The following is a 56855-nucleotide window of genomic DNA, read 5'->3' as shown; positions in this document are numbered from 1 at the left end:
CCGGAACGAGGCGGAAACCGGGAACGGCCGGGAGAAGCCGGTCGACGGGCCGGTGACCACCTCCATCTATCTATATGAGGAAGGTAACTCCAGGCACGGTCTCACCTCGGCCGAAGCGGCGAGGCGCCCATGGGAAGGCTCCGGGCCGTCACTTCAGGATGCCCAGCAGGGTCCAGACGCGCCGGGCCTCCGGGTCCGCCGACAGCAGTTCGGAGAGCAGGTCGCCGAGGGGCTTGTGGCCCCACTCCACCGCCCTGCGGATCAGATAGGGCACCGGGCTGTGCGGCTCGGTGCGCGCCAGGTAATCGGCGATCAACTCCAGCTGGCGATAGGCCTGCTCGCGGCTGCCCGGCAGGCCGGATGGCGCGGCAGCGCCCGCCTGCGCAGCGGCCTCTGCGGCCTGGGAGGGGACGGCCGCGACGGCCTCGGACGCGTGCGGGTGCATGGCGATGAACTCCTGCATCAGGGCGATCAGTTGGCGGATGACCTCGCGCAGCGGACCGAAACCGGGCGCGAGGTCGCCCAGATAGTCGTCGCTCCAGCGCTCCAAGCGTTCCAGCGACTGCGTGCTCCGCTCGAGGCAGTCGCGGCGCTGCAGCCAGACCGGCAGCGGCGTGCTCCTGACCCGCTCGTTCAGTTTCCGCTGTTTCTGCCGGGCCGTCTCGGCGGCGCTCTTGGCCGCCTTGCCGTCGCCGCCGGCGACCTGCTGCAGCTGCAATTGCCGCCAGTCGTGCAGGGCGAAGGGGCCGAACTCGTCGACCTCCGGCTCGAACAGCGGCAGGCGGAGCAGCAGCAGCTCGGCGTAGCGGCGGATCAGCCAGTCGAGCGGCATCACCCGCCAGGAACGGTCGCCCTCCTCGGCCCGGGGATGCAATTCGTCCGGATAGCGCTCGCACAGCCCGGTCACCAGCGCCAGCGCCTGGGGCAGTCCTTCCCAGCTCCGGCGGTGCAGCCAGGCCTCGCCCAGCCAGGCGGCCACCATCAGGTCCTTGCTGCGGGCGAGCAGCAGCTCGCCGGCCAGCTTCTCCACCGCCGCCCAGTCGCTGCGCTTGATCTGTGCCTGCCAGACGCCGCTCGGCAGGCTCGCGTCGTCCTCCCGGCGAGCCTCGCGCAGGCGGTCGAAGTCCGGGTCGTAGCGCAGGCTCGGGCCACAGGGCGAGTCCGCCGACAGCGGCTCGAGCAGGCCGTCCGGGGCAAGGGGGAGCGAAGGCAGGGCGGAACTCAAGGAAACCTCCAGGGACTCACCAGCGCGGCTGCACGGGCGGTGTGGCAAAGGGGGAGCGGGGCGCGCGCACCGGCAGCGGCTGGATGGAGAGCGGCGCCTTGCCGCCCTGGGTCATCAGCGACACGCGCATGAACATGGTCGCCCGGCTGTCGCTGCTGTAGGTCCCGTAGACCGGCAACTGGAAGGTCAGCGGGAAATCGGTGTAGTCGACGTCCGGCTGCCGCTGCACGGCGACGTGGGTGCGCATCAGCCGCAGGAGCGCCCAGGGGCCGGTGTATTCCCAGCCGGCCTCGAAGTCGGCGACCGCCAGGCTCGGCTGCAGCGGATCGTTGACCGGCCGCAGCGAACCGTTCTTCGCCCAGCGCAGCACCAGCCGGAGCGGCTCGCCCTGAGTCCAGCGCAGGCGCTGCAGGTCGTCGCCCGGATAGGCGATCTCCTGGCGATCCGCCTGCATCGACCAGGCGATCACCTGGTCGGCGCCGCGCTCGTCCTCGCGGTCGGTGCGCCAGCGCACCTCCACGTCGAGCCCCTGCAGGCCGTTCTTGTCGCGCAGCAGCAGAGGCCCCAGCCAGCCGGCGGCCTGCTTCAGGCGCAGCAGGAAGTCCTGCGCGGCCTGCCGGTCGGACGAGCGGGCGAGCTGCAGGCCCTCCTCGGCCTGGGGCAGATGCTCGTCGATCAGCCGCAGCAGGTGGCGGACCCGGTCGGGATCGACGTCGACGGCCCGGCTGCTGTAGGAGAACGGGAAGCGCTCGGCCAGGTACTGGTTGAAATAGTCGGCCAGGCGGTTCCAGGCGGCGGCCGCGCGCTGCTGCTGGAGGAACTCGCAGCGCTGCCGGGCCTCCTCCCAGAGGACCTGCCCGCGCCGCGACAGGTCGTCGCTCCCAGGTGCCAGGTAGGCGGCCTGGAGGATGGCCGAGCAGCTGCCGCTGTCCATCTCGATGAAGTCGCGGGCGACCAGCTGCTGGAACAGCGCCGGCGCGCTGGCCGGGTTCTGCGCCTTGTGCTTGAGCATCTCCTCGCCCAGCGCGGTCAGCCGCAGGACCTTCTCGTAGTCGCCCAGCGACAGGTGCGAGCGCTGCATCTGCAGCCACTCCAGCGCCTGGGCGCTGCCCTGGGTGGCTTCCAGCATGACCGCGAACTGCTGGGCCAGCCCCTGCTTGAGGTCCTGCAGGTCCTGGGCGCGGAACATCTGCAGGCCCAGGCTCTTGCCGCCGTCCCAGCGGGCGAAGTCGTAGGCCTGGTGGAACATGGGCAGCGCCTCGATCTCCGCCAGCGCCTCCTGCACGTCGCCCAGGGCCCGGCGGTTGAGGTTGTCCAGCAGGGCCTGGGCCAGATCGCCGCGATCCAGCTCGGCGAACGCCTCCTGCAGCTGCAGGGCCTTGTCCGCCGGCACGTCGAAGGAGCGCTCGCCACCCAGGCGCGGAACGCCGCCCTTCGACTCCAGGCTGTTCCACATGGCCAGCGAGGCCGCACGGGCGGCCGCTCCGAGCAGGGCCGTGCGGTACGCCGGCGGTATCTGCGCCAGCTCCTGCCCGGCATAGCCCTTGTAGCTGGCGTAGTAGCCCAGCGCGGCGTCGAGCGCGCGGGCATCGATGGCCAGGGGCTGGGCGCGGGACTCGGCCGCGTCCTCGCGCTGCAGGGCGACGGCGGCGAAATCGCGCCGCAGCAGGCTTTCGATGGACTTGTCCAGCCCGGCGACGTGCTCCTGCAGCTCCAGGCTGCCGCCGCCCAGCAGCACCAGCAGGTTGTCGCGCGAGCCCGCCTGGGCGATCCACTGGTCGCGGAAGCTCTTCTGCAGGCGGGAGGCCTCCAGATCGACGGCCTGCACCACCGTGGGCCCGAGCAGCGTGCTCTGCCGCGCGCTGTCCAGCAGTGCCTCGTAGCCCGGCACCAGGTCCCGTCCGTTGCCACGCCCCCAGGCCGCGTTGGTAAGCGCGACGAGATCCTGCAGGTTGTCGATCAGGCCGCCGACCTCCTCGAGCTCGCGCAGGGAGTTGCCATAGCCGGCCTTCAGCTTCTGGATGTGGATTTTCAGGTAGCCGGCCGGACGGACGAAGTTCTCGGCCAGGAAATACTGGGTCAGCCACAGCTGCATCAGGTGCTGGAAGCGCTCGGCGATCTTCCGGTTCCCGTGCAGGTTCAACGGCTGCATCGCCGGCCCGGGAGCCGTGCGCAGGACTTCGTTGTAGAAGGCCTCATGGCGCATCGGCCCGGCGCCCGGCTGCAGGTCCAGCGCGTCCCGCCCCAGGGCGGCGAGGGTCTCCAGGGGCGCCAGGGGCCTGCCCAGGGCCTGGGCGAGCCAGCGGTTCTGCTGCTCGAGGCGCATGACCCGCTCGACCAGCCCCTTGGCCAGGACGTAGTTCTGCCACTGCTCGGGGCTGTCGCCCTCATGGCTGGAATGCCGCCCGGCGCCGGGCGTCGCGTTCAGCGCCTCCAGATCGGCCGCCAGCTGGTCGCGCAGCGGCTGGAACAGCCGCTGCCGCGCCGCGCTTTCCAGGGTCGCCTCCAGCCGGCGATCCAGCGGCGAGAGCCAGGAGGTCGGAAAGGCCGGAGATGCGAAGCGCCAGCGCGGCGCGCGCTCCAGCAGGGTCCAGAAGGCTTGGGCGTTCTGCCGGCTCGACTCCCGGTGGCGGGCGTCGTCGAGCGCGACATAGCGGTTGCGGGTTTCCTGCAGCAGCCTGGCCAGCTCCTCGGCCTCGCGGGTCGAGCCGTACCAGACCCACAGCATCGCGCCGATCCAGAACGCGCCGAGCACCAGGGCGGCGGCGCCGGCGACCTGCTGCCAGCGCTGGCGCAGATGCAGGATGCGCGGCACCGCCCGGGCCAGCCCCCGCTCGGCGAGGATGCGGCGCTGCCAGAGCTGGCGGGAAAACACGCCGCGCAGCGGCGGCACGTCGAGGCCCGACAGCTCCCGGCCGGGCTCGCCGCCCGCCGCCGGCCGGCCGGCGATGAAGTACAGGCCGCGCAGGCGCGGCGCCTCGCCCAGAGCATTGCCCTGGAACACCGGGTCGAGCAGAGCCTGAAGGCCGCCGCGCATGCCCTCGAACTGCTGCGGCAGGCAATACAGGGCCTCGCCGACCCGCCCCGACAGCGCGCCGATCTCGACGATCGCCTCGGACAGCGTGCGGCCCAGCCGGTCGAGCGCCAGGTCGCTCCAGTGCGACTGCCAGACGGTCTCCGGCGCGAAGGGCGAGGACCAGCCGAGTGGCGCGTCGCGCGCCTCCTCGGGCAGCGCCGCGATCAGCTCCTGGAAGCCGGGCACCTCCTCCATGCCGGTCACCAGCACATAGACCGGCAGGCTGAGTCCCAGGCGCTGCAGCAGCTCGACGAAGGCGCGGCGCGCGGCGATGCCCCGGGTCACGGCCTGCTCGCCGTCCAGCAGGGCGGCGGCCGGCACGACCCAGACCACTGCATCCAGGGGGCGGCTCGAACGCAGGCGCAGCAGCAGGCCGAGCACGCGCCACCAGGTGCCGGAGCGGCTCGGCCGCCCCGCCTCCGGCATGCACAGGGCATCCGGCACGACCAGCAGCGCGGCATCCGGGTCGCTCCACCAGCAGCCGAACCAGGCGGGCTTGCCGGCCGCCCTCAGCTGCCAGTCCAGGCACAGCTGCGCGCAGCGCTCCTCGTCGCCGAGCATCAGCAGCCAGGGCGTCTGGTAGCGGTCGTTCACCGCCCGGTCGTGTTCCATCTGGCGCACCGCGGCGTAGAAGCCGCGCACCGCCGAGCCCGCCTGGCTGCGCAGCCAGACGAGCAGCAACGCGGCCGCCAGCAACAGCAGGACCACGACGATCACCGCCGCGTCGATTTCCGGCAGAGTCATGGCGTCCGCTCCGGCGCCAGCGTCACCTCGGCGGACAGCACCGGCTCCAGCGAGCGGGCGATGTCGCGCCAGAACAGGTGGCCGAGCAGCGTCAGCAACACCGCCATCCCGAGGATCGCCAGCCCGAGGCGCAGGCCGTCGGGCAGCGAGCGGCGGACCGGCAGGCGCACGGGCGCCACGGCCGCCGGGCGCCCGATCAGCTCGACCGCATCGGGCATGGCGGGCTCGCGCAGCCAGGCGAAGTCGAACAGCGCATGCCGCCACTTCTCGTGCAGGGCCTGGCCGCGCGGACCGCGCAGATGGCCCTGGAAGCCGAGGATCAGGCATTGCAGGTAGACGTTGGCCAGGTCCCGGGTGGCCGGCGCGCGCTCGTCGAGGATCTTCCTGATCGCCAGCGGGATGCGCTCGCCGGCCTTGCGGCTGCCGTACAGGCGCAGCTCCAGCGGCTTCTCCTGCCAGGCCGCCTGGCCCGGCCAGGGACTGAACAGCAGGGTCTCGTCGACCAGGGCGACGAAGGCGTAGACCACCTCCTTCACCTGGTGCGGCGCGTCGCCGGCGCCGGCGAAGGCGCTGCGCCAGAGCCGCCGGGCGATACGCCCGGCCTGCTCGGCGAGCCGCGCGACCCGCTCGGCCTCGCCGGCCTCCTCGTCCTCCAGCTCGCGCCGCACGGCCAGCCATTCGCGCCAGGCCTGGCCGAAGGCGGAGCTCAGGGGCGCCTCGCCAGGGCCCGGCGCATACGGATCCATCTCCTGCTCGACCATCGGCGGCTCCCTGCTGCGCTAGCCGTCGACGGCATCGGCGAACAGCACGACCTGCCAGGGCTGGCCGCCGGCCGCGCTGCCGCAGGGCACGATGCGCAGCGCCTGGCGCGGGTCGAACCACTCGCCGGCCGCCTGGAGCACGAAGATCCGCGTGTCCTCGCCGACTCCGTAGGCGACCTGCTCCTGACGGCTCATGGGTTGCCAGGAAAGCCCGCCCATGCGCTGGCGGGCCAGGGTCGCGACATGCGCCTCGGAAGCGACGATGGACTGCGCCAGCCAGTCCCGGGCCGCCTGCTCGCCGGCCCCGGCCGGCATGCGCAGGCCGATCACCAGGCGCTGGCGGGGCTGCTCGCGGTCCGGGAGGCGGATATGGAAGCCATGGCGGTCCTGCTCGAACGGCAGACTCCGGTAGCCGGCCCTGATCCGCGCCAGCGCCGCCGCCAGCCAGTCGAGCACCTCGTCGTAGCCGCGCTGCAGGTCCTCGAACGCCAGGGGACGGAACGCCGGAACGCCGGCCAGCGGATCGAGCGCGCACCAGGAACCGGCCATGCCGGCCAGCAGCCGGTGCAGGGTCGCCGGATCGGTGCTGCGCCCGTTCAGGGCCGCCTCCACCTCGGGCAGGCGCGCCCACAGGGCCGCCAGCTGCAGGCGGAGCTCGGCGGCATCCTCGGCGTTGCCGGCCTGCTGGGCCTGGCGCAGGCGCCCGGCGAGGAACACGCACTTTTCCCGGGCACGGCCGCACAGGGCCTGCACCTTCCCGCCCAGCGGCGACTCCGGGAGGATGCGCGGCGTCGGCGCGACATAGGGCAGGCGAACATAGCCGCCGCCCTCCCGGCCCACCCGCAGCAGGGGAATGCACACCGAGTCCGCCCGGCCGCCGGCGGTGACCAGGCGCGGATTCGGCCGCCAGACGACGACCGGCTCGGGATGCTCGCCACTGGCCAGGTCGGGCAGCGCATCGCCGACCACCGAGCGCAGACGCCCGTTCAGCGGCAGCAGTTGGCCGGCCCGTCCCAGCGGCGTCACGGCGAGGTAGACGGTCACGCCGGCGGCCGAGCCGGCGAGCGCCTCGGCCAGGTCCAGCTCCAGCGGCGCGCCATCGGCGGCGGCGCCCAGGCTGACCGGCAGGCCGTCCGGCAGGATGGCCTCGAGGGCAGTCACCCGTACCCGGCCGGCACAGAGGGCGGCAGGATCGACCTCCAGCGTCTCGACGCCCCAGAACCAGGGATTGCAGGCCCCGGCCAGATGCCCCGCCAAGGCCTCCGCGCGCAGGCCCTGGAGCTGGAAGTGCTGGGGCAGCAACTGCATGCCTTCATGCCAGCAGACCGCCTCGGGTAGAACACTCATGACGAATCCCTTTCGATTTCACGACGCACGGAATGCCCCGCCGCCACTACCAATGAAACCAGCGCAATCCATAGCGGCGCTCGTTCGTGCCGAACAGCCGCATGTCCCGGCTTTCGAAGCGCAACTGCACGACGCTCATCTCGTCCAGGCGCAGGCGATGCACGCCCGGCGTGTTGTAGCCGGCGAAGACCAGGAGTCCGGCGGCGGGCGCTCCGGACAGGGGGAAGCGCTCCAGCTCCAGGAACTGGCCGGGCACCAGCTCGAGCCCCCACACCGCGAAGGCCTTGCGGTAATCGAGCCCGAGCTGCTCGCGCTCGGCGAACCACTGCCTGGCGGACATGCCGGAAAACAGCTTCAGCAGCTCGGGGTCCTGGACGGCGACGAAATCCACCGCGATCGGCGTGTTGTCGTTGGCCCGCGGCGCCACGTCCAGGGTCAGGGCCTTCAACTCGACGGCCGGCTCGAACAGGCTGCAGGCGCTGAGCGCCAGGGCGGCGAGCGAACCGAAAACAATATTTCCGAAGTGAAATATTCCAGGCTTCATAAAGCTCTAATCAAGTTTCGCTTGCATTCCCTTATAAACCCGTTTTAACTTTTTTGATAGCTCGTTGATATTACGACGAACTCGACCGGACTGCCGTCGACTTGCACAGGGCGGTCCCCGCAAGGGAGTGCGATCGCCGGCGAAACCGATGCATTGCGCTCGAAACATTGCATCGGAGTCAGCCATCATGGCCGAGAGTACGCAGCACAAGCTCGACAGGATTCGTCCTCCCCGCGTACAGATCACGTACGACGTGGAAATCGGGAACGCCATCGAGAAGAAGGAACTCCCGCTGGTGGTCGGCATCCTCGCCGACCTCTCCGGCAAGCCGGAAAACCCCCTGCCCAAGCTGATGGACCGGCGCTTCGTCGAAATCGACCGCGACAACTTCAACGACGTCCTCGCCTCCATCGCCCCCCGTGCCACCCTCCAGGTCGACAACACCCTGAGCAACGACGGCAGCAAGCTGAACGTCGAACTGCGCTTCGACCACATCGACGACTTCGACCCGGTCAACATCGTCAAGCAGGTGACCCCGCTGCGCCGGCTGTTCGAGGCGCGCCAGCGCCTGCGCGACCTGCTCACCAAGCTCGACGGCAACGACGATCTGGACAAGCTGCTGCAGGACGTCGTGGCCAACACCGAGGGACTGCAGGAGATCAGGTCGGTCCGCCCGCAGGCCGAGCACGCGCCGGCAGCGGCCAGCGCCGAACCGCCCGCCGACGAACCGGCAGCAGAACCGCAAGCCTGATCGACCACCACTCATTCACGGAGGATTCGCCATGGCCCAGCCGTCTGCCGGCGAGACCCAAGCCAGCGAGAACATCACCCTGTCCCTGCTTGACCGCATCGTCGCCGAAGGCCGCATGGCCCACGACGACAGCCAGCAGGACTACGCCCGCGACATGCTCGCGGAATTCGCCACCCAGGTCCTCGACGAAGGCATGGCCATCGACAAGGACACCGTGTCGATGATCAACGACCGCATCGCCCAGATCGACGCCCTGATCGGCGACCAGCTCAACGAGATCCTCCACCATCCCGAGTTGCAGAAGCTGGAAGCTTCCTGGCGCGGCCTGCACATGCTGGTGAAAAACACCGAGACCGGCGCGCGCCTGAAGCTGCGCCTGCTCAACGTGGCCCAGAAGGAACTGCTGACCGACCTGGAGAAGGCCGTCGAGTTCGACCAGAGCGCGCTGTTCAAGAAGATCTACGAGGAGGAGTACGGCACCTTCGGCGGGCACCCGTTCAGCCTGCTGGTCGGCGACTACACCTTCGGCCGCCACCCGCAGGACATCGGCCTGCTGGAGAAGCTCTCCAACGTTGCCGCCGCCGCCCACGCCCCCTTCATCGCCGCCGCCAGCCCGCGCCTGTTCGACATGGGCAGCTTTACCGAGCTGGCGGTGCCGCGCGATCTGGCGAAGGTCTTCGAGAGCCAGGAGCTGATCAAGTGGCGCTCCTTCCGCGAGAGCGAGGATTCTCGCTACGTCTCCCTGGTGCTGCCGCACTTCCTCCTGCGCCTGCCCTACGGGCCGGACACCAGCCCGGTGGAGGGCATGAACTTCGTCGAGGACGTCAACGGCACCGACCACGCCAAGTACCTCTGGGGCAATGCCGCCTGGGCCATGACCCAGCGCATCACCGAGGCCTTCGCCCGCTACGGCTGGTGCGCGGCGATCCGCGGCGTGGAGGGTGGCGGCGCGGTCGAGGGCCTGCCGGCGCACACCTTCCGCACCAGCTCCGGCGACCTGTCGCTGAAATGCCCGACCGAGGTGGCGATCACCGACCGCCGCGAGAAGGAACTCAACGACCTCGGCTTCATCGCCCTCTGCCACAAGAAGAACAGCGACCTGGCGGTGTTCTTCGGCAGCCAGACGACCAACAAGCCCAGGGTCTACAACACCAGCGAGGCCAACGCCAACGCGCGCATCTCGGCGATGCTGCCCTACATCCTGGCGGCCTCGCGCTTCGCCCACTACCTTAAGGTGCTCATGCGCGACAAGGTCGGCAGCTTCATGACCCGCGACAACGTGCAGACCTACCTGAACAACTGGATCGCCGACTACGTGCTGATCAACGACAACGCCCCGCAGGAAATCAAGGCGCAGTACCCGCTGCGCGAAGCGCGGGTGGACGTCTCGGAAGTCGCCGGCAAGCCGGGCGTCTACCGCGCCACGGTGTTCCTCCGCCCGCACTTCCAGCTGGAAGAGCTGACCGCCTCGATCCGCCTGGTCGCCACGCTGCCGCCGCCGGCCGCAGCCTGACCCGCGCTCCCGCCGGCCTCCCGGCGGGAACCCTCCCTTATCCCGATACGGCATAGATTCAGGAGTTCCATCCGATGGATGCGATCATTCTCGACCTCGGCGACGACATCAAAGGCGACAGCCAGATCGAAGGCTACACCGACAAGATCGAGCTGATGTCCTACAGCCACAACGTGGCCATGCAGGTCACCAACGACGTCAGCAACACGGAGCGCACCTCCGGCAAGCCGCACATCGGCGAGTTCACCGTCACCAAGTTCGTCGACACCTCGACCCCCTCGCTCAACGAATACTGCTGCGCCGGCAAGGCCATCCCCGAGGTGAAGATCACCGTCGGCCGCAACTCCGCCGAGAGCAACGGCCAGATCCTGCCCTTCATCGTCTACACCCTGAACAACGCGGTGCTCTCCAACGTCAGCGTCAGCGGCGGGGCGGGCGGCAAGCCGGTCGAGACCCTGTCGCTCAACTTCACCAAGATCAAGTGGGAACTGACCGCCCAGAAGAACGACGGCAGCAAGGAAGGCACGGCCGCCTCGACCTGGGACCTGGCCGCCAACAAGGTCGTCAAGTAACGGACCCGGCCGGCCATGGGCGCCTCCGGCACGACAATCCGGCCTCCGCTGTTCGAGCGCCTGGCCGCCACGGCGGGAGACCGCGACGCCGCGGACTTCGACCGGGAGGCGCTGGCCGACTCGGTGCGCGCCGAGCTGCTGCGGCTGCTCAATACCCGCCGCGGCCCGCGACCGCTCACCACCCCGGCGAGCGTGCTCGACTACGGCATCGCCGACTGGAGCGCGCTGCAGGCCGAGCGCAGCGCCGACCGCCGGCAGCTGACCCGGGAAATCCGCGGCGCCATCCTGCAGTTCGAGCCGCGCCTGCAACCGGGCGAGATCGAGCTGCTGCCCGTTGCGGGCCAGCGCCAGCGGCTGTGCGTGCGCCTGAGCGGCGTCCTGCGTGGCGGGCAGCAGCGCTGGCCCGTATCGTTCCTGATCGAGGAAGGCGCGGACGGTTTCGAGGTGCGCCATGAGCGACTCGATTGACGAGGTCCTGCTCGACTACTACCAGCGCGAACTGACCTGGCTGCGGCATGCCGGCGCCGCCTTCGCCGAGCGGTATCCCAAGGTCGCCCGGCGCCTGGAGCTGTCTCCCGGCGAGTGCCCGGACCCCCATGTGGAACGCCTGCTGGAAGGCTTTTCCCTGCTCGCCGCGCGCCTGCAGCGGCGCCTCGACGACGACTACGCCGAGTTCAGCGACGCCCTGCTGGAGCAGCTGTATCCGCTGGCCCTGCGCCCCCTGCCCTCCTGCGCGGTCGTCCGCTTCGAGCCGGACCCGACCAAGGGCAACCTCGCCGAGGGCTACCGCCTGCCGCGCGACACGCCGCTGTTCGTCACCGGCGCCGACGGCGCCAGCGTCCACTTCCGCACCACCGCCGAGGTCGAGCTGTGGCCGCTGGAAATCGTCGAGGCGACCTTCCTCGCCGGCGACGAGGCCTGCGCCCTGACCGGCGTGGCGCAGGCCCGCTCGGCCCTGCGCCTGAGCCTGCGCTGCCTGGGCGAGAGCTGCTGGCCGGAGCTGTCCGTGCGCCGCCTGCGCCTGCACCTGGCCGCTTCGCCGATGCTCGGCGCCAGCCTCTACGACCTGCTGGGCGCCCATGCTCTGCAGGTCCTCGCCGGAGTGCCGGGCAGCCTGCCGCAGGCGCTGCCCGGACTGCCGCAGCCGGCTGGCTTTTCCGCCGCCGAGGCCCTGCTGCCGGACGAGGACGGGTTGCACCCCGGCCTGCGCCTCCTGGCCGAATACTTCGCCTTCCCGGACAAGTTCGCCTTCTTCGACCTGCCCGTGCAGGCGCCCGCCGGCGCGGCCGAAGAACTCCAGCTGTACATTGTCTTCGACCGCGCCCCGGCCGGCCGCCTGCACCTGCAGGCGGCGGACTTCGCGCTCGGGTGCGCCCCGTTGATCAACCTGTTCCCGCGCACCTCGGAACCGCTGCGCCCGGACGGCACCCGCAGCGAGTACCGGCTGGTCGCCGACAGCCACCGCGAAAACAGCGTGGAGATCCACAGCATCCGCGCGCTGCGCGCCTGCTCGGCACAGGGTGTGCGCCAGGTGCCCGCCTACTACGGCTGCCATCACGCCCTCGGCGAGAGCCGCCTCTACTGGCACGCCCGGCGCATCAACGGGCTGGCGCCGAACCGCTTGGGCAGCGACCTGCTGCTGAGCCTGGTCGACACCCGCTTCGACCCGCAGCGCGAGGCGCCTGACTACAGCCTGACCGCCGAGCTGCTGTGCACCAGCCGGCACCTCGCCGAAGCCTTGGGCGCCGGCACCCGGCTGGATTTCGAGCGACCCGGTCCGGTGGCGCGCGCCCGCCTGCGCAATCCGCCGACGCCGCAGAGCCTGCCGCGCCTCGGCGGCGAATCGCGCTGGCGACTGGTGTCGCAGCTGACCCTCAACCACCTCTCGCTGGTGGAGGGCGAACGGGCTCTGGACGCGCTCAAGGAAATGCTCCAGCTGCACAACCTGCGCGACGAGCCCGGCGCGCGCCGGCAGATCGACGGCCTGCTCCGACTCGACTGCGAACGCATCGTCGCCCGGGGCGGCGAGGATGCCTGGCGCGGCTGGCGCAACGGCCTGGGCGTGCGCCTGCACCTCGACCCACAACACTTCGTCGGCAGCAGCGCCGTGCTGTTCTCCGCCGTCCTCGCGCAGTTCTTCTCGCTCTACGCCAGCGCCAACCGCTTCGTGCGCACCACGCTGGTCCAGGCCGACAAGGAGATCAAGACGTGGCAGCCACAGGCCGGAATGCCGCTCTCCCTCTGAGCGAGCGCCTGCGCCGCGAACCGCAGGCCTTCGAGCTGCTGCAGGCGCTGCTGCTGCTCGAACGCGAACGCCCGCAGGCGACGCCGCTCGGCAGCGGCACGGCGCCGCACGCCGAGGCACTGCGCCTGCGCGGGCCGCTGACGCCGCTGTTCGCCGCCAGCCAGGTGCAGAGCCTGGAAAACGACCAGGATGCGCGGCCGGTACTGAGCACCCCGGTGTTCGGCCTCGGCGGCCCCGACGGATCGCTGCCCTACGCCTACCAGGAATGGCTGCAGCAAAGAGCGCGGCAGAAGGACCACGGACCCGGCGAGTTTCTCGACCTGTTCCAGCACCGCCTGCTCAGCCTGCTGTACCGCAGCCTGCGCAAGCACCGCGTCGCCCTGGGCTTCGGTGCGCCGCAGAGCAGCCCGGTGCACGACCAGCTGCGCGCCCTGGCCGGCCTGCTGCCCAAGGGCCTGCACGAGCGCCAGAGCCTGCCGGACGCGGCGATCCTCGCCCGCAGCGCGCTGTTCGCCGGCGGTCGCCGCTCGCTGGCCGGCTTCGCCGCCGTCGTCCGCCACCATTTCCGCCTGCCGGTGCGGGCCGAGGCCTACCAGGGTGCCTGGCGCCCCATCCCGCCGGCCAGCCGTAGTGTCCTCGGCCGCGGCCGCCGCAACCTGTGCCTGGGCCACGACGCCGTGGCCGGCACCCGGATCTGGGACGAGCACGCCGGCATCCGCCTGATCCTCGGCCCCCTGGAACCGGTGCAGGCCACGGCCTTCCTGCCGGACGGCGACGCCCACCAGCAACTCGCCGGCCTGGCCACCCTCTACTTCGGCCCGGACCTGGACTGCGCGCTGCGCCTGCTGGTCAGGGGTGCCCGGCCGCTGTCGCTCGACCGCCAGGCGCCGCCGCGGCTGAACTGGAACGGCGGCCTGCGCTGGCGGCCCTGCGCCGCCATCCGCCACTTCGATACCCGACTGCGCCTGCCGGAGGTGAATTGAACATGGAACTGGGCACCCTGATCGGACGGCTCGACGGCGACTGCCGCCGCGCCCTGGAACGCGCCGCCCAGCGCTGCCTGCAGCGCACCCACCATTACGTCGAGATCGAGCACCTCCTGCTGGAGCTGCTGGACATCGAGGGCGGCGACCTGGCCTGGGTGCTGCCGCGCTTCGGCCTGGAACGCGATGCCGTGGCCGGCGAGATCAACCGCGCCCTGGAGCTGTTCAAGGCCGGCAGCACCCGCACCCCGGCGCTCTCGCCGAACCTCATCGGCCTTCTGGAGGATGCCGTGGTCCACGCCAGCCTGCAGAACCAGCCGAGCATCCGTTCCGGCCTGCTGCTGCTCGCCCTGCTCGACCGCGAGGAGCGCCGCAGCCTGCTGTTGAACAGCGCCTCCTCGCTGCTGCGCATCCCGCGCGAAGCCCTGCGCAGCCACCTCGCCGAGTGGACCCAGACCTCGCGCGAACGACCGGCCCGCCCGCCGCAGGGCCAGGCCAACGCACCGGCGGAGGACGGCTTCCTCGCCCAGTACACCCAGGACCTGACCGCCGACGCCCGCGCCGGGCGCATCGACCCGATCGTCGGCCGCGACGGGGAAATCCGCCAGAGCATCGACATCCTGCTGCGCCGCCGGCAGAACAACCCGATCCTGGTCGGCGCCCCCGGCGTCGGCAAGACCGCGGTGGTCGAGGGCCTGGCCCTGCGCATCGCCGCCGGCGACGTGCCGCCGCCCTTGCAGAACGTCGACGTGCGCGTCCTCGACCTCGGCCTGCTGCAGGCCGGCGCGGGGGTCAAGGGCGAGTTCGAGCAGCGCCTGAAGGGCGTGATCGACGCGGTGCGCAACGCCGAACGGCCGGTGATCCTGTTCATCGACGAGGCCCACACCCTGATCGGCGCCGGCGCCGCCGAGGGCGGCAGCGACGCCGCCAACCTGCTCAAGCCGGCCCTGGCGCGCGGCGAGCTGCGCACCCTCGCCGCCACCACCTGGCTGGAATACAAGAAGTACTTCGAGAAGGACCCGGCCCTGGCCCGGCGCTTCCAGCTGGTACAGGTCGAGGAGCCGGACGAGGCCACCGCCGTGGAGATGCTGCGCGGCGTCGCCGCCAAGCTGGAACAGCACCACGGCGTGCAGGTGCTGGACGCGGCCATCCAGGACGCGGTGAAACTGTCGCACCGCTACATCTCCGGACGGCAGCTGCCGGACAAGGCGATCAGCGTGCTGGACACCGCCTGCGCCCGCGTCGCCCTCGGCCAGCACGACGTGCCGCCGCCTCTGGAGAGCCTTCGCCATCGCCAGCAGGCGCTGAAGGAGGAACTCGACCGCCTGCGCCGCGAACAGGCCACCGGCCTCGACCACCGCGAGCGCATCACCGCCCTGGAGGACGAATCGGCCGGCAACATCATGGCGATCCGCGAACTGGAAGGCCGCTGGCAGGAAGAGCGCGAGGCCGTGCGCGCCCTGCTGGAGGCGCGCCGGGAACTGCTCGCCCTGAGCGACGGTGCCGACGCCAGCAACCCCGACGAGGAGCTGGACGGACGCATCGACCACCTGGCCGCCGAGCTGCTGCGCCTGGAGGCCGGCCTGGAAGCCATCCGCCAGGACGACCCGCTGGTCCCCGAGCAGGTGGACTCCAAGGCCGTGGCCGCGGTGATCGCCGGCTGGACCGGCATCCCGGTCGGCAAGATGCTCGCCGACGAGGCCCATGCCGTGCGCACCCTCGGCCAGCGCATGGCGCAGCGGGTGATGGGCCAGGATGCCGCCCTGGACACCATCGCCCAGCGCATCCAGGCCTACCGCGCCGGCCTCACCGACCCGCAGAAGCCGGTCGGCGTGTTCCTCCTGCTCGGCCCCACCGGCGTCGGCAAGACCGAAACCGCCTACGCCCTGGCCGACGCCCTGTACGGCGGCGAGCGCAACCTCATCAGCATCAACCTCTCCGAGTACCAGGAAGCCCACACCGTCAGCCAGCTCAAGGGCGCCCCGCCCGGCTACGTCGGCTACGGCAGCGGCGGCGTGCTCACCGAGGCCGTGCGCCGCCGCCCTTATTCGGTGGTGCTGCTCGACGAGATCGAAAAGGCCCACCCCGACGTGCTGGAAGCCTTCTACAACGTGTTCGACAAGGGCGTTATGGAGGACGGCACCGGTCTGGTGGTGGACTTCAAGAACACCGTGATCCTCGCCACCAGCAACGTCGGCGCCGAACTCGTTCTCGACACCCCGGCCGCACAGATTGGCAGCGACACCTTCAATGCCCAACTGCGTCATGTGTTGTTGGGCAGCTTCCGCCCGGCCTTTCTCGCTCGCATGACCGTGGTGCCTTACCGCAACCTGGACGACGCCACCCTGGAAAACATAGTCCGGGCCAAACTGGAAAAATTGCGGAATCGCTATAAGGCCGCCACCGGCAAACAATTCGACTTCGACCCCAGCCTCGTCAAGGCGGTACTGGCCAAGTGCAGCTCGGCGGGAGTACGGGATATCGAGAATTTATTGATGGCGGAAGTGGCGGGCAAGTTGGCGGAGTGGGTATTGGAGTGAGAACCGGCACAGAGGAATCCGGCTGCAATATACCCTATCAGGAGCATGAAAAGGTGGGCATTGAAACAGCCTCAGGAGATGGCCTGCACGCAGCTCGGAATATCCTCGGCCATGTCGACATGACTTACGGTCCGATAGCGGAGTATTTATCCGATCCTGACGCGGCAGCTTATACCTTGGAGTTAATTTCCCGGGACCTGTGGCGCGCTTATGACGAACCAATTTTCGTCCCTACCAAAGGGCGCCCCACCAGAACTCTGCGTCAGGCTGCTGCCAATTACAGCTTTATCTACGGCGATCCAATTGTATATACCGACCCGCTGCACCCGCTGACCTTCATGAACTATGGCGCTATTCACCCTCGATGCCTAGTTCGAATGAACCAGTCCTCAGTTCAAAGACAGAGAGAGCCATCATGATCACCCAGGCGACCTACCATGAAGCGACCGCAAATACCCGGTGGATGCTCAATTGTATTCGCAATGCCAAGAACGTCGACCTCTCTACCGTGCAGGTCTTTATTGCGCCGCTGAGCGGGATATCTGCCCTGCGCGGCGGCAATCCAGCCATCTATGTGCGCAACAACCAGATGCAGATCGCCGTCGGCAATTGGCGGACGGAAATGCAGAGTTATGCGCAGGCAAACAGCGCCGAGCATATTCCTCATGACCGCATCAATCGGGGGACCTGCATCATCGCCAGCGAGAGTATCTTCGGCTGGCCATTATCGCGCCGCTGCGGAGTGCTCTGGCATGAATATGGGCATGCCTACAACGAACGGGTAGGCCGGCCCAATACCGAACAGAATGCCTACCTGTTCGAGGTTGATATGTTCGATTACGCATCGACCACCAACGTGTTCCGCGATAATGGAATTGGTGTGGCCGAGGTGCTGGACTACCTTAACTGGCGGCAGCCCTATTTCGACAAAGGCATCACTCCGCAACTGACCCAACTGCTGGCCAGCTTAAGGGCAAAGCTTGGTGCCATGGCGCGCCATAACTTCATGGCAGTTTGAGCCACACGCAGGACCTATCTTTATGCCGCCCCCGCCTATACCGTTGAAGATCGATGTTGGAGCCTGCAAATGATGTCGAGTGATAGGCAATGACCCGCCCCACCGACACCACCACCAGCCTCTCCCTCACCGCCACGGCGCTGGCCGACCTCTATCCGGCAAGCCTCTCCGGCGAGGAGGCGTTGAACAGTCTCGGCAGTCTGACCCTGCACGGTTACAGCGTCACGGCCTTGACCCTGGCCGATGCGGTGGTTTCGCATCTGACCGCCACCTTGCATAACGATGACAGCGAGCGTCCGATCGATGCCCTGTGCGCGGAGATCCGCCAATTGCCCGGCGATGCCAGCGCCGAGCGCTATCAGCTGCTGCTGCGTCCCTGGCTCTGGTGGCTGACCCTGGCCAGCAATAATCGGGTGTTCCAGAGCCTCGCGACCAGCGACATCGTCACCAGCATCTTCGACGAGCACAGTTTCAGCGATTACGAGCTGAAGCTGACCGGCAGCTACACGCCCCGCGAGTATTGCGTGCAGTACGGCGAGAGCGACTTCGCCTTCGTCTCCAGGCTGCTGGAGGAAGAGGGCATCTTCTGGTTCTTCACCCACGAGGCCGGCAAGCATACGCTGGTGCTGGGCGACAGCAATGACGCCTTCCCGCCCTGTCCGAATGCCAGCACCATCAAGTATCTCGGCCAACACCTGGGCGAACGCGAGCTGCACGGCATCCGCTCCGGGCAGTTGTGCCGACAAGCCGTGTCCGGCACCTACCGCGCCACCGACTATGAGTTCACCACGCCGACCACCTCGCTCTATGGCCAGGCCCAGGCAGAGGCCGGCGCTAGGATGGTCTACGAGCACCCCGGTGGCTACACCGCCAAGGCCCGCGGCGATGCTCTGGGCAAACTGCGGGTGGATGCGCTGCGCAGCCAGGAGCTGCGCTTCGTCGGCGAGAGCGATTGCCGGTGGTTGGTGCCGGGGCACAGCTTCACTTTGAGCGGGCACGACGATGACAGCGCCAACATCGAGTGGGTGGTGACTCGCGTCAGCCACGAGGTCAGTCACCAGCACTACCGCAACCGCTTCGAGGCGATCCCGAAGAGCACCAACTACCGGCCGCCGCGCGTGACGCCCAAGCCGCGCATGCACACCCAGACCGCCGTAGTGGTGGGCAAGGCCGGCGAGGAGATCTGGACCGACCAGTACGGCCGGATCAAGATCCAGTTCCCCTGGGACCGCGCGGGCCAGAACGACGAGACCAGCTCCTGCTGGGTGCGCGTGGTATTGCCGTGGAGCGGCAAGAACTTCGGCATGCAGTTCGTTCCGCGCATCGGCCAGGAGGTGATCGTCACCTTCATCGACGGCGATCCGGACCGGCCGCTGGTCACCGGCTGCGTCTACAACGGCGACAACGCCCTGCCCTACGCGCTGCCGGCCAACCAGACCCAGTCCGGGATCAAGAGCAATTCGTCCAAAGGCGGCGGCGGCTTCAACGAGCTGCGTTTCGAGGACAAGAAGGATGCCGAGGAAGTCTTCCTGCAGGCGCAGAAGGACCTGAAGATCAACGTGCTCAACGACAGCAGCGCCACTGTCGGCCACGACGAGACGCTGACCGTGCAAAACGCCCGCACCCGCACGGTGAAGGACGGCGACGAGACCGTCACCCTGGAAAAGGGCAACCGCACCGTCACCCTGCAGACCGGCAGCGACACCCTGGACGTCAAGGACACCCGCACGGTGAAGGTCGGCAGCGACCAGACGCACAGTACCGGCGGCGACTACAGCCACACGGTGACCGGCGACTACAGCCTGACGGTGAACGGCAACCTGACCATCAAGGTGAGCGGCACCCTGACCCTGCAGAGCGGCGGCGACTTCACCGCCAAGAGCGACGTGTCGCTGACCCAGCAGGCCGGCACCTCGATCACCCAGAAGGCCGGCACTTCCTTCACCAACCAGGCCGGCACCTCGCTGGACAACAAGGCCGGCACCACCCTGGTCAACGACGCCGGCATCAGCATGACCAACAAGGCCGGTGCCGAGCAGACGGTGGACGGCGGCGGCCTGCTGACCATCAAGGGCGGCCTGGTCAAGGTCAATTGAGGAACATGCCATGGCGCCATCCGGCAAGCTCGACCTGACCCGCGGCGACAGCCGTCTCGCCGGTACCCTCCTCGACGGCCGCCTCGACGGGCTGTTGCGGATCGAAGCGGCGGGCCGGCCACAGGCCAGCCTGAGCTACCGCCAGGGCGAACTGCAGGGCCCGCTGGCGCTCTTCCATCCCAACGGCAAGCCCGCCGCGCAGATGCCCTACCTGCAGGGCAGGCTGCACGGCATCGCCACCTTCCATGCCCCCGAAGGCTGGCTGCAGCGCAAGGCCACCTACCGCCACGGGCTGCTGCACGGCGAGGCGATCAATTACTTCGCCGACGGCAGCCCGGCGGAAATCGAGCACTACCGGGACGGTGTGCGCGAGGGGCCGTACCGGCGCTTCCACGCCAACGGCCAGCTGGCGCAGAGCGCCCGCTATCGCCAGGGCCTGCTTCTGGAGCCGGCGCGGATGTACGCGGCGGACGGCCGCCCGCTGGACGAGCAGGGCAAACCGCTCTCGCGCCTGCGCTGGTGGTGGCGGCGCTGGAAGGAGCCTGGCGAGGCCTGATCAGGGAATCAGCATCTGCACCTGGCCCGGCGCGACGATTGTGATCACCCCGCCCCAGGTGCACATCAGCGTGCCGTTGGCATCCAGCGCCGGGATATTGCCCAGCAGCACGGTGGGCGCTCCGCCCGGAATCCAGGGCGTGGCCGTGGCCGGCACGCAGGGCATCGGCGTCAGGGCACCGAGTGCCGCGGCGGTCGCCGCCGCCACCGTGGGGTTGGCCATGCTCTGGCACAGGCCGAAGGGCAGGATGTTGAGCAGCGGAATATGGTCGGAAAGGTTCGCCGCCGGCAGGTTCGCGGTCAGCGTGCGGTTGACCGGCAACACGTTCAGCATCGACGGCGCCACGCCGAAACTGCACTTGAGGGTCGCGGTGCTGCAGACCTGTGGGCAGGACATCGGGCTTGCTCCTGGCGGTTCGCGAGTCCTGGAACTCTACCACCGCGCGCACCTGCGCCGCTCGCCATGGCGAACAGGGCTCGTCTTCGGGAAGAGTGCTTTCGACACGGCCCAGCCGGGGCCGGCCGCTCCGCTGGACGGGAATATGAAAATCGTGGAGGAAGGTTTGCGGCAGGGAGCGGCGTGGCCGCCGCTCCCTCGGAGGGCAACGGCTAGTGCTGGTGCCCTTCCCCGCCGCAGGAGTGCTCATCGTGGGGCTTGCCGGGCGGCAGGTCGCCGGCCAGGAAGGCCTTGACCGCCAGTTCCGGGTCGCTCTCGCCGGTGGTGAGCAGGCTCACCCCGCGCTCGCCGAGGCGGCGGATGACGCCCTCGCCGGCGGTCGCGGCGATGGCCAGGTCCACGACATGCAGCGGATGGCGCTCGGGGTACTCGGTGACGTGCCAGTGGTGCAGGACAGCCTTCTCCGCCAGCTCGATGGCATAGATGTTCACCGGCGCCTGGCCCGGCCAGACGTCGAACACCTCCCAGCGCTGGGCACGCCCGGCATGGTCGGCCACGCGGCCCTGGCGGTCGACCGCCACGGCAATCAGTCGGCGCTCTTCGCTCATGCCCTGGCCGCCTCCTCATCCTCGTCGGACACGGCGAAGCGCACGCGCTCCTCGGCGCCGACGCCGACCAGCTTGGCCAGCCACGGCGGCGGCGAGCCGGCCATGACCGACTGCAGCTCGGCAACCGCCTCCTGCGCCGCGCAGCCCTTGGGCTTCTTCAGCGGATGGATGCCGGCGCGGACCACCTTGGCCGCCGCCGGTCCGCCGATGGACACCACGTAGAGCACCTGGCAGTCCTGGATCTGCTCGACGCGCCAGGCGTTCTTGTCCTCGGCCAGCGCCACGTCCAGGGTGGAGCGGATGTCGATCAGCGCGGCCTCCCTGGCGCTCACCTGATAGACGAGAAAGCGCAGGCAGGAACCGAAGTGCCCGTCCAGCTGCTCGCCGTTGTTGGAGGCGATGGCCACGCGGATCGAGCCTTCCGGCATGCGCTCCAGCTTCACCGGGTGGGGCAGGCTGTCGACCTCGGCCTCGCCCCAGAGGATGCGCACCGCATCCTTCAGCGCCGTCATCGGAGTGTCGAGCATGTCGACATCCTCCTCGGAGCCGGCCAGGCCGATCTTCAGGTCGGTGACGCTCACGCCCTGCAGGCTCTCCTCGGTCAGCGGACCGTCGATCTGCTGGTGCAGGATCTCCAGCAACTGGCCGACCGTGGTACCGGGCAGAGCCCTGGCAGCCAGGGCGATGCGCAGCGCGGTTTCGCGACTCATGTTCACGGGGGTTACCATAAGCGGCCTCCTGGGCGACTGAACTCAATCGTCATCATCGTCGTCATCGTCTTCGTCCACCTTCGTGATGCGCTGGTAGATCTCGACGCGGTCGCCATCCTTGAGCGGACTGTCCAACTTAACGAACTTGCCGAATACCCCGACCTTCTGCTTCTTCAGGTCGATGTCCGGGCAGCAGCGCAGTACGCCGGACTGCTCGATCGCCTGCTCCACGCTGCAGCCGTCCTCGACCTTGCAGCTGAGCTGAAGGGGCTTGGCCGGATCTGCGTATACCACTGAAACTCTCATTTCGCTATCACTCCTCGGCCGGTTACTGCAGGACGATCAGTTCGCCGTGGGTCTGCTGCCGGCGTTCGGCGCGCTTGCGGTCGATCACCCGCTTGGCGGCCAGCAGGAAGCCCAGCACGATGAAGGCGCCCGGCGGCAGGATGGCCAGCAGGATGCCCTGGAAGTCGGGGATCACGGTGATTTCCATCCACTTGAAGTACGGGCCGAGCAGCGAGGACGCCTGGGAGAACAGGGTGCCGCTGCCGAGGATCTCGCGGATGCCGCCGATCACCACCAGCACGGCGGTGAAGCCGAGGCCCATGCCGGCGCCGTCGAGAATCGAGGGCAGCACCGGGTTCTTGGTACTGAAGGATTCGGCACGACCGAGCACCGCGCAGTTGGTCACGATCAGCGCGATGAACAGGCCGAGCACCTTGTACAGCTCGTGCATCCAGGCGTTCATCGCCATGTCGATCAGGGTCACCACGCCGGCGATCACGCCGATCATCACCGGGTTGCGTACCTCGGGGGAGATGGTGTGGCGCATCGAGGAGATGAGCCCGTTGGTCAGAATCAGCACCAGGGTGGTGGCCAGGCCCATGCCCAGGCCGTTGGTGGCGGTGGTGGTCACTGCCAGCGCCGGGCAGAGCGCGAGCATCTGCACCAGGGCGACGTTGTAATCCCACAGGGCCGAGGTGAAATAGTGCCACGGCACTTTCTTCTTTTCAGGTGCGCCGGCGGCGGGTGCTGCACATTCACTCATGGTTGGGCTCCTCTTACTCGGCTTTCAGCTGCCCGGCATGCCGGGTCTGGAACTGCAGGCCCTGCAGCACGGTCTTGACCACGGCACGCGGGGTGATGGTGGCGCCGGCGAACTGGTCGAACTGGCCGCCATCCTTCTTCACCTTCCACTTGTCCAGCGCAGTGTTGTCCAGCGACAGGCCGTCGAAGACCTTGATCCAGTCGCTGCGCGAGGCCTCGATCTTGTCGGCCAGGCCGGGGGTTTCCTTGTGGGCCAGCACCCGAACGCCGAGAATCTTGCCCTGGGCATCGACGGCCATCATCTGGCTGATGGGACCGCCGTAGCCGATGTTGCTGCCCTGGAAGACCACCGCGGTGAGCTTGCCCTGCAGGCGCGCCGGGAACACCTCGACTTCGCCGAGTTCCGCATCCTGCACCTTGAAGCCGTCGGCCAGCGGGTTGTTGTCGTACAGCGACTGGGGCAGCACCTCGCGCAGCGTGGCCAGCCGGTCAGCCATCTGCTGGTCGGCGATGGTGCCCTGGGTCATGGCGTTGCCGATCAGCAGGAGCAGGGCCACCACGGCGCAGATCAGCCCCAGCGACAGGCCCTGGTAGGCCACCATCGGGCGCCACTTTTCCAGGCGCTCGAGGAGCGTGGGCTTGCCTGCGACCGCCTCGGCGGACGCGGCGGCCTCCTCGGCCGGAGTCATCGTCGTATCGTTCATACCTTGTCCACCTCTTTAACCTGGCTGGTCCACTTGGCCGCGACCAGCGGCTTGCCCCGGACGTTGCGGCCGTAGGCGCGCGGCCGCCAGTAACGGTCGATCAGCGGGGTCAGCGCGTTCATGAAGAGCACCGCGAAGGCGGCCGCTTCGGGGAAGCTGCCCCAGGTGCGGATCACGTAGATCAGCACGCCGCAGCCGACGCCGAAGATCAGCCGGCCGACGCGGCTGATCGGCGAGGTCACCGGGTCGGTGGCGATGAAGAAGGCGCACAGGATCAGGCCGCCGGAGGTCAGGTGATAGAGCCCGCCGGCATAGCGATCCGGATTGATCAGGTAGGCGATGCTCGCCATCGCGAACACGCTCGCCAGCATGGCGACCGGGATTTCCCAGTGGATGATGCGCCGCAGCACCAGCCAGACGCCGCCGACCAGCAGCAGCAGCTCCGAGGTCTCGCCGAGGCTGCCGGGCGTGCTGCCGAACAGCGCGGAGATCACGTTGAAGCTTTCGCCAAGGATGTCCTGGGCGGTGCGGTTGAGGGTCAGTTCGGTCTTCAGGTTGCCCAGCGCGGTGGCGCCGACCATGCCATCGGCCAGCGGAGCGCCGGCGAAGGTGATCGCCAGGCTGTCGATGAAGCCCGGAGCCGAGCTCGAGAACAGCGGATGCGGCAGCGCCCAGGTGGTCATCTGCAGCGGGAAGGCGATCAGCAGGGCGACGCGCGCCAGCATGGCCGGGTTGAAGGGGTTCTGGCCGATGCCGCCGTACAGCTGCTTGCCGATGCCGACGGCGAACAGGCTGCCGCCGACGCCGATCCACCAGGGCGCCCACGGCGGCAGGGAGATCGCCAGCAGCCAGCCGGTGAGCAGGGCCGAGCCATCGAGCAGACGGCGCATGGGCTGGCCGAGCAGGTGCAGACAGGCCGCCTCGACGGCCAGCGCGCTGGCGCAGGTGACCAGCCACAGGTTGATTGCCGGCCAGCCGAACATCACCAGGCCGAACAGGGTGGCCGGGGTGAGCGCCAGACACACGTCCAGCATGATGCGGTTGACCGAGGAGCGGTCGTGGGCGAATGGCCCCGCCGCGACGCTGATGGTACTCATGACTCTACCTCATTGCTCGGCTTGGCGGCCTTGGTCTTGGCGGCCTTGGCTGCCTTGGCGGCTTCCTTGGCGGCCTTGGCGGCGGCCTTGGCGGCCTCTTCTTCTGCCAGACGCGCGGCGCGGGCCTCGGTCTGGCGCTTGATGTAGTCGCTCTTGCGGGAGGCGCTGCGACGTTCGTCCTGCTGGCCCTTGGCGTACTGGAAGTACTGCACCAGCGGGATGTGCGAAGGGCAGACGTAGGAGCAGCAGCCGCAGAGGATGCAGTCGCGCAGGCCGTATTCGTTGGCGCTGTCGTAGTCGTCGGCGCGGGCGTACAGGGCCATGTCCAGCGGGGTCAGACCCATCGGGCAGGCGTCCACGCAGCTCGCGCAGCGGATGCAGGGCGCCGGGTCCTTGTTCGGCAGCTCGTGCTGGGCCAGCGCCAGCAGGCCGGTGGCGCCCTTGATCACCGGCACCTGGGTGGAGGGCAGCACCGCGCCCATCATCGGCCCGCCGAGCAGCAGTTGCTGGGGGGTGCCGGTCAGGCCGCCGCAGGCGTCGATGAGCGCCTGCACCGGGGTGCCGATCAGCACGTCGAGGTTCTGCGGGGTCTTCACGCAGGCGCCGGACACCGTGACCACCCGCGAGATCAGCGGGCGGCCATAACGCAGCGCCTGCTGGATGGCGTACACGGTACCGGCGTTGTGCACCAGCACGCCGACGTCGGTACTGCGCCCGCCGGCCGGCACTTCGCGGCCGGTGACCGCCTGGATCAGCTGCTTGGCCGAGCCCATGGGATAGAGCGCCGGCACCGCCAGCACCTCGATGGCGCCGAAGTGCTCGGCGGCGGCACGCATCGCGGCCAGGGCCTCGGGCTTGTTGTCCTCGATGGCGATGACCACGCTGTAGGCACGCAGGATGTGCTGGATCAGCCGGGCGCCGTCGACGATTTCCGCGGCGCGCTCGCGCATGATGCGGTCGTCGCAGGTCAGGTAGGGCTCGCATTCGCTGCCGTTGACCACCACGGTCTTGATCTCGTGGCGGGTGCCCTGCTTGAGCTTGACCGCCGCCGGGAAGATTGCCCCGCCGAGACCGACGATGCCGGCCTGGGCGACGCGGTCGGCGAGCACCAGCGGGTCCTCGGCGAACGGATCGCCGGACACCGCCAGATCGATCCAGCGATCCTCACCGTCGCTTTCCAGGGTGATGCCGGTGGTGGTCAGCCCGGACGGGTGCGGTGCGGCAATCGGCCCGATGGCGACGATGCGCCCCGAGGTGGGTGCGTGTACCGGTGCGGAGACCTCCGTCGGCGGGAAGGCCAGCAACTGGCCCTTGAGCACCGTGTCGCCGACCTTGACCATCGGCAGGGCTTCGGCCCCGGCATGTTGGCGCAGCGGCAGGTAGAGACGCGGTGGCAGCGGCAGGCTGCCGATGGGCAGCGCGGCCGAGAGATCCTTGTGGGCGGCCGGATGGACGCCGCCACGGATACTGGAAAGATTGAAGTGCATGCGAAGGCTCCGTAATCGACTCAGGCGGCGGCAGGCTTGTTCCAGCGCCAGGTGTCCAGGGTCTGCTCCTGCGGGGTCAGGATGACGCAGTCTTCCGGACAGGCGTCGCGGCACTTGCCACAACCGGTGCAGGCATCCTCCAGCACCACGTGGACCTGCCCGCTGGCGCCGACGATGGCGTCGGTGGGGCAGGCACGGTAGCAGCGAGTGCAGCCGATGCACTGCGAGGCTTCCACCCGCGCCATCATGGGGGCGGCCATCTGGCTGGCATCCAGACTCACGCCGAGCATCTCGGCCAGCTTCTCGGCCAGACCCACGCCGCCGGGCGGGCAGCAGGTGACCGCAGCATTGCCCTCGACGATCGCCACGGCGGCAGCACCGCAGCCGGGGAAGCCGCACTGCCCGCACTGGCTGCCCGGCATCAGGTCGCTGACTTCCTTGATCAGGGGGTTTTCGTCGCTGACCGCGAACTTGCGGGCCGCCAGGCCAAGGCCGAAGCCCAGGAGTAAGCCCATCACAGTCAGAGCCAGAGTTGCCTCTATCATAAATTGCCCTCCTCTCGTCGCCGGTCGCGCCGGCCGTCCAGTGTCAGAATCAGATCAGGCCGCCGAAGCCCATGAAGGCCAGCGCCAACAGGCCGGCGGTGACGAAGGCGATCGGCGGGCCGGAAAAGGCGGCCGGCACGTTGGCCAGGGCCAGGCGCTCGCGCAGGCCGGCGAAGATGACCATGATCAGCGAGAAGCCCAGGCCCGAGCCCAGGCCGAACAGCACGGCCATGGTCAGGTCGTGGCCCTCGCGCACGCTGAGCAGCGGTACGCCGAGCACGGCGCAGTTGGTGGTGATCAGCGGCAGGTAGATGCCCAGCGAGCGGTACAGCGGCGGGCTGACCTTGCGGATGATCATCTCGATCAACTGCACCATGCCGGCGATGACCACGATGTAGGCGAGGATGCGGATGAAGCCGATGCCCAGCGGCAGCAGCACGTAGTGCTCGAGCAGCCAGCTGCTGGCACCACCGAGGCCCATGACCAGGGTGGTGGCCACGGCCAGGCCGATCGACGGATCGAGCTTGCTCGACACGCCCATGAACGGACACAGGCCCAGAAAGCCCACCAGCACCACGTTGTGAACCAACACGGTGCCTAAGAGAAACAAAACGTAATCCATAAGCGACCTCACCTACTCGGCTGAACCTTGGATGCACCTTTGTCGGGCGCACTCTTTTGCCGAAGACTTTTTGCATCAAGCATGCCAGCGCTCAAAATTTACACAGACGCACCTTGCAACCCCTCAAAAACTTGACCTAAATCAATAAAGAGCTTCGCTGCGCCGACCGCCTATCCACCCGGCGCACCCGGTTTTGTAAGGTTTGTGACAGCTCGTTATTGAGCCTGCCGCCCGGCTTGTGCGCTTTCGCACAGCTAGGGAGCAGCCACCCGGAAATTCATTGTTCCGCGGCTTTTCCGAGCCATTCGGCGCGCCCGGACATTCAAGGTGCGGCACAGGATTTGCTAACTTTTTTCAGGCCCAACGCGCCACTCCGGCGGACGCGCATCTCGCGCCCGCCGGTTTCCCCGGATAGACGAGGCACAGCATGACCCCGGCCAACCCGACCCTGAGCAACGAGCCGCAAGCGCCTCATGCCGAGAGCGACGAGCTGCTCCCCGAGATATTCCGCCAGACGGTGGAGCATGCGCCCATCGCCATCTCCATCACCGACCTCAAGGCCAACATCCTTTACGCCAACCGCGCCTTCCGCACCATCACCGGCTACGACAGCGAGGAAGTGCTCGGCAAGAACGAATCGATCCTCTCCAACGGCACCACGCCGCGCCTGGTCTACCAGGCCCTGTGGGGCCGGATGGCGCAGAAGAAGCCGTGGTCCGGCGTGCTGGTCAACCGGCGCAAGGACCAGAGCCTGTACCTGGCCGAACTGACCGTGGCACCGGTGCTCAACGAGGCCGGCGAAACCATCTACTACCTGGGCATGCACCGCGACACCAGCGAGCTGCACGAGCTGGAACAGCGCGTCAACAACCAGCGCCTGATGATCGAGGCGGTGGTCAACGCCGCCCCGGCGGCAATGGTGGTGCTCGACCGCCAGCACCGGGTGGTGCTGTCCAACCCGAGCTTCTGCCGCCTGGCCCGCGACCTGGTCGAGGATGGCGCCAGCGAGAGCCTGGTGGCGCTGCTGCGGGAAAACCTCGCCACGCCCTTCGAGAAGCTGGAGAACCAGGGCACCGCCTTCTCCGGCAAGGAGATCTCCTTCGACCTGGGCGGCCGCTCGCCGCGCTGGCTGTCCTGCCACGGCCGGGCCATCCACATCGAGGACGAGCAGGCCCACGTGTTCTTCACCCCCACCGAGGAGCGCTACCTGCTGCTGACCATCAACGACATCTCCGAGCTGCGCCAGAAGCAGCAGGACTCGCGGCTCAACGCGCTGAAGGCGCTGATGGCCGAGGAGGAACTGCTGGAGGGCATGCGCGAGACCTTCAACGCCGCCATCCACCGCCTGCAGGGCCCGGTCAACCTGATCAGCGCGGCAATGCGCATGCTCGAGCGGCGCCTCGGCGACCGGGCCGGCAACGATCCGGTGCTGAGCGCCATGCGCGAGGCCAGCGAGGCCGGCATGGAGGCACTGGACAACCTCAGTGGCTCCATTCCGGTGCGCATGGCCGAGGCCAAGATGCCGGTCAACCTCAACCAGCTGATCCGCGAGGTGATCACCCTGTGCACCGACCAGCTGCTGGCGCAGGGCATCGTCATCGACTGGCAGCCGGCGCTGCGCCTGCCCTGGGTGATGGGCGGAGAAAGCAGCCTGCGCAGCATGATCAAGCACCTGGTCGAGAACGCCATCGAGTCGATGAGCCAGAACCAGGTCAGCCGCCGCGAGCTGTTCATCAGCACCCGCGTGGAGAATCATCTGGTGCGCATGGAGATCACCGACAGCGGCCCGGGCATTCCACCCGAGCTGGTGCTCAAGGTGTTCGAGCCGTTCTTCAGCACCAAGCCGCCGCATCGCGTCGGGCGCGGCATGGGCCTGCCGGTGGTCCAGGACATCGTCGCCAAGCATGCCGGCATGGTGCACGTAGACACTGCCTATCGCGAGGGCTGCCGGATCGTCGTCGAGCTGCCCTTCTCGGCCTCCACTTGAACAGCGACAGGGAATGCCCATGAATGCACCCATCCCTCAGCGCTCGGCCAAACAGACCCAGGTCGAACTCTATGACCTCCAATTGCAGGCCCTGGCGAGCATCGCCCGTACCCTCAGCCGGGAGCAGCAGATCGACGAGCTGCTCGATCAGGTCCTCGCCGTGCTGCACAACGACCTCGGCCTGCTGCACGGCCTGGTGACCATTTCCGATCCGGAGCACAGCGCCCTGCAGATCGGCGCCATCCACACCGACTCGGAAGCGGTGGCCCAGGCCTGCGAAGGCGTGCGCTACCGAAGCGGCGAAGGCGTGATCGGCAACGTGCTCAAGCACGGCAACAGCGTGGTCCTCGGGCGCATCTCCGCCGACCCGCGCTTTCTCGACCGGCTGGCGCTGTACGACCTGGAAATGCCGTTCATCGCCGTGCCGATCAAGAACCCCGAGGGCAACACCATCGGCGTGCTGGCGGCCCAGCCGGACTGCCGTGCCGACGAGCAGATGCCCGCGCGCACGCGCTTTCTGGAGATTGTCGCCAACCTGCTGGCGCAGACCGTGCGCCTGGTGGTGAACATCGAGGACGGCCGCGAGGCCGCCGACGAGCGCGACGAGCTGCGCCGCGAGGTGCGCGGCAAGTACGGCTTCGAGAACATGGTGGTGGGCCACACCCCCACCATGCGCCGGGTGTTCGACCAGATCCGCCGGGTCGCCAAGTGGAACAGCACCGTGCTGGTCCTCGGCGAGTCCGGCACCGGCAAGGAGCTGATCGCCAGCGCCATCCACTACAACTCGCCGCGCGCGCACCGCCCGTTCGTGCGCCTGAACTGCGCCGCGCTGCCGGAAACCCTGCTCGAGTCCGAACTCTTCGGCCACGAGAAGGGCGCCTTCACCGGCGCGGTGAAGCAGCGCAAGGGACGCTTCGAACAGGCCGACGGCGGCACCCTGTTCCTCGACGAGATCGGCGAGATCTCGCCGATGTTCCAGGCCAAGCTGCTGCGCGTGCTGCAGGAGGGCGAGTTCGAGCGGGTCGGCGGCAACCAGACGGTGCGGGTCAACGTGCGCATCGTCGCCGCCACCAACCGCGACCTGGAAAGCGAGGTGGAGAAGGGCAAGTTCCGCGAGGACCTCTACTACCGGCTGAACGTCATGGCCATCCGCATCCCGCCGCTGCGCGAGCGCACCGCCGACATTCCCGAGCTGGCGGAATTCCTCCTCACCAAGATCGGCCGCCAGCAGGGCCGCCCGCTGACCGTCACCGACAGCGCCATCCGCCTGCTGATGAGCCACCGCTGGCCGGGCAACGTGCGCGAACTGGAGAACTGCCTGGAGCGCTCGGCGATCATGAGCGAGGACGGCACCATCACCCGCGACGTGGTCTCGCTGACCGGAGTCGACAACGAGAGCCCGCCGCTCGCCGCCCCGCTGCCCGAGGTCAACCTGGCCGACGAGAACCTCGACGACCGCGAACGGGTGATCGCCGCCCTCGAACAGGCCGGCTGGGTGCAGGCCAAGGCCGCGCGACTGCTGGGCATGACGCCGCGGCAGATCGCCTACCGCATCCAGACCCTCAACATCCACATGCGCAAGATCTGACGAGAACCTCCGGCAATGGATGGCCGGCTTCTCCCCTCCCCGCTCACCGAATCCGTTCGCCACGGGCCCCTGCCCAGGCCGGACAGTGCCTGCCTTCCCCCTCTTCGCATCGCTTGTCGCTTGTCGTACAGAAGCACGTGCAGGACCGTGCGGATTTGTCCGTTGCGCGACAAACCGGGCCCCACAATCTACGATAAATCCTTTAAAAACATCAACTTAAAGAAACGGCACGGGTATTGCTCGGCTCTTGGGGTAAAGATTCTCTCAGCCGGAGACCAGACCATGGAACTGAGCGTACTTGGGCAAAACAATGGGGGGCAGCAAAGCGCTGGCGGCTGCTCCTCAAGTAGCTGCGGCAGCACGAACGATCAGCTCTCCCACCTGCCGGAACACATTCGCGAGAAGGTGCACAACCACCCCTGCTACTCGGAAGAGGCGCACCACTATTTCGCGCGCATGCACGTGGCGGTGGCGCCTGCCTGCAACATCCAGTGCCACTACTGCAACCGCAAGTACGACTGCGCCAACGAGTCGCGTCCGGGCGTGGTGTCCGAAGTGCTGACCCCCGAGCAGGCGGTCAAGAAGGTCAAGGCCGTGGCCGCCACCATCCCGCAGATGACCGTGCTCGGCATCGCCGGTCCCGGCGACCCCCTGGCCAACCCGCAGCGCACCCTCGAGACCTTCCGCATGCTCAGCGAGCAGGCGCCGGACATCAAGCTGTGCGTCTCCACCAACGGCCTGGCCCTGCCGGAGTGCGTCGAGGAGCTGGCCAAGCACAACATCGACCACGTGACCATCACCATCAACTGCGTGGACCCGGAGATCGGCGCCAAGATCTATCCGTGGATCTTCTGGAACAACAAGCGCATCCGCGGCGTCAAGGCCGCCAAGATCCTCATCGAGCAGCAGCAGAAGGGTCTGGAGATGCTGGTCGCGCGCGGCATCCTGGTGAAGGTCAACTCGGTGCTGATCCCCGGGGTCAACGACGAGCACCTGAAGGAAGTGAGCAAGATCGTCAAGGCCAAGGGTGCCTTCCTGCACAACGTCATGCCGCTGATCGCCGAGCCCGAGCACGGCACCTTCTACGGCGTGATGGGCCAGCGCAGCCCCGAGCCGGAAGAGCTGCAGGACCTGCAGGACGCCTGTGCCGGCGACATGAACATGATGCGCCACTGCCGCCAGTGCCGCGCCGACGCGGTCGGCATGCTCGGCGAGGATCGCGGCGACGAGTTCACCCTGGACAAGATCGAGTCGATGGAGATCGACTACGAGGCGGCGATGGTCAAGCGCGCCGCCATCCACGCAGCGATCAAGGAAGAGCTGGACGAGAAGTCCGCGAAGAAGACCCGGCTGGCTGGCCTGTCTGTTGCATCTGTCCAGAACAGCACGAGCGGCCGCTACCGTCCGGTGCTGATGGCCGTGGCCACCAGCGGCGGCGGACTGATCAACCAGCACTTCGGCCATGCCAGCGAGTTCCTGGTGTACGAGGCCTCGACGTCCGGGGTGCGCTTCATCGGCCACCGCCGGGTCGACCAGTACTGCGTCGGCAACGACACCTGCGGCGAGAAGGAAAGTGCGCTCGCCGGCAGCCTGCGCGCCCTGAAGGGGTGCGAGGCGGTGCTCTGCTCGAAGATCGGCTTCGAGCCCTGGAGCGATCTGGAGGCCGCCGGCATCCAGCCCAATGGCGAACATGCCATGGAGCCGATCGAAGAGGCGGTCATGGCGGTCTATCGGGAAATGATCGAGTCGGGTCGCCTGGAGAATGACGGAGCCCTGCTGCAGGCCAAGGCCTGAAGCCGGGTACGGGACAGTTCGAGGATTGCGTGGAGGTGCGTGATGGCGCTGAAAATTGTGGAATCCTGTGTCAATTGTTGGGCATGTGTCGATGTCTGTCCGAGCGAAGCGATCTCCCTCGGTAGCTCGCACTTCAAGATCAGTGCGAGCAAGTGCACCGAGTGCGACGGGGACTACGAAGAGAAGCAGTGCGCGAGCATCTGCCCGGTCGAGGGGGCGATCCTGCTCGCCGACGGCACCCCGGCCAATCCGCCGGGCTCGCTGACCGGCATTCCTCCGGAGCGTCTGGCCGAAGCCATGCGCGAAATCCAGGCCCGCTGAGGAGAGTCGAGATGACCAGCACCAGCATCGTTTTCTACGAGAAACCAGGTTGCGCCACCAACCGCCTGCAGAAGCAGCTGCTGCGCTCGGCCGGCCTGCAGCTGGAGGTCCGCAACGTGCTCAGCGAGCCTTGGACGCCCGAACGCCTGCGGCCGTTCTTCGGCGACCGCCCGGTGGTCGAGTGGTTCAACCGCTCGGCGCCGGCGATCAAGTACGGCGAGCTGGACCCCACGCAGCTGAGTGCCAGCCAGGCACTGGACCTGATGCTGGCTCATCCGATCCTGATCCGCCGCCCGCTGATCAGCTACGGCTCGCAGTACATGGCCGGTTTCGACCTGGTCAAGCTGTGCACCCACCTGCCTGCCAACAGCGATCTGCCCGAGGCTGGCAGCGAGCGGGAAAGCCGCTCCGCCGGCCCGCAGGGTTCGATCGGTTGCCTGGCTGCAGGGAGTCAGTAATGACCAAGACAGTGGCCGGTCAGGAGGCCGCCCCGCAAACCGCGCACCATGAGGGTGCCAACCACTGCTGGCTGGAGCGGATCATCCAGTCCCAGCGTGACGGACTGAGCTGCCTGCCGTTCCATCTGGGCCTCGATGAGCAGAGCTATGCCGCGCTGATCCAGAGCCATTTTCCCGAGCTGGCCACCCAGACCAGCGCCGGCCTCGGCTCGCTGGCCCACGAATGCAGCGAGCTGCGCGAAGACCTGCTGGAAATGCGCCGCGACGAATGGGCGGAGCTGCGCGACCTGCTGCTGGGCAGCCGGCGCGGCAGCGAGCCGGAGGAAGCCTGGCTGGCCAGCAGCCTCGCTGCCGCCTGCCTGGGCGGCGACCACCTGTGGCGCGATCTGGGGCTGGAGAGCCGCGAGAGCCTGAAGGCCCTGCTGCTGCACAACTTCCCCAGCCTCGCCGAGCGCAACGTGAAGAACATGCGCTGGAAGAAATTTCTCTACAAGCAGCTGTGCGAACAGGGCGGCGGCTACGTCTGCCGCGCCCCCAGCTGCGAGCAGTGCCCTTCTCATCACGACTGTTTTGGAGCAGAGGTATGACCCCATTCGCCCGCATCGCCATCGAACAGGCCGAAGCCCTGCTGACCGACCAGGACAGCGTCATGCTGCTGGATACCCGCGACGCCCGCGCCTACTGCCAGGGGCACGATCCGCGCGCCATCCACCTCAGCGACCTGAATCTGCGCACCCTGCTGAAGGTCACCCCGAAGCAGGTGCATCTGATCTTCTGCTGTGCCGATGGGGCTTCCAGCCCGGACATGGCACGCCTGTTCGCCGAATTCGGCTTCATCAACTGCTACAGCCTGGAGGGTGGCTACGCCGCCTGGAAGTCCAGGCCGCAACACGCAGCCAAGGCCCGCGGCATCCGCGCGCGGCACGCCGCTGCCCTGCTCGGATAGGAGAGAACCATGCAAACACTGGACACCGAAGCACGCATTCGCAAGCAGATCGCCGAGAACCCGGTGATCCTCTACATGAAAGGCACCCCCGCGGCGCCGGAATGCGGCTTCTCCCGCGCCGCCGTCGGCGCCCTGAGCAAGATCGGCAAGCCCTTCGCCTTCGTCAACGTGCTGGCCGCCCCGCACATCCGCGAGAAGCTGCCGAAGCTGTTCCAGTGGCCCACCTTCCCCCAGCTATTCGTCAACGGCGAACTGATCGGCGGCTGCGACATCATCCTAGAGATGGAAGCCGACGGCAGCCTGCAGGCGCTGCTGGAAAAGGCCACCGCCCAGGCCTGATCCCGCTCCGGCGCCCGGTTTCGGCCCCGTCGGAGCTCCCGATCTCAGCGCAGCCCCAGACGCCTGGCCAGGCGGTGCAGGTTGGCGCGGTCCACGCCGAGCGCGCGGGCCGCGGCGGCCCAATTGTGGTCGTGGACCTCGAGAGCGGCGAGGATCCGCTCGCGCTGGAACTGCTCCAGCGCCTGGCGCAAGTCGCCCGTCGCCGGAAGCTGTGCGCTGGTCGCCACCGGTGCTTCGTCACCTGCCGTGCCCGGCAGGTCCAGCAGTTCCGCGCCGATACTGAGAATCCGCCGATGCTCGCCGCTGGCCATGGCCCTGAGCGCGGCACGGCCGATCAGGTGCTCCAGCTCGCGCACGTTGCCCGGCCAGTCGTAGGCGAGCAGCGCGGCCTGGGCCTCGGCGCTCAGGCGCAGGCCGCGCAGGCCGAGGCGGGCGCGGTTCTCCTCGAGGAAGAAGCCGGCCAGCAGCAGCACGTCGCGGCCGCGCTCGCGCAGCGGCGGCACCGGCAGCGGATAGACGCTGAGGCGGTGGTAGAGGTCGGCGCGAAAGCGCCCGGCGCGCACCTCGCCGGCCAGGTCGCGGTTGGTCGCGGCGATCACCCGCACGTCCACCCGGTGTTCGCGGTCGGAGCCGACCCGCTGCAGCTGGCCGCTCTGCAGCACCCGCAGCAGCTTGGCCTGCACCGCCAGCGGCAGTTCGCCAACCTCGTCGAGGAACAGGGTGCCGCCGTCGGCCAGCTCGAACTTGCCGCTGCGTTCGGCCAGCGCCCCGGAGAAGGCGCCACGCACGTGGCCGAACAGCTCGCTCTCCACCAGGGTGTCGGGCAGCGCCGCGCAGTTCAGGCTGATCAGCGGCTTGTGGGCGCGCGCCGAGGCGGCGTGGATGGCCTGTGCCACCAGCTCCTTGCCGACCCCGGTCTCGCCGCTGACCAGCACGCTCAGGTCGCTGCCGGCGACCACCGCGATCTCCTCCACCAGGCGCCGGTGGGCGCGGCTCTGGCCGATCAGCTCGTGGCTGCCCTGACGGTCGGCGGCCTCGCGGTAGGCCTCCATCAGCCGCTCGTCGCGCTCGGCGCGGCGGGTCAGCGCGCTGATCCGCTCGCCGACCTGCACGGTGGCGGCGGCTAGGCTGGCGAAGGCCTCCAGGCTGGCCAGGTCGATGCCGTCGAAGCGCGCCGGGTCCAGGGCATCCAGGGTCAGCAGGCCCCAGGGGCGCGCGTCCAGGTACAGCGGGCAGCCGAGGCAGTCGTGGACCTCCAGCTGGCTGGACAGCCCTTCCACCAGACCGTCGTAGGGGTCGGGCAGGCTGCAGTCGCTGGCGAAGCGGGTGGCGCCACGCTGCTCCAGCAGCGCCCGCAGGCGCGGCTGCTCGTCGAGACGGAAGCGCCGCCCCAGGGTATCCGGGCTCAGCCCGTCCACCGCCAGCGGCACCAGGGTGTCGCCGTCCAGGCGCAACAGCGCCGCGGCGTCGGCCGGCAGCAGGCGGCGCAGGGCGCCGAGCAGGCGCCGGTAGCGTTCGGCCTCCGGCAGCTCGCGGGTCAGGTCGGCGACCAGAGGAAGGAAGGCATCGAGCAGCGGAGGTGTAGTCATCTGGATAACATCATGTCTGGTTGACTACCCATTACCGTAGTCAAAACAACAGCAACAGGCAACAGGCCGGCGATTTCCGCGGCCTGTGGCCCTGGCACGAAAACTGATGGCAATTCCCGCATCCCTGGCGGCGCCCCGAGCGGCCGTCCCTTGCAAGCCCAGTTACAGGAGTCGTCCATGCTGACCGAACAACAACGCGCCATCGTCAAGGCCACCGTACCGCTGCTGGAAACCGGCGGCGAAGCCCTGACCCGGCATTTCTACCGGATCATGCTCGCCGAGTACCCCGAGGTGCGCCCGCTGTTCAACCAGGCCCACCAGGCCAGCGGCGAGCAACCGCGCGCGCTGGCCAACGCCGTGCTGATGTACGCCCGGCACATCGACCGCCTGGAAGCCCTCGGTCCGCTGGTCGGACAGATCGTCAACAAGCACGTGTCGCTGCAGGTGCTGCCGGAGCACTACCCGATCGTCGGCACCTGCCTGCTGCGCGCGATCCGCGAGGTGCTCGGCGCGGAGATCGCCACCGACGCGGTGCTCGACGCCTGGGGCGCGGCCTACGGGATGCTCGCCGGGCTGCTGATCGGCGCCGAGGAAGCGGCCTATGCCGCCAATGCCGCGGCGCCGGGCGGCTGGCGCGGGGCACGGACGTTCCGCGTGGCGCGCCGGGTGGTGGAGAGCGAGGAAATCGTCTCCTTCCACCTGCGTCCGGAGGACGGCGGCGTGCTGCCGGCCTTCCAGCCCGGCCAGTACATCGGCCTGCGCCTGCTGCTCGACGGCGAGGAGGTGCGCCGCAACTACTCGCTGTCGGCGGCGCCGAACGGCGAGGCATACCGTATCAGCGTCAAGCGCCACGCCGAAGGCCGGGTGTCCCGCCACCTGCACGAGCAGGTGCGTGAAGGCGACCGCCTGGAACTCTTCCCACCGGCCGGCGAGTTCGTCCTGAGCGATTCGGACAAGCCGCTGGTGCTGATCGGCGCCGGTGTCGGCGTCACCCCGCTGCTGGCCATGCTGGAAGCGGCGCTGCCCGGCGGCCGGCCGGTGCGCTTCATCCACTGTGCGCGGCACGGCGGCGTGCAGGCCTTCCGCCAGCATGTCGAGGCGCTGGCCGCGCAGCATCCGCAGCTCAAGCCGTTCTTCTGCTACAGCGAACCGCGCGCCGAGGACCGCGCCGACGCCAGCGGCCGGCTCGACACCGAACGCCTGGCCGCCTGGCTGCCGGTAGAGCGCGACCTGGAGGCCTATTTCCTCGGCCCGCAGCCATTCATGGCGCAGGTCAAGCGGCAGCTGCGCGAGCTCGGCGTGCCGCAGGAGCAGTGCCACTACGAGTTCTTCGGCCCGGCACAGGCGCTGGAAGGGTAATCCGTCGCCGCAGTGCAGCGTCCGGGCGCGCGGAATGGGCGACCCGGATGCTGCGGCAGTGGCTTACTGCTGCAGGCTGGAGCGCGGCGGCTGGGCGGGAACCTGCGGTGCCTGGACGTTCGGACGCGGCGGCTGCCCCTGCGGATGCGGCGCTTGGGCGTTCGGACGCGGCGGCTGCCCCTGCGGATGCGGCGCTTGGGCGTTCGGACGCGGCGGCTGCCCCTGCGGATGCGGCGCCTGGGCGTTCGGGTGCGGCCGCTGGCTATGAACGGTCGGCGGAACGGTTTCGGGTGTCGGCGCTACGCGGGAAGCGCCTACCGCCGGAGCGGTACGGGGGGCGGGCGGGACCGACTCGGCAAAGGCCGGGGCGGCAATCAGGCCGGTAAGGGCAATCGCAAGAACTTTATTCATCTTTCTACTCTTTGGGAGCGAGGAACGCAGAAGGAGTGCAATGACAACGGAACAGCTTCAACGGGCGGCGCCCCTGACGGACAGAGGCCAGGCCGGACGCCTGGGCACTTGCGACAAGCAAATGGCAAAGCGCCATGCCAATGCTGCGCGTTGTGCCGCATCAAGGCAATTGCCTATCTGCCATCTCTTGAATGCCTTCGCACCCAAGCCGGCTTCTGGCTGCCGAAAGCCGCCTTTGACTGCAAAAAATTGCTGCAAACCAGCAAAATTATGAATTTGCCTCGACTCAGCCCAGCCAGCCTTCAACAATGTGGCGACCTTGCCCTGCTCCGCCACGCATTGCCGCATGCCCGACAAGACCTCCACCCCCTGGCTGAAAACCCTGCTTCCCGTGCTGCCGCTCGCCGCGAGCTCCAGCCCCTTCGCCCGTCGCAGGGCGATACTCGCCGGCAACCTGCTGTGCGCGTCGATCGGCATCCTGCTGGGATCGCGCGGACTGGCCACGGTCCCGACCGCCGGCCGCTCTCCGAGCAGGCCCTGCACTGCCTGCCTGTGCTGGACGACGGCGCACGCCTGGTCGCCCAGACCGACCTGATCGCCGCGCTGTACCGGCTCTGGCTGCAGCAGCTGCCGGTCTGAGACGGACGCCGGGCGCCGGTGGACAGGGCCAAGCCCTCCCCTCTAGAGTGCGACCTCTGCCGACGCCGGGTCGGCGCAGCGGACTCTCTCGCATGACTCAACAACCCTTTCTCGGCGACAGCTGCCCGCCGGCGCAGATCGCCCGGCGAATCGAAGGCATGGGCGTCGCCAAGGCCCGCGTCGATACCCTCACCCTGCTGGTGCTCTCGGTGCTCGCCGGCGCCTTCATCTCCCTGGCCGCCCTCCTCTACACCGTGGTGCTCAGCGGCAGCGAGCTGGGCTTCGGCCCGACCCGGCTGCTCGGCGGCCTGAGCTTCTGCCTGGGCCTGGTGCTGGTGGTGATCGGCGGTGCCGAGCTGTTCACCGGCAACAACCTGCTGGCGATGGCCTGGGCCAGCCGGCTGATCGGCAGCCGCGAGGTGCTGCGCAACTGGCTGCTGGTCTACCTGGGCAACGTGGTCGGCTGCCTGGGCACCGTACTGCTGGTGGTCTGGGCGGGCAGCGCCGGCCTGCACGACGGCGCGGTCGGCGAGATGGCGCTGAAGATCGCCCGTGGCAAGGCCGAACTGACCTTCGGCGCGGCCTTCGCCCGCGGCATCCTGTGCAACGCCCTGGTCTGCCTGGCGACCTGGCTGGCGATGGCCGGGCGCAGCGTGACCGACAAGATCCTCGCCATCCTCTTTCCGATCGCCGCCTTCGTCGCCCTCGGCTTCGAGCATTCGATCGCCAACTGGTTCTTCCTGCCCTTCGGCCTGGCGCTCGACGGCCAGGGATTGGTGTCGCTCGCCGGCGCGGCCGGCAACCTGCTCGCGGTGACCGCCGGCAACCTGGTCGGCGGCACCCTGCTGGTCGCCGGCATGTACTGGCTGGCCTATCTGCGCGGCGGCGACACGGTGGAAGAGCGGCCGTCCTGAACCGGCACGCGCCAGAAAAGCGAAGGGGGCCGAATGGCCCCCTTCTTCGTGGCGGATGGTTATCAACCTTCGATCTTGCGCGGCGCCATGAAATACATCCAGGTCAGCGCCAGGAAGTACATGCTCGGGATGATGACGAACAGCACGGCGTAGTTGTTGTTGGTGGCGGTCAGCACGTAGCCGACGATCTGGGTCATGAACATGCCGCCGATCGCCGCGCACATGCCGCCGAAGCCGAACACCGTGCTCATCAGGTGCTTGGGCGTGTAGTCCATCACCAGGCTCCAGATGTTGGCGGTCCAGGCCTGGTGCGCGCCGACGGCCAGGGAAATCGCCAGCACCGCGACCCACAGGCCGCTGGCATTGGCGGCGAATACCACTGAGCAGATGCAGATGGCGAAGATCAGCATCGACACCAGGCGCGCGCGGATCGGCTGCACTCCGCGGCCGATCAGGAAGGACGAGAGGATGCCGCCGCCGATGCTGCCGAAGTCGGCGGTCAGCCAGATCAGCATGAGCGGAATGCCCATCTGGGTCACGCTGATGCCCAGGTTGTACTGCTGGTTGAGGAACGGCGGCAGCCAGTACAGGTAGAACCAGAACACCGGCGCGGTGATCATGTAGGCCACGGCGAAGGCCCAGGTGCCGTGCATGCGCAGGATGCGGGAGAACGGCACCTTGACCGGCTCGGGTTCGGCTTCCTTGCTGATGTACTCCAGCTCGCTCTGCTTGACCTTCGGATGCTCCTCGGGGTTGTAGTAGTTGATGGCCCAGAACACCAGCCAGACCAGGCCCAGCAGACCCATGCCGACAAAGGCGGCCTGCCAGCCCCAGACGCTGAGGATCAGCGGCAGCAGCGCCGGGGTGACCATGGCGCCGACGTTGGTGCCGGCGTTGAAGATGCCGGTGGCCAGGGCGCGCTCGCCGGCCGGGAACCACAGGCGGGTGGTCTTCACGCAGGCCGGGTAGTTGGCCGCCTCGGTCAGGCCGAGGATGAAGCGGCAGATCATGAAGCCGACCGCCGAGGTCGCCAGGCCGTGGGCGCCGGTGGCCAGGCTCCAGAACAGCACGGCGATGAAGAAGGCGCGCTTGACGCCGACCTTGTCGATGAAGCGGCCCTGCAGCAGGAAGCCGACGGCATAGCCGACCTGGAACCAGAAGTTGATGTTGGCGTAGTCCATGGTGGACCAGCTCATCTCCTTGGCCAGGATCGGCTGCATCACGCCCAGCGCGGCGCGGTCGATATAGTTCAGGGTGGTGGCGAAGAACACCAGGGCGAGCATGCCCCAGCGCACCTTGCCGACGGCCAGGGCGGCGCGGACCTTGCTGCCGACCGACTCATGGGCCGATGCAGGGGATTCGGCAGCCGTGGGTATAGCCATGGAAGTACCTTGCGAAGTGAACATTGTCAGTAGCCATCCGTTCGGGGACCGGGGATGCGGCAGTCCGGTCGAGCCTCTTTCGTGCCCCAGCAACGCCAGTGGAGTGAAAGGTCCTTTTCCAGGCGTGTAGCGAGCCCTCCTGCCGGCTGGCGGGAATGCTCCGGATTACTGGATGCGGTTAACGGCGCTGGTTCAGCGCAGCGGATTCAGCGGAAAGCGGTCGGTCGCGACTAGGCCTTCTGGCGCAGACGGACGACGGCCAGGTACGCAGGCCGCGACAGCAGGACACCCGCAAGGGCTTGATGGGGAAGAGCGCAGGCTTGGCGGAATTGAACTATGCACATGAGCGTTTACCGATCTTGAAGTTGTTATAGCGGGCTCTGGTTGCCCGGCGAACACGCCTGCAACCTGACAGCCATCTTGGCCAGCGCTCAAAAAAGCGTCAATCGACCAGCCGGGCTTCTGGTCGATAATCGAACACAACTAACCATCCGGTACATTTTGCGTTTCCGAAGAAGCCCCAGCCACGGCTCGCGCCTCTGGCGCCGGAAAGAACCGCGACCGAAGCGCCGCCCAGCCCGCCGGACCGGCACGCCAGGCAACGGCCAATCATGGAGTTTTCCCGGAAAATGGCTGCCGATCGCACGCATCTATCCGTGTGAATGCGGATTTGCCGACGGCGCTACGGACCGCCGCCGGCAACGCGACTCAGGCCGCGGACGGCTTGACGATGCGCAGGTAGGGCTTGGGTGCCTGCCAGCCCTGCGGGAACAGTTGCCTGGCCTCGTCGTCGGACACCGAGCCGGCGATGATCACATCCTCGCCCGGCTTCCAGTTCACCGGGGTCGCCACCTTGCTCGCCTGGGTGAGTTGCATCGAATCGAGCACCCGCAGGATCTCGTCGAAATTGCGCCCGGTGGTCATCGGGTAGCTCAGCATCAGCTTGATCCGCTTGTCGGGGCCGATCATGAACACCGAGCGCACCGTCGCGTTGGTGGCGGGCGTGCGGCCTTCCGAGGTACCGGGCTCGTCCGCGGGCAGCATGTCGTAGAGCTTGGCCACCGCCAGGTCGGGGTCGCCGATCAGCGGGTAGCGGGGGAGACAGCCCTGGGTTTCCTCGATATCCCTGAGCCAGGCCTGGTGGCTCTCGACGGGATCGACGCTCAGGCCGATGAGCTTGCAATGGCGCCGGCTGAACTCCGGCTCGATCTTCGCCATGTAGCCCAGCTCGGTGGTGCAGACCGGGGTGAAGTCCTTGGGATGGGAAAACAGGATCGCCCAACTGTCGCCGATCCAGTCATGGAAGCGGATCCGGCCCTGAGTGGTCTCGGCGCTGAAGTCGGGGGCGATATCGTTGATGCGTAATGACATGAGCGAAGCTCCTGCATGGGTCATTCGAGCGGCGAACTCCAGCAGCGATACCGCACCCCAAGCCAGGATATCCCGGCCCTATGGACGGCGCTCAGGGCGGGCGGCAGGCGCCCCGCGGCAAGGCCGGCTGCGAACACGCCGGGCATGGCCTGCGGCGATCGCAGGCACTGCTTAGGTATAAACCCGCAGGCGTCTTATTCAAGCGCAGCGCCCGGACGCGGACCGCGCAGCGGGGCCTCTTTCGGCCAGCTCCCGTCGACGGGACAGGGAGCGCCGGCACAGGCAGCCGAGCCCCTCTGAAACAGTGGTTTCCCATGAAGCCGGGCCGCGCCATGGCCCGCCCGGGCGGACTGGGGATGAGCGTGCGGCGGTCCGGGAGCGTCAGTCCGGCCAGTATGCCGGCCTGCACACCCGCACCGGACGCATGGAGTGCAAGCTGCTGCAATGCAGAGCCTGCTGTGAAAGCGGGAAGGAAGAAGGGCCGACGAGCGGTGGAACGCGGGGGCGTTACCGCCCCCGCGCCGCTTCAGGCGACCTGCTCGGGCTGCGTGGTCGTGGTGCCGATCAGCTCGAGCTCGGTGGCCGCGGCGAAGATGAAATCGTCCGCGGCGAGCTGGCCGGCGTGGTTGCCCTCCAGGGCGATCTCGAAGCGGTTGCCCTCGGCGTCGGCCTCGCGGTCCTTGAGGTAGGTCTTGGTTCCCTCGTCGTTCAGCACCACCGCGAGGGTGCCGTTGTAACCGTCGCCCAGGCCGCTGTAGCCGAGCGCCGAGAGGTCGATGAGATCGTCGCCGTGGCTGAAGTCGGTGATGCTGTCGATCTCGCTCACCCCGCTGTCGTAGTTGCGGAAGCTGTCCAGTCGGCTGCCGAAGCGGAACAGGTCATCGCCGCTGCCGCCGGTCAGGGTGTCGCGACCCGCGCCGCCGTCGAGGATGTCGTTGCCGCCGGCGCCGTCCAGGCTGTCCTGCCCGGCCCCGCCGAGCAGCTCCTCGGCCGCGCTGCTGCCGGTGAGCGTGTCGTTGCCGTCGCTGCCCTCCAGCACGACGCGCCCGTCGAGGATCAGGTTGGCCGCGCTCAGCCCGCCGAGGTTGCCGTCCAGGGTGATCTCGAAACGCTCGCCCGCGGCATTCGCCTCGAAGCTCTTCAGGTAGGTGCGGGTGCCGGCGCCGTTCACCTGCACGGCCAGGGTGCCGTCGTAGCCGTCGCCGAGGCCGCTGAAGCCGAGACCGGACAGGTCGATGCGATCCTCGGCCAGGTCGAAGTCGGTGATCAGGTCGGCGTAGCTGCCGCTCGCCGTGCGGTAGCTGTCGGTCAGCTCGCTGAAGCGGAACACGTCCGCCCCGCCGCCGCCGCTCAGGGTGTCGCGCCCGCCGCCACCGTGCAGGGTTTCGTCGGCATCCGTGCCCGCCAGCGCGTCGTTGCCGGCCGTGCCTTCGAGGGTCAGCGGTCCGCTGGGTGCGGCGAAGACGAAATGCTCGTTGCCGAGCAGGCCCTGGTAGTTGCCGTCGAGGGAGAACTCGAAGCGGTAGCCGTCGGCACCGTTCTCGTAGCTCTTCAGGTAGGTGCGGTCGCCGGCGTCGTTGAGTACCACGGCGAGGGTGCCGCCGTAGCCGTCGCCCAGGCCGCTGAAGCCCAGCGCGGAAACGTCGATCCTATCCTCGCCCAGGGTGAAGTCGGTGATGCGGTCGCCCTGGTTGTCGAGGGTGTCGTAGTTGCGCTGGCTGTCGGTCAGCGCATCGAAACGGAACACGTCCGCCCCGGCGCCGCCGGTGAGGCTGTCGCGCCCGGCGCCGCCGACCACGAGGTCGTTGCCGCCGGCGCCGTCGAGGCTGTCATTGCCGGCGTGACCGAGCAGCGTCTCGGCGGACGAGGTGCCGAGCAGCGCATCGTCGCCCGCGCCGCCCTCAATGGCGGCACGCTCGAAGAGCAGGTTGCCGGCATTCAGCAGGCCTGTGAAATTGCCCTCCAGGGCGATCTCGAAGCGCCGGCCCTCGGCATCCGCCTCGAGGCTCTTCAGGTAGGTGCGGCTGCCGTCGGCGCTGGTCTGCAGCAGCAGGGTGCCGTTGTAGCCGTCGCCCAGGCCGGAAAAGCCCAGCTCGGAGAGGTCGATGCGGTCCTGGCTGGCATCGAAGTCGACGATCAGGTCGTTGAAGCTGGCGCTGTCGGTGCGGTGGCTGTCCGCGCGGGCGGAGAAGCGGAACACGTCGGCGCCCTCGCCGCCGGTCAGGTTGTCGCGCCCGGCGCCACCGTCGAGGATGTCGTTGCCGGCCCCGCTGTTCAGGCGGTCGTTGCCGGCATGGCCGAGGAGCGTCTCGTGGGCGTCGCCGCCGGTCAGCGTGTCGTTGCCATCGGTTCCCTCGAGGGTCGCCTGCTGGCCGGTGCCGGCCTGGTCGGAAACCGTCGAGTTGGCGCCCTGCAGCAGCACGGCGCCGCGCTGGGTGCCGTCGATGCTGTTGGCGTAGAGCCTGCTGTAGTCGGTGCCGTCGTTGCGCTCCTGGATGCCGTAGGTGGAATTGGCCGAGCCGGTGATGACGTTGCCTTCGATCCAGGTGTTGACCGTCGTGTAGAAGTTGCCGGAAACCCCGGCGGTATCGTCGTAGGACTGCAAGGTGATTTCCGGATAGGCACCGTTCTGCGCGTTGTCGTGGATCTGGTTGTCGAGGATCTGCACGTCCTGGGCGCCGTAGACGCGCACCCCGGAGGAGCCGTTGCCGTAGATGTCGGCGTTCTGCAGGGTGACGTCGTCGGCCAGCTTGATCAGCACGCCCTCGAGGCCGTTGTCGTAGTAGGAGCCGCCGTCGATCAGGATGTTGTAGGGGTGGGCAAGATCGTAGGAGCCGCGCTGCACCACCACGCCGGCGCCGCCGTTGCCGTAGGCGACGTTGCCGGTCATGGTGAAGTCGTGGGTGCTGGTGACGATGTTGAAGCCGTGGCGGTCGTTGTTGTAGGCGACGTTGTTCTCGAACACGCTGTCGATCAGGTAGTCGGCGACGAAGCCGTCGAGGCCGTTGTCGTGGGCGACGCTGTCGCGGATCGTCAGGTTGATGGTCTGCTCGTGGGGGTCGAAGCCGTAGCCGGACATCTCGCGGATTTCCACCCGCTCCAGGGTGACGTCGCGGTCGGCGCCGTCTACGCCGGGAATGTAGCCGTTGAACCAGCCGTCGACCTTGGCGGTGACGTTGTCGCGATTGCCGTCGAGGGTCAGGTCGCTCATGCCGAAGTTGCTGGTTTCCTCGCCGTAGGCCGAGCGGACCATGCCGGTGACCTTCTGGTCCCAGCCGTCGACCAGCTTGATGACGGTTTCGCCCATGCCGGCGCCGACCATGTAGACGTTGCTCTTGATCATCAGGCAGCCGTCCGAGGGCTCCTCGCCGCCGCTGACCCGATACTCGCCGGCCGGCAGGTAGACGGTGCCGCCGCCCGCCGCGTGGGCGGCGTCGATCGCCGCCTGGATGGCGGCCGTATCGTCGGTGACGCCATCGCCCAGTGCCCCATAATCTTTGACGTTGAAATCCATCGGTTCGCTTCCCGTTCCAGTGAAATGCAGCCGAGCGCTGCTTGAAGATGGAGAGGAAGAGTCGACTGCGCGAACAAGTCTTTCCTGTCTCCGGCTTGGACGCGACTGCACGGCCCGGCTCGCCGGCGCCGGGGAGGCGCGCAAGCGAGACGGCCGACTGCGTAGCTGGGGAATGAGACTGGCGCATGGGCCGTTAGTTCGCCCGTCCCAGAGCGCGTGCGAGGGCGTCCGGGGCGGGCGGGCGGGTGCCGCGTCAGGCCGCCAGGTCGGTCTGGCTGCCGCTGATGCCGAGCAGTTCCAGGTCGGCCGCATCGAAGGCTATATCGGCCTCGGAGAGGCTGTCGGCGAGGTTGCCTTCGAGGGCGATCTCGAAGTGGTTGCCCTGGGCGTCGGCCTCGCGATCCTTGAGGTAGGTCCTGGTGCCCTCCGCGTTCAACAGCACGATGAGGGTGCCGTTGTAGCCGTTGCCCAGACCACTGTAGCCGAGGGCGGAGAGGTCGATGAGATCGGTCCCGACGGTGAAGTCGACGATGTCGTCGACCCGGTTGGTCCCGCTGTCGTAGTTGCGGAAGCTGTCCTGACGGTCGGCGAAGCGGAAGATGTCCGCACCGCTGCCGCCGGTCAGGTTGTCGCGGCCGGCGCCGCCGTCGAGCAGGTCGTCGCCCGCACCGCCGTCGAGCAGGTCGCGCCCCTCCCCGCCGAGCAGCTCCTCGGCGTCACTGCCGCCGGAAAGCTGGTCGCTGCCGCTGCTGCCGTTCAGGGTCTGGCGCCCGTCGAGGATCAGCTGCTTCTCGCTCAGGCTGGAGAAGTCGCCCTCCAGGGCGATCTCGAAGCGCCGGCCGTCGGCATCCGCGTCGAAGCTCTTCAGGAAGGTGCGGTTGGTCTCGCTGTCGATCCACAGCAGCAGGGTGCCGTTGTGACCGTCGCCCAGCCCGGTGAAGCCCAATCCGGAAAGATCGATCCTGTCCTCGGCCAGGTCGAAGTCGGTGATCAGGTCGCTGAAGTTGTCGCTTTCGGTGCGGTAGCTGTCGGTCAGCGCGCTGAAGCGGAAGGTGTCGGCACCCTCGCCGCCGGCGAGCTGGTCGCGCCCGTGGCCGCCGGCCAGGTTGTCGGCACCGGCGCCGCCGTTCAGCACATCGTTGCCCACGCCGCCCGCCAGGCTGTCGTCGCCGCCGGCGCCGTCGAGGCTTTCCGCCGCCACGCTGCCGAGCAGGGTGTCGTCGTCCTTGCCGCCGGCGATGGCGCTGCGCTCGAAGATCAGGTTGCCGCTGTCGAGCAGGCCGCTGAAGTTGCCTTCCAGGGCCAGCGTGAAGCGCCGGCCGTCGGCGTCCGCCTCGTAGCTCCTCAGGTAGGTGCGGCTGCCGTCGCTGTTGGTCAGCAGCGCCAGGGTGCCGTTGTAGCCGTCGCCCAGGCCGGTGAAGCCGAGTCCGGCCAGATCGATGCTGTCCTGCTTGGAATCGAAGTCGACGATCAGGTCGCTGAGGTTGCTGCTGGCGGTGTAGTAACTGTCGCGGACCGCGGTGTAGCGGAACAGGTCGGCGCCCTCGCCGCCGGTCAGCCGGTCGCGACCGAAACCGCCGTCGAGGATGTCGTCGCCGGCCGCGCCATCCAGGGCGTCGTCGCCGCTGGCGCCGATCAGCAGGTCGTCGGCCGAGGTGCCGGTCAGGCGGTCGTCGCCGCCACCGCCCTCGAGCAGCTGAGCATCGCCGGCGAAGCCCTGGCTGCTGGCGACATACGTCGAGTGGCTGCCGCTGAGCAGCACGGTGCCGCGCTGGGTGCCGCTGATGCTGTTGCCGCTGACGGTGCTGTAGTCGGTGCCGTCGGCGCGCTCCAGTACGCCGTAGGTGGAGTTGGCCGAGCCGACGATGGTGTTGCCCTGCACCGTGGCGTTCAGCGTCTCGTAGTAGTTGCCGGACGCCCCGGCGGTATCGTCGTAGGCATCCAGGAGGATTTCCGCGTTGATGCCGTTCTGCGCGTTGTCGTGGATGTAGTTGTCGAGGATCTGCACGTTCTCGGCGCCCTGCACCCGCACCCCGGCCGCGCCGTTGTTGTAGATCTCGGCGCCCTGCAGGGTGACGTCGGTGCTCATCTTGATCAGCACGCCCTCCCCGCCGTTGTCGTGGAAGGAGCCGCCCTCGACCTGGATGTTGTAGGGCAGCGCCCGGTCTTCCGAGTTGCGCTGGATGACCAGGCCGTTGGCGCCGTTGCCGTAGGCCACGTTGTTGCGGAACACGATGTCGTGGCTGCTGGTGGTGATGTTGAAGCCGTGGCGGCCGTTGTTGTAGGAGACGTTGTTCTCGAAGGTGCTGTCGATCTGGAAGTCGCCGACGAAGCCGTCCTTGCCGTTGTCGTGGGCGACGCTGTCGCGGATCGTCAGATTGATGGTCTGCTCGTGGGGGTCGAAGGCGTAGCGCGACACCTCGCGGATCTCCACCCGCTCGGCCGTGACGTTGTAGTCGGCGCCATCCTTCTCGGGAATGTAGCCGGTGTAGAAGCCATCGACCTCGCCTTCGGTGTTGTCCTGATTGCCGTCGATGGTCAGGTCGCTGATGCCGTAGTCGTGGGTTTTTTCGCCGTTGGCCGAGCGGATGATGCCGGTGAGCTTCTGGTCCCAGCCATCGACCAGCTTGATCACCGTCTCGCCCATCCCGGCGCCGACCATATAGACGTTGCTCTTGATCATCAGTGCGCCGTCGGAAGCCTCGTCGCCGCCACTGACCCGGTATTCGCCGGCCGGCAGGTAGACCGTCCCGCCCCCTGCTTCGTAGGCGGCGTCTATCGCCGCCTGGATGGCATCCGTGTCATCCGTTCTTCCATCTCCTTTTGCACCAAAATCCTTGACGTTGAACTCCATCTGTTTCTCTTCCGTATGCAAATTGCGCAGCCGAGCGCTTTTGAGGGAAGTGAGACGGGGAGATGCCGACTGCCCGAACAAGCATTCCCTGCCTCTGGCATCGTCGCGACTACTCGACCCCTGCGCCTGAAGCGCGCCCGAGCGCTCCCTGAATGGGCATGGGAAATGCTCGACGGAAAGGTCGACGCGGTGCCGTTCGCCTAGACTGACGAACTGCTTTTTAGTTCTTTATGGAATTATGAATTTATTTTTAATAATTGATATGGATCACAAAAACGCGCGCCAAAACCTGCCCAATCGTTCGACAGGCCTTGTCCCATCAGCGTTTTGGTACGTTCGTACCGATAAAAACCATCCGCTCCTCCTTGCTAAGGGGCATGTACCACTCATCGTTTCCTCGCGAACTAATGATTTGCACGCCAGTCCCACCCCCGGCACCGCGTCGGCCTGATCCCCCGGAGCGTTTTCCCCATGCCCTTCGAAAGCACCCGGAGGCGCTTCGGGCGCAGAGGTCGAACAGTCGCGACGATGCCGGGGGCGGGAAAGGCCAGCCGGCGTTTCCCGCCTCGACTCCTTCAAACCGCGCTCGGCTGCGCATTCAGCATACGGAAGCGAGTAGATGGATTTCGATGTCAAGGATTTTGGAGCAAAGGGTGATGGCAAGACCGACGATACGGAGGCCATCCAGGCGGCGATCGACGCCGCCTACGCAGCAGGGGGCGGCACCGTTCACCTGTCGGCCGGCGAATACCGGGTCAGCGGCGGCGACGAGGCTTCCGACGGCGCGCTGATGATCAAGAGCAACGTGCATATAGACGGCGCCGGCATGGGCGAGACGGTGATCAAGCTGGTCGATGGCTGGGACCAGAAGCTCACCGGCATCATCCGCTCGAAGAATGGCGAGAAGACCCACGACTACGGCATCAGCGACCTGACCATCGACGGCAACCAGGACAACACCGAAGGCGAGGTCGACGGCTTCTATACCGGCTACATTCCCCGCGAGGACGGCGCCGACTACAACGTCACGGCCGAGCGGGTGGAGATCCGCGAGGTGTCGCGCTATGGCTTCGACCCCCACGAGCAGACCGTCAACCTGACGATCCGCGACAGCGTCGCCCACCACAACGGCAAGGACGGCTTCGTCGGCGACTTCCAGATCGACAGCACCTTCGAGAACAACGTCTCCCACGACAACGGCCGCCACGGCTTCAACATCGTCACCAGCAGCCACGACATCCTCCTGCGCGACAACGTCGCCTACGGCAACGGCGCCAACGGCCTGGTGGTCCAGCGCGGCTCGGAGGACATCGATCATCCCTACAACATCCAGATCGAGGGCGGCTCCTTCCACGACAACGGGATGGAAGGCGTACTGATCAAGATGACCAGCAACGCCAGCCTGCAGGGCGCCGAGATCTACGGCAACGACGCGGCCGGGGTGCGCGTGCGCGGCGTCGACGGCATGCAACTCCTCGACAACGACATTCACGACAATGCGCAGGGCGGCGGCAAGGCGGAAATCGTCCTGGAGGACTACGACGACCGCGACGGGGTGTCCGGCAACTACTACGAGACGCTGAACGCCACGGTGCAGGGCAACAGCGTCGCCGGCGCGGCGCAGCTGCTCAGCAGCGAGGGGCGCGACCTGCTCGACGGCGCGGCAGGCAACGACCTGCTCGACGGCGGCGCCGGCCGCGACACCCTGAGCGGCGGCGGCGGTGCCGACACCTTCCGCTTCGCCGACCGCCAGGACAGCTTCCGCAACTACGAGGGCGACACCAGCCGGGTCGACGATATCGTCGACTTCACCGTCGGGAGCGATCTCATCGATCTCTCCGGGCTCGGCTACAGCGGCCTGGGCGACGGCTACAACGGCACCCTCGCCCTGCTGCTGGACGAGAACGGCACCAAGACCTACCTCAAGGACCGCGAGGCCGACGCCGGGGGCAACCACTTCGAGATCGCCCTCGACGGCAACCTCGTCGACAGCCTTTCCGCGACCGACATCGCCTTCGACGCCACCCAGCTCGAACTGCTCGGCACCACCGACCTGCAGACCGACCAGGTCGCCTGACCGCCCTTCACAGAGGCCATCGACCGGTTGCCCTCCGGCAGCCGGCCCGATGCGCCCGCCCCCTCGCGGAACAGCTTCAGCTCGGCCTCGTTGGTGGCGCGGAAATCGGCGGGCTCGCGGTACACGCAGTACCACACCAGCGCCCAAAAGATGCCGAGGCCGCCGGTGATGAAGAACACCATCTGCCAGCCAAAGCTCTGCTGCAGGTAGATCAGCACCGGGGTGAGGAAGGCCAGGCCGACGAACTGCCGATCCAGCCGAGCAACAGGGTGGCCAGTGCATAGAGCACCCGCGGCGGTACCGGTGACTCCGGAAGCCCTCACGAAAAGGCCCCTGCCCGGGGGTACCGGGCAGGGGCCTCGCCAAGGCTTGCGGTGGAGGTCAGTGACCGTGGCCGACGCTCTCCTCGATAGCGTGGGTCGGGGCCTTTCTGGCCGCCACGGCGAACCACAGCACATACACGTAACAGAGCAGCGGCGCGATGAAGGCGAGCGACTTGGAGCCCGTCACCTCTTCGATCTTGGCAAAGACCAGCGGCAGAATGGCGCCGCCGACGATGGCCAGACACAGAAGGCCGGAAGTCGCGGACGTCGGCGCGGTCGAACGTTGCAGGGTCAGGGTGAAGATGGTCGGGAACATGATCGAGTTGAAAAGCCCGATCAGGAGTGCCGCGAATGCCGGGATCAGGCCCGTCGTATTGGGCACCGAGGTCAGAACGACATCGATCATGCCGGAGGGAGCCGATGGCAGCATATCCTTGGTCAAAACCACGACCAGACAGAGCCCGATGGCGCCTACGGCCACGGTGGCGAGCATGGCGTAGTCCTTGACGACCTTGAGCAGGACTGAACCGGCAAAGCGGCCGATCATGGCGAACAGCATGTAGAAGGTGGTCAGGTGTCCGGCCGATTGGGCCTCGATGTTGAGAATGTTGGCCTGTTCAAGGTAGAGCAGCAGGTTGAGCGAGATGGCCACTTCGGCGCCCACGTAGAGGAAGATGCCGACGGAGCCGAGATTCGCCCATTTGGAGGTCAGGGCAGTGAACGGCGAAACCAGTTGGCCTGTCCTGGGAGCTGCCGCCGTAATCCTGTCGCGCACCAGCCAGATGGCGAGGATGAAAAGTGTCAGTGCCAGGCCAATCGCCAGATAGACATTGGTGACGAAGCCGAGCGCTTCTTCGCGCATCAGATCGGTGATCACTACATCCCTCTTGAAGATGTCGCCGTTGAGCAGAAAGGAAGCCCCGAAAAACAGGCCGCAAGCTGCGCCCAGCGAGTTGAAGGATTGCGACAGATTCAGGCGGAAGGCCGAGTTTTCGGGGCTGCCCATCGATGCGATCAGTGGGTTGGCCGCCACCTGAAGCAGGGTTACACCAGACGCCATGATGAAAAGAGCGGCCAGAAAAACCAGATAGACATGAACCTTGGCCGCGACGATGGCGATAAGGCAGCCGGCAACGATGCCGCCCAGACCGACCATGATCGACTTGGCGTAACCGAATCTCGACAGAAAGGCCGCCGACGGAAGCGAGACGACGAAATAAGCGAGAAAGAAGGCAAATCCCGTCAGCATCGACTCGACCGGCGTCAGGGTGAAGACCGTCTTCATGGTTTTCAGCAGCGGGTCGAGCAGGTTGGTGACCAGCGCCCAGATGAAAAACAGCGCGGTCACGTAAGTTACGGCGAGGGCGAGACCCGAGCCGCCGGTTCTGACGGCGTCCGCCTGGGCGCTGAAGCTGTTATCGGACATATAAAGCCTACCTGTAGGATTGTTCTTGTAAGTGACTTTCAGGCGTTTGAACCCAAGCGTTTGAATCGCCCCGGTTTCATGGGCACCTCCACGCCTCCTGACGAGGCCCATGGAGGCGCCATGAACGGCGTTACCCTGAAGAATGCGGGAACAAAGCGCTCAAGCGGATGACCGAGCGCGGCCTGCCCGTTCTGGCCGGTGCGCCGCGACCGGACTTACCATTCGGCAACGCTGCCGTCGGCATGCCGCCAGACCGGGTTGCGCCAGCGGTGGCCGACCTCGGCGCGCTCGAGCACGTAGTCCTCGTTGACCTCGATGCCGAGCCCCGGTCTCTGGGGGATGTCGACGAAACCGTCGCGGTAAGCGAAGACTTCCGGCTTGGCCAGGTAGTCGAGGATGTCGTTGCTCTCGTTGTAGTGGATGCCCAGGCTCTGCTCCTGGATGAAGGCGTTGTAGCAGACCGCATCCAGTTGCAGGTTGGCGGCCAGGGCGATCGGACCCAGCGGGCAATGCAGCGCCAGGGCGACGTCGTAGGCCTCGGCCATGGCGGCGATCTTGCGCGTCTCGGTGATGCCGCCGGAATGCGAGGGGTCGGGCTGGATGATGTCGACGAAGCCGTCGGCCAGCACCCGCTTGAAGTCCCAGCGCGAGAACAGCCGCTCGCCGAGGGCGATCGGCGTCGAGGTGTGCTCGCGGATGTCGCGCAGCGCCTCGTAGTTCTCGCTGAGCACCGGCTCCTCGATGAACATCAGCCGGTACGGCTCCAGCTCCCTGGCCAGGATCTTGGCCATCGGCTTGTGCACCCGGCCGTGGAAGTCCACGCCGATGCCGATGTCCGGACCCACCGCCTCGCGTACCGCCGCCACGTTGGCCACCGCCGCGTCGATCTTGGCGTAGGAGTCGACGAACTGCAGCTCCTCGGTGCCGTTCATCTTCACGGCGGTGAAGCCGCGGCCGACCACCTCGCGGGCGGCGCGGGCGACGTCGGCCGGACGGTCGCCGCCGATCCACGAATACACCTTGATGCGCTCGCGGCACTGGCCGCCGAGCAGCGCGTGCACCGGCACGCCGAGCGCCTTGCCCTTGATGTCCCAGAGGGCCTGGTCGATGCCGGCCAGGGCGCTCATGTGGATCGGGCCGCCGCGGTAGAAGCCGGCGCGGTAGAGCACGTTCCAGTGGTCCTCGATCAGCCGCGGGTCCTTGCCGACCAGGTAGTCGGCCAGTTCCGCGACGGCTGCCGCCACGCTGTGCGCGCGCCCTTCGACGATCGGCTCGCCCCAGCCGACGATGCCCTCGTCGGTCTCGATCTTCAGGAACAGCCAGCGCGGCGGCACGATATGGGTGGTCAGTCGGGTGATCTTCATGACTTGCCTCTTGTTGTGCGGGCAGGCCAGGCCTGCCGGGGGATCGGGAAATTCCGGGTATGGGGTATCGCTTCAGGCCTGCGTCTGCCGCCAGGCGGCGACGAAGGCCGCGGCCCGCTGCCCGACCTCGGCGGCGCCCAGGCCCGGCTGGTACAGCGCCGAGCCCAGGCCGAAACCGCTGGCGCCAGCGTCGAGGTAGGGCTGCAGGCTGTCCGGGGCGATGCCGCCGACCGGCAGCAGGGCGATGTCGCGGGCGAACACCGCGCGCCAGGCCTTGACCACCGCCGGGCCGAACTGCTCGGCGGGGAACAGCTTGAGCGCGTCGGCACCGGCCTCCCGCGCGGCGAAGCCCTCGGTCGGGGTGGCCACGCCGGGGGCGCAGAACAGCCCGGCGGCCTTGGCCGCGCGGATCAGCCGCGCGTCGCTGTGCGGCATCACGATCAGCCGGCCGCCGGCAGCGGCGACCGCCTCGATCTGGGCCACCTCGAGCACGGTGCCGGCGCCGACCAGGCAGCGCTCGCCCAGCGCGGCGGCCAGCCGGCGGATGCTCTCCAGCGGTTGCGGCGAGTTCAGCGGAACTTCGATGAGGCGGAAGCCGGCGTCGTACAGGGCCTGCCCGACCGGCAGGATCTCCTCGGGGGTGATGCCGCGGAGGATGGCCACCAGCGGCAGCTGGCGCATGCAGGCGTCAAACATAGTCGGTACTCCAGGTGGGGATGGCGGGGGTGGCGAGCAGGCCGGCGGCCTCGGCGATCCGCCAGAGTCCGGCGCTGCCGGACTCCTCGAGGAGGCGCACGTCCTCCACGCCGAACTGCCGCAGGGCCTCGCGGTAGCGCCGGCACAGCGCCCCGTCGCCGATCAGTACCAGCGGCGGGCAGGCGCCGTCGAGGCTGGCTAGGGCGCAGCGCAGCTCCTCGCCGATCAGCAGGCCGGAGAGGTAGTCGAGGCTCTCTTCGGCGGCCAGGCGTCCGGTCAGCACCAGGCTGCGGGCGCTGAACAGGCGGCCGGCGACGGCACCCTCGCGGGCCAGCTCGAGACCGCGGGCGAAGGCGTCCGGCGCCGGCCGGCTGCCCTGCGCCCGGGCCGGCCGGCCGAGGATCGAGTGGTCGCGCAGCACGGCGAACAGCTCACCGGTCATATACGTGGAGAAATGGCGGATAGCGCTGTCTTCGACGGCCGCCCATTTCGAGTGGGTGCCCGGCAGCACCAGCAGGGCCTTGGCGGACAGTTCCGGGGCCAGCTGCAGGGCGCCGAACACCTGGGTTTCCTCGCCGCGCAGGACGTTCGGCAGCGCGCCGGCGTCCAGCACCCCGGGCACCAGGTGCAGGTAGCCGCCGTCGCCGCTGTCGATCCGCCGCAGGCCGCCGACCAGCCGCGCGGCATCGGCCGGGCACTCCACGTAGGGCACCTCCTGCCAGCCCTGGGCGCTGCCGATCATGCCGGCGGCCAGCGCCGGCAGGCCGGGCCAGCGGGCGCGCCAGTCGCCGGTCAGGGCGGCGAAGGCGCGGGCGAAGTCGCCGTCGGGCACATGCTGGATGCCCCAGGGCTCGGCGCGGCGGTCCAGCACGCGGCCGCCCTCGCCCAGCAGGTAGGCGCGCAGCGAGGAGGTGCCCCAGTCGAGGCCGATCAGACGCGGAATTTCGGAGTCGCTCATGGTTGGTTCCAACCCAGTTCGTGGGAGATGGCCCGGGCGCAGGCGATCGCCTCGGGTCGCAGGTCGCGCAGGCGCGCCTCCGGCATGAAGGGAATGGCGCCGGTCACGCTGAGCGCGGCGACGATGGCGCCGCCGGCATCGCGGATCGGCGCCGCCACGCAGCGCACGCCCAGTTCGTTTTCCTCGAGGTCGAAGCTGCTGCCGGCGGCGGCGTACTCGCGCATCTGCACGCGGTACTCGTCCCAGGGCGTGAACTGCTCGCGCAGCCCCGGCTGGCCGGCGCGGCGCGCCAGGCCTTCCTCGTACAGCGCGTGCCACGCGGCCTCGTCCAGGTCGAGCATCAGCGCCTTGCCGACCCCGGTGAGGGCCAGCGGCATGCGCAGGCCGACCCGCGAGCGCATTTCCAGGCCTCGGGTACCGGGCAACTTCTCGATGTAGAGCACGTCGCCGCCCTCGCGCACGCCGAGGTGGATGGTGTCCTGAGTCAGCTGCGACAGACGCTCCAGATGAGGCTGGGCGAGCTTGACCAGGGGCAGCTGCTCGCGGGCCTTGAAGCCCAGTTCGATCAGCCGCGCGCCGAGCAGGTAGCCGTTCGGGGTGCTGCGCAGATAGCCGGCCTGCACCAGCGCCGCGGCCAGACGGTGCGTGGTGCTGCGGGTGCAGCCGATCCGCGCGCCGATCGCCGGCAGACTGGTGTCGCCCTGGGCCACCGCGTCGATCACGGCCAGGCCGCGGAACAGCGCCTGGGCGCCCGGGGGAATGCTGTTGTCGTGTTCGGGCATGGAAAGCCTCCTGATGGGGAAAACACTAAACCGGATTTTTGATCATTTCAATATGTGAGAATATATCCCATATTTTGGGAAAACTGAAAGAAACGCTAATGGATAGTCGAGCCGCCGGGCCAAACTGAATGCCTTATCCCATAATATGGGATTTTATCTCATATATTGAAACATGATGATGCCTGGTTTAAGGTTTTATCCACCCGAGGCTTTCATGCCAGGACATGACAACGCTCCCTCAGGCGCCCAGGCGCTGTTCCGCAGACTGGCCGCGATCAACAAGGGAAAGTGGTTGGCATCCACTTGAGCTTTTACAAAACAACTATTTCCCCAGAGGAATGAGAGCCATGCTGCGTAGAACAAAAATCGTCGCCACCCTCGGCCCAGCCACCGAAACCCCCGAAGTCCTCGAAGGCCTGATCAAGGCCGGCGTCGACGTGGTGCGCCTGAACTTCTCCCACGGCAAGGCCGAGGAACACATGGCCCGCGCCGCGCTGGTCCGCGAGATGGCCGCCAAACACGGGCGCTTCGTCGCCATCCTCGCCGACCTGCAGGGGCCGAAGATCCGCATCTCGC

The 56855-nt window shown here is 67.9% G+C and carries 49 protein-coding genes and 3 pseudogenes; 24 read left to right on the top strand and 28 right to left on the bottom strand.

Going from position 1 to position 56855, the window contains the following annotated elements; translation table 11 throughout:
- Window positions 1-148: 148 nt before the first annotated feature.
- From tssA to EV691_RS05555, 5 genes are read right to left on the bottom strand one after another with little or no spacing between them, the layout of a single operon-like run.
- The gene (gene tssA / locus EV691_RS05575; RefSeq protein WP_131300671.1) at window positions 149-1225 is read right to left on the bottom strand and encodes a type VI secretion system protein TssA; all 1077 of its coding nucleotides are present in this window, start codon (window positions 1223-1225) and stop codon (window positions 149-151) included.
- Window positions 1226-1241: 16 nt separating this feature from the next.
- Window positions 1242-5045, bottom strand: a complete 3804-nt coding sequence (locus tag EV691_RS05570) for a type VI secretion system protein (RefSeq protein WP_131300669.1) — start codon at window positions 5043-5045, stop codon at window positions 1242-1244.
- Window positions 5042-5806: a DotU family type IV/VI secretion system protein gene (locus EV691_RS05565; protein WP_131300667.1), complete on the bottom strand. Its 765-nt coding sequence runs from the start codon at window positions 5804-5806 to the stop codon at window positions 5042-5044. Before EV691_RS05565 ends, EV691_RS05570 begins: the two co-directional genes overlap by 4 nt.
- Window positions 5807-5824: 18 nt before the next feature.
- Window positions 5825-7153 (bottom strand): type VI secretion system baseplate subunit TssK, encoded by a 1329-nt coding sequence (gene tssK / locus EV691_RS05560; protein ID WP_131300665.1) that lies wholly within the window; start codon window positions 7151-7153, stop codon window positions 5825-5827.
- A gap of 46 nt (window positions 7154-7199) precedes the next feature.
- Window positions 7200-7697: a type VI secretion protein gene (locus EV691_RS05555; RefSeq protein WP_131300663.1), complete on the bottom strand. Its 498-nt coding sequence runs from the start codon at window positions 7695-7697 to the stop codon at window positions 7200-7202.
- Window positions 7698-7884: 187 nt separating this feature from the next.
- Here EV691_RS05555 and tssB point away from each other — a divergent pair, with 187 nt between their 5' ends.
- The 11 genes from tssB (at window position 7885) to EV691_RS05500 (ending at window position 19971) form a co-directional block, all read left to right on the top strand.
- Entirely contained in the window at window positions 7885-8448 is a 564-nt protein-coding gene (gene tssB, locus EV691_RS05550) for a type VI secretion system contractile sheath small subunit (RefSeq protein WP_131254586.1), read from the top strand.
- 31 nt (window positions 8449-8479) lie between these two features.
- Complete coding sequence (gene tssC / locus EV691_RS05545; protein ID WP_131300661.1) at window positions 8480-9961, top strand: type VI secretion system contractile sheath large subunit; 1482 nt, start codon at window positions 8480-8482, stop codon at window positions 9959-9961.
- A gap of 74 nt (window positions 9962-10035) precedes the next feature.
- Entirely contained in the window at window positions 10036-10533 is a 498-nt protein-coding gene (locus tag EV691_RS05540; RefSeq protein WP_131254588.1) for an Hcp family type VI secretion system effector, read from the top strand.
- Window positions 10534-10548: 15 nt separating this feature from the next.
- Complete coding sequence (gene tssE, locus EV691_RS05535; RefSeq protein WP_131300659.1) at window positions 10549-11001, top strand: type VI secretion system baseplate subunit TssE; 453 nt, start codon at window positions 10549-10551, stop codon at window positions 10999-11001.
- Entirely contained in the window at window positions 10985-12778 is a 1794-nt protein-coding gene (gene tssF / locus EV691_RS05530) for a type VI secretion system baseplate subunit TssF (protein ID WP_131300657.1), read from the top strand. Before tssE ends, tssF begins: the two co-directional genes overlap by 17 nt.
- A complete protein-coding gene (tssG, locus tag EV691_RS05525; RefSeq protein ID WP_131300655.1) occupies window positions 12742-13761 on the top strand; it encodes a type VI secretion system baseplate subunit TssG in 1020 nt (339 codons plus the stop codon). Before tssF ends, tssG begins: the two co-directional genes overlap by 37 nt.
- A gap of 2 nt (window positions 13762-13763) precedes the next feature.
- Window positions 13764-16301, top strand: coding sequence for a type VI secretion system ATPase TssH (gene tssH / locus EV691_RS05520; RefSeq protein WP_131300888.1), 2538 nt, complete (start codon window positions 13764-13766; stop codon window positions 16299-16301).
- A gap of 53 nt (window positions 16302-16354) precedes the next feature.
- Window positions 16355-16720, top strand: a complete 366-nt coding sequence (locus EV691_RS05515; protein ID WP_131254593.1) for a hypothetical protein — start codon at window positions 16355-16357, stop codon at window positions 16718-16720.
- A complete protein-coding gene (locus EV691_RS05510) occupies window positions 16717-17319 on the top strand; it encodes a hypothetical protein (protein ID WP_131254594.1) in 603 nt (200 codons plus the stop codon). Before EV691_RS05515 ends, EV691_RS05510 begins: the two co-directional genes overlap by 4 nt.
- 89 nt (window positions 17320-17408) lie before the next feature.
- Complete coding sequence (tssI, locus tag EV691_RS05505; RefSeq protein ID WP_131300653.1) at window positions 17409-19415, top strand: type VI secretion system tip protein TssI/VgrG; 2007 nt, start codon at window positions 17409-17411, stop codon at window positions 19413-19415.
- Window positions 19416-19425: 10 nt separating this feature from the next.
- Window positions 19426-19971 (top strand): toxin-antitoxin system YwqK family antitoxin, encoded by a 546-nt coding sequence (locus EV691_RS05500; protein WP_131300651.1) that lies wholly within the window; start codon window positions 19426-19428, stop codon window positions 19969-19971.
- Here EV691_RS05500 and EV691_RS05495 read toward each other — a convergent pair whose 3' ends face one another.
- The 10 genes from EV691_RS05495 to rsxA all read right to left on the bottom strand — a co-directional run bounded on the left by EV691_RS05495 (window position 19972) and on the right by rsxA (window position 27187).
- Window positions 19972-20367 (bottom strand): DUF4280 domain-containing protein, encoded by a 396-nt coding sequence (locus EV691_RS05495; protein WP_131254597.1) that lies wholly within the window; start codon window positions 20365-20367, stop codon window positions 19972-19974.
- Between the two features lie 212 nt (window positions 20368-20579).
- Window positions 20580-20975, bottom strand: a complete 396-nt coding sequence (locus EV691_RS05490) for a NifB/NifX family molybdenum-iron cluster-binding protein (protein WP_039806959.1) — start codon at window positions 20973-20975, stop codon at window positions 20580-20582.
- Window positions 20972-21703: a dinitrogenase iron-molybdenum cofactor biosynthesis protein gene (locus tag EV691_RS05485; protein WP_089169627.1), complete on the bottom strand. Its 732-nt coding sequence runs from the start codon at window positions 21701-21703 to the stop codon at window positions 20972-20974. Before EV691_RS05485 ends, EV691_RS05490 begins: the two co-directional genes overlap by 4 nt.
- Before the next feature lie 24 nt (window positions 21704-21727).
- Entirely contained in the window at window positions 21728-21991 is a 264-nt protein-coding gene (locus EV691_RS05480; RefSeq protein ID WP_089169628.1) for an RnfH family protein, read from the bottom strand.
- Window positions 21992-22013: 22 nt separating this feature from the next.
- Entirely contained in the window at window positions 22014-22733 is a 720-nt protein-coding gene (locus EV691_RS05475) for an electron transport complex subunit E (RefSeq protein WP_131300649.1), read from the bottom strand.
- A 13-nt stretch (window positions 22734-22746) separates the two neighbouring features.
- Window positions 22747-23436, bottom strand: coding sequence for an electron transport complex subunit RsxG (gene rsxG / locus EV691_RS05470; RefSeq protein ID WP_131254598.1), 690 nt, complete (start codon window positions 23434-23436; stop codon window positions 22747-22749).
- A complete protein-coding gene (locus tag EV691_RS05465; protein WP_131300647.1) occupies window positions 23433-24533 on the bottom strand; it encodes an RnfABCDGE type electron transport complex subunit D in 1101 nt (366 codons plus the stop codon). The genes rsxG and EV691_RS05465 overlap by 4 nt, the downstream gene beginning before the upstream one ends.
- Window positions 24530-26020 carry an electron transport complex subunit RsxC gene (gene rsxC / locus EV691_RS05460; RefSeq protein WP_131300645.1) on the bottom strand — a complete coding sequence of 497 codons (1491 nt, stop codon included), beginning with the start codon at window positions 26018-26020 and terminating at the stop codon, window positions 24530-24532. Before rsxC ends, EV691_RS05465 begins: the two co-directional genes overlap by 4 nt.
- A gap of 20 nt (window positions 26021-26040) precedes the next feature.
- Window positions 26041-26565, bottom strand: a complete 525-nt coding sequence (locus EV691_RS05455; protein ID WP_089169633.1) for an RnfABCDGE type electron transport complex subunit B — start codon at window positions 26563-26565, stop codon at window positions 26041-26043.
- Window positions 26566-26614: 49 nt separating this feature from the next.
- Window positions 26615-27187 carry an electron transport complex subunit RsxA gene (gene rsxA, locus EV691_RS05450; protein ID WP_131300643.1) on the bottom strand — a complete coding sequence of 191 codons (573 nt, stop codon included), beginning with the start codon at window positions 27185-27187 and terminating at the stop codon, window positions 26615-26617.
- Between the two features lie 427 nt (window positions 27188-27614).
- On the opposite strand from rsxA, the gene nifL reads away from it, so the two are divergent.
- The 8 genes from nifL to grxD all read left to right on the top strand — a co-directional run bounded on the left by nifL (window position 27615) and on the right by grxD (window position 34620).
- A complete protein-coding gene (gene nifL, locus EV691_RS05445; RefSeq protein ID WP_131254601.1) occupies window positions 27615-29174 on the top strand; it encodes a nitrogen fixation negative regulator NifL in 1560 nt (519 codons plus the stop codon).
- 19 nt (window positions 29175-29193) lie between these two features.
- The gene (gene nifA / locus EV691_RS05440; protein WP_039806978.1) at window positions 29194-30762 is read left to right on the top strand and encodes a nif-specific transcriptional activator NifA; all 1569 of its coding nucleotides are present in this window, start codon (window positions 29194-29196) and stop codon (window positions 30760-30762) included.
- A 282-nt stretch (window positions 30763-31044) separates the two neighbouring features.
- Window positions 31045-32556 carry a nitrogenase cofactor biosynthesis protein NifB gene (gene nifB / locus EV691_RS05435; protein WP_131300641.1) on the top strand — a complete coding sequence of 504 codons (1512 nt, stop codon included), beginning with the start codon at window positions 31045-31047 and terminating at the stop codon, window positions 32554-32556.
- 42 nt (window positions 32557-32598) lie between these two features.
- Window positions 32599-32877 (top strand): 4Fe-4S dicluster domain-containing protein, encoded by a 279-nt coding sequence (locus EV691_RS05430; RefSeq protein ID WP_131300639.1) that lies wholly within the window; start codon window positions 32599-32601, stop codon window positions 32875-32877.
- An 11-nt stretch (window positions 32878-32888) separates the two neighbouring features.
- Window positions 32889-33335, top strand: a complete 447-nt coding sequence (locus EV691_RS05425; protein ID WP_131300637.1) for an ArsC/Spx/MgsR family protein — start codon at window positions 32889-32891, stop codon at window positions 33333-33335.
- Window positions 33335-33922, top strand: coding sequence for a nitrogen fixation protein NifQ (locus EV691_RS05420; RefSeq protein WP_131300635.1), 588 nt, complete (start codon window positions 33335-33337; stop codon window positions 33920-33922). The genes EV691_RS05425 and EV691_RS05420 overlap by 1 nt, the downstream gene beginning before the upstream one ends.
- Window positions 33919-34281 carry a thiosulfate sulfurtransferase GlpE gene (locus tag EV691_RS05415; protein WP_089169640.1) on the top strand — a complete coding sequence of 121 codons (363 nt, stop codon included), beginning with the start codon at window positions 33919-33921 and terminating at the stop codon, window positions 34279-34281. Before EV691_RS05420 ends, EV691_RS05415 begins: the two co-directional genes overlap by 4 nt.
- A gap of 9 nt (window positions 34282-34290) precedes the next feature.
- A complete protein-coding gene (grxD, locus tag EV691_RS05410; protein WP_039806990.1) occupies window positions 34291-34620 on the top strand; it encodes a Grx4 family monothiol glutaredoxin in 330 nt (109 codons plus the stop codon).
- Between the two features lie 44 nt (window positions 34621-34664).
- Here the strand turns inward: grxD and norR are convergent, their stop codons facing one another.
- A complete protein-coding gene (gene norR / locus EV691_RS05405; RefSeq protein ID WP_131300633.1) occupies window positions 34665-36209 on the bottom strand; it encodes a nitric oxide reductase transcriptional regulator NorR in 1545 nt (514 codons plus the stop codon).
- 177 nt (window positions 36210-36386) lie between these two features.
- Here norR and hmpA point away from each other — a divergent pair, with 177 nt between their 5' ends.
- Complete coding sequence (gene hmpA, locus EV691_RS05400; protein ID WP_131300631.1) at window positions 36387-37568, top strand: NO-inducible flavohemoprotein; 1182 nt, start codon at window positions 36387-36389, stop codon at window positions 37566-37568.
- 63 nt (window positions 37569-37631) lie between these two features.
- On the opposite strand, the gene EV691_RS05395 is transcribed toward hmpA, so the two are convergent.
- Together EV691_RS05395 and EV691_RS05390 are read right to left on the bottom strand one after the other, a co-directional pair.
- On the bottom strand, window positions 37632-37979 hold the full coding sequence (locus tag EV691_RS05395) for a flagellar biosynthesis protein FlhF (RefSeq protein ID WP_131300629.1): 348 nt from the start codon (window positions 37977-37979) through the stop codon (window positions 37632-37634).
- A 57-nt stretch (window positions 37980-38036) separates the two neighbouring features.
- On the bottom strand, window positions 38037-38456 hold the full coding sequence (locus tag EV691_RS05390) for a hypothetical protein (protein ID WP_131300627.1): 420 nt from the start codon (window positions 38454-38456) through the stop codon (window positions 38037-38039).
- A gap of 45 nt (window positions 38457-38501) precedes the next feature.
- On the opposite strand from EV691_RS05390, the pseudogene EV691_RS05385 reads away from it, so the two are divergent.
- Together EV691_RS05385 and EV691_RS05380 are read left to right on the top strand one after the other, a co-directional pair.
- Window positions 38502-38618 (top strand): annotated as a pseudogene (locus EV691_RS05385) (HPP family protein); the annotation flags it as partial.
- 92 nt (window positions 38619-38710) lie between these two features.
- Complete coding sequence (locus EV691_RS05380; RefSeq protein WP_131300625.1) at window positions 38711-39532, top strand: formate/nitrite transporter family protein; 822 nt, start codon at window positions 38711-38713, stop codon at window positions 39530-39532.
- 62 nt (window positions 39533-39594) lie between these two features.
- Here EV691_RS05380 and EV691_RS05375 read toward each other — a convergent pair whose 3' ends face one another.
- From EV691_RS05375 to EV691_RS05355, 4 genes are all read right to left on the bottom strand, one after another.
- Complete coding sequence (locus EV691_RS05375; protein WP_131300623.1) at window positions 39595-40914, bottom strand: MFS transporter; 1320 nt, start codon at window positions 40912-40914, stop codon at window positions 39595-39597.
- Window positions 40915-41622: 708 nt separating this feature from the next.
- Window positions 41623-42285 carry a peroxiredoxin gene (locus EV691_RS05365; RefSeq protein WP_131300621.1) on the bottom strand — a complete coding sequence of 221 codons (663 nt, stop codon included), beginning with the start codon at window positions 42283-42285 and terminating at the stop codon, window positions 41623-41625.
- A gap of 526 nt (window positions 42286-42811) precedes the next feature.
- Window positions 42812-45799 (bottom strand): M10 family metallopeptidase C-terminal domain-containing protein, encoded by a 2988-nt coding sequence (locus tag EV691_RS05360; protein ID WP_131300619.1) that lies wholly within the window; start codon window positions 45797-45799, stop codon window positions 42812-42814.
- Window positions 45800-46052: 253 nt separating this feature from the next.
- Window positions 46053-48653: a glycosyl hydrolase family 28-related protein gene (locus EV691_RS05355; RefSeq protein ID WP_131300617.1), complete on the bottom strand. Its 2601-nt coding sequence runs from the start codon at window positions 48651-48653 to the stop codon at window positions 46053-46055.
- Window positions 48654-49272: 619 nt separating this feature from the next.
- Between EV691_RS05355 and EV691_RS05350 the strand changes: the two are divergent.
- Window positions 49273-50670 (top strand): annotated as a pseudogene (locus EV691_RS05350) (right-handed parallel beta-helix repeat-containing protein); the annotation flags it as partial.
- Window positions 50671-50783: 113 nt separating this feature from the next.
- On the opposite strand, the pseudogene EV691_RS23760 reads toward EV691_RS05350, so the two are convergent.
- The 6 genes and pseudogenes from EV691_RS23760 to EV691_RS05320 form a co-directional block, all read right to left on the bottom strand.
- A pseudogene (locus EV691_RS23760) lies at window positions 50784-50978 on the bottom strand (MFS transporter); the annotation flags it as partial.
- A gap of 133 nt (window positions 50979-51111) precedes the next feature.
- Entirely contained in the window at window positions 51112-52479 is a 1368-nt protein-coding gene (locus EV691_RS05340) for a sugar MFS transporter (RefSeq protein ID WP_131300612.1), read from the bottom strand.
- A gap of 215 nt (window positions 52480-52694) precedes the next feature.
- Window positions 52695-53843, bottom strand: a complete 1149-nt coding sequence (dgoD, locus tag EV691_RS05335; RefSeq protein ID WP_131300610.1) for a galactonate dehydratase — start codon at window positions 53841-53843, stop codon at window positions 52695-52697.
- A 72-nt stretch (window positions 53844-53915) separates the two neighbouring features.
- The gene (locus EV691_RS05330) at window positions 53916-54539 is read right to left on the bottom strand and encodes a 2-dehydro-3-deoxy-6-phosphogalactonate aldolase (RefSeq protein ID WP_131300608.1); all 624 of its coding nucleotides are present in this window, start codon (window positions 54537-54539) and stop codon (window positions 53916-53918) included.
- Window positions 54532-55497, bottom strand: a complete 966-nt coding sequence (locus EV691_RS05325; protein ID WP_131300606.1) for a 2-dehydro-3-deoxygalactonokinase — start codon at window positions 55495-55497, stop codon at window positions 54532-54534. The genes EV691_RS05330 and EV691_RS05325 overlap by 8 nt, the downstream gene beginning before the upstream one ends.
- Window positions 55494-56279 (bottom strand): IclR family transcriptional regulator, encoded by a 786-nt coding sequence (locus EV691_RS05320; RefSeq protein ID WP_039807021.1) that lies wholly within the window; start codon window positions 56277-56279, stop codon window positions 55494-55496. Before EV691_RS05320 ends, EV691_RS05325 begins: the two co-directional genes overlap by 4 nt.
- 347 nt (window positions 56280-56626) lie before the next feature.
- Here EV691_RS05320 and EV691_RS05315 point away from each other — a divergent pair.
- Window positions 56627-56855 (top strand): pyruvate kinase (locus EV691_RS05315; protein WP_243649657.1); only part of this gene is annotated, 229 nt, incomplete at its 3' end.

It is taken from the genome of Azotobacter chroococcum, from assembly GCF_004339665.1.
Classification (GTDB): domain Bacteria; phylum Pseudomonadota; class Gammaproteobacteria; order Pseudomonadales; family Pseudomonadaceae; genus Azotobacter; species Azotobacter chroococcum.
This window is presented reverse-complemented; position numbering and strand designations above follow the sequence as displayed.

What these genes read in the sequence shown, in the direction of transcription:
- EV691_RS05320 (WP_039807021.1), bottom strand. Translation starts at nt 56,279, where the DNA reads ATGCCCGAACACGACAACAGCATTCCCCCGGGCGCCCAGGCGCTGTTC.
- EV691_RS05465 (WP_131300647.1), bottom strand. Translation starts at nt 24,533, where the DNA reads ATGAGTACCATCAGCGTCGCGGCGGGGCCATTCGCCCACGACCGCTCC.
- nifA (WP_039806978.1), top strand. Translation starts at nt 29,194, where the DNA reads ATGAATGCACCCATCCCTCAGCGCTCGGCCAAACAGACCCAGGTCGAA.
- EV691_RS05475 (WP_131300649.1), bottom strand. Translation starts at nt 22,733, where the DNA reads ATGAGTGAATGTGCAGCACCCGCCGCCGGCGCACCTGAAAAGAAGAAA.
- nifL (WP_131254601.1), top strand. Translation starts at nt 27,615, where the DNA reads ATGACCCCGGCCAACCCGACCCTGAGCAACGAGCCGCAAGCGCCTCAT.
- EV691_RS05485 (WP_089169627.1), bottom strand. Translation starts at nt 21,703, where the DNA reads ATGGTAACCCCCGTGAACATGAGTCGCGAAACCGCGCTGCGCATCGCC.
- EV691_RS05490 (WP_039806959.1), bottom strand. Translation starts at nt 20,975, where the DNA reads ATGAGCGAAGAGCGCCGACTGATTGCCGTGGCGGTCGACCGCCAGGGC.
- EV691_RS05355 (WP_131300617.1), bottom strand. Translation starts at nt 48,653, where the DNA reads ATGGAGTTCAACGTCAAGGATTTTGGTGCAAAAGGAGATGGAAGAACG.
- EV691_RS05555 (WP_131300663.1), bottom strand. Translation starts at nt 7,697, where the DNA reads ATGAAGCCTGGAATATTTCACTTCGGAAATATTGTTTTCGGTTCGCTC.
- EV691_RS05500 (WP_131300651.1), top strand. Translation starts at nt 19,426, where the DNA reads ATGGCGCCATCCGGCAAGCTCGACCTGACCCGCGGCGACAGCCGTCTC.
- rsxA (WP_131300643.1), bottom strand. Translation starts at nt 27,187, where the DNA reads ATGGATTACGTTTTGTTTCTCTTAGGCACCGTGTTGGTTCACAACGTG.
- EV691_RS05390 (WP_131300627.1), bottom strand. Translation starts at nt 38,456, where the DNA reads ATGCCGATCGACGCGCACAGCAGGTTGCCGGCGAGTATCGCCCTGCGA.
- EV691_RS05330 (WP_131300608.1), bottom strand. Translation starts at nt 54,539, where the DNA reads ATGTTTGACGCCTGCATGCGCCAGCTGCCGCTGGTGGCCATCCTCCGC.
- EV691_RS05325 (WP_131300606.1), bottom strand. Translation starts at nt 55,497, where the DNA reads ATGAGCGACTCCGAAATTCCGCGTCTGATCGGCCTCGACTGGGGCACC.
- EV691_RS05340 (WP_131300612.1), bottom strand. Translation starts at nt 52,479, where the DNA reads ATGTCCGATAACAGCTTCAGCGCCCAGGCGGACGCCGTCAGAACCGGC.
- tssC (WP_131300661.1), top strand. Translation starts at nt 8,480, where the DNA reads ATGGCCCAGCCGTCTGCCGGCGAGACCCAAGCCAGCGAGAACATCACC.
- nifB (WP_131300641.1), top strand. Translation starts at nt 31,045, where the DNA reads ATGGAACTGAGCGTACTTGGGCAAAACAATGGGGGGCAGCAAAGCGCT.
- EV691_RS05365 (WP_131300621.1), bottom strand. Translation starts at nt 42,285, where the DNA reads ATGTCATTACGCATCAACGATATCGCCCCCGACTTCAGCGCCGAGACC.
- EV691_RS05425 (WP_131300637.1), top strand. Translation starts at nt 32,889, where the DNA reads ATGACCAGCACCAGCATCGTTTTCTACGAGAAACCAGGTTGCGCCACC.
- EV691_RS05540 (WP_131254588.1), top strand. Translation starts at nt 10,036, where the DNA reads ATGGATGCGATCATTCTCGACCTCGGCGACGACATCAAAGGCGACAGC.
- tssF (WP_131300657.1), top strand. Translation starts at nt 10,985, where the DNA reads ATGAGCGACTCGATTGACGAGGTCCTGCTCGACTACTACCAGCGCGAA.
- EV691_RS05395 (WP_131300629.1), bottom strand. Translation starts at nt 37,979, where the DNA reads ATGAATAAAGTTCTTGCGATTGCCCTTACCGGCCTGATTGCCGCCCCG.
- dgoD (WP_131300610.1), bottom strand. Translation starts at nt 53,843, where the DNA reads ATGAAGATCACCCGACTGACCACCCATATCGTGCCGCCGCGCTGGCTG.
- EV691_RS05430 (WP_131300639.1), top strand. Translation starts at nt 32,599, where the DNA reads ATGGCGCTGAAAATTGTGGAATCCTGTGTCAATTGTTGGGCATGTGTC.
- grxD (WP_039806990.1), top strand. Translation starts at nt 34,291, where the DNA reads ATGCAAACACTGGACACCGAAGCACGCATTCGCAAGCAGATCGCCGAG.
- EV691_RS05415 (WP_089169640.1), top strand. Translation starts at nt 33,919, where the DNA reads ATGACCCCATTCGCCCGCATCGCCATCGAACAGGCCGAAGCCCTGCTG.
- EV691_RS05455 (WP_089169633.1), bottom strand. Translation starts at nt 26,565, where the DNA reads ATGATAGAGGCAACTCTGGCTCTGACTGTGATGGGCTTACTCCTGGGC.
- tssB (WP_131254586.1), top strand. Translation starts at nt 7,885, where the DNA reads ATGGCCGAGAGTACGCAGCACAAGCTCGACAGGATTCGTCCTCCCCGC.
- tssE (WP_131300659.1), top strand. Translation starts at nt 10,549, where the DNA reads ATGGGCGCCTCCGGCACGACAATCCGGCCTCCGCTGTTCGAGCGCCTG.
- EV691_RS05375 (WP_131300623.1), bottom strand. Translation starts at nt 40,914, where the DNA reads ATGGCTATACCCACGGCTGCCGAATCCCCTGCATCGGCCCATGAGTCG.
- EV691_RS05510 (WP_131254594.1), top strand. Translation starts at nt 16,717, where the DNA reads ATGATCACCCAGGCGACCTACCATGAAGCGACCGCAAATACCCGGTGG.
- tssK (WP_131300665.1), bottom strand. Translation starts at nt 7,153, where the DNA reads ATGAGTGTTCTACCCGAGGCGGTCTGCTGGCATGAAGGCATGCAGTTG.
- EV691_RS05420 (WP_131300635.1), top strand. Translation starts at nt 33,335, where the DNA reads ATGACCAAGACAGTGGCCGGTCAGGAGGCCGCCCCGCAAACCGCGCAC.
- tssI (WP_131300653.1), top strand. Translation starts at nt 17,409, where the DNA reads ATGACCCGCCCCACCGACACCACCACCAGCCTCTCCCTCACCGCCACG.
- rsxG (WP_131254598.1), bottom strand. Translation starts at nt 23,436, where the DNA reads ATGAACGATACGACGATGACTCCGGCCGAGGAGGCCGCCGCGTCCGCC.
- EV691_RS05380 (WP_131300625.1), top strand. Translation starts at nt 38,711, where the DNA reads ATGACTCAACAACCCTTTCTCGGCGACAGCTGCCCGCCGGCGCAGATC.
- EV691_RS05360 (WP_131300619.1), bottom strand. Translation starts at nt 45,799, where the DNA reads ATGGATTTCAACGTCAAAGATTATGGGGCACTGGGCGATGGCGTCACC.
- EV691_RS05480 (WP_089169628.1), bottom strand. Translation starts at nt 21,991, where the DNA reads ATGAGAGTTTCAGTGGTATACGCAGATCCGGCCAAGCCCCTTCAGCTC.
- rsxC (WP_131300645.1), bottom strand. Translation starts at nt 26,020, where the DNA reads ATGCACTTCAATCTTTCCAGTATCCGTGGCGGCGTCCATCCGGCCGCC.
- norR (WP_131300633.1), bottom strand. Translation starts at nt 36,209, where the DNA reads ATGACTACACCTCCGCTGCTCGATGCCTTCCTTCCTCTGGTCGCCGAC.
- EV691_RS05565 (WP_131300667.1), bottom strand. Translation starts at nt 5,806, where the DNA reads ATGGTCGAGCAGGAGATGGATCCGTATGCGCCGGGCCCTGGCGAGGCG.
- hmpA (WP_131300631.1), top strand. Translation starts at nt 36,387, where the DNA reads ATGCTGACCGAACAACAACGCGCCATCGTCAAGGCCACCGTACCGCTG.
- tssH (WP_131300888.1), top strand. Translation starts at nt 13,764, where the DNA reads ATGGAACTGGGCACCCTGATCGGACGGCTCGACGGCGACTGCCGCCGC.
- EV691_RS05570 (WP_131300669.1), bottom strand. Translation starts at nt 5,045, where the DNA reads ATGACTCTGCCGGAAATCGACGCGGCGGTGATCGTCGTGGTCCTGCTG.
- EV691_RS05495 (WP_131254597.1), bottom strand. Translation starts at nt 20,367, where the DNA reads ATGTCCTGCCCACAGGTCTGCAGCACCGCGACCCTCAAGTGCAGTTTC.